A 57671-nucleotide genomic window follows, 5' to 3' on the forward strand; every position below is an offset into this window, starting at 1 on the left:
TCTTCGTCACGCACGACATCGAGGAGGCCGTACGGCTCGGCGACCGCATCGCCGTCTACGGGGACGGACGCATCGAGCAGTTCGACCCCCCGACGAAGGTGCTGGGCGCACCGGCCACCCCGTACGTAGCGGACTTCGTGGGCGCCGACCGCGGCCTCAAGCGGCTGTCCGTGACCGCGATCGAGCGGGGCGACCTGGAGGAGCCGCCCGTCGTGCACCTCGACGACCCGCTCGACAAGGCACGCGCTCGCATGCGCAGCGAGGGCGCGCGCTGGGCGGTGGTGCTGGACGACGCGGACGAGCTGCACGGCTGGCTCGGCGCCGACGCGCTGGGCACGGACGCCGGCACCGCAGCGGACACCGGCGCGGAACCGGACACGACGGCCGCCGCGAAGGCCGCGGGCGAGAGCGCGCCCCCGACCGTCGCCGACCACGCGCGCCGCATGGAGGCCTGGCTGCCGCTCGGCTCACCGCTGAAGCAGGCGTTCAGCAGCATGCTCCAGCACGACGCGGGCTGGATCGCGGTGCTGGACGACGCGGACCGCTTCGTCGGCGTGCTCACACCGGGCCGGCTCCACGAGGCCCTGCGCCGCTCGATCGACGCGGACGAGCGCGACGTACGCCGCGAAGAGGTCGAGCTGGAGACGGTCTCCGACGCATAGCGGCTCCCGGGAGAAGCCGCCCGATATGCGACGGGCCGGGGCACCGGACGGCATGCTCCGGGCCCGCCGCAACCCGCCGCAACCCGCCGGCGTACGGCCCGGTCCGGCCGCTCGGCGCCATCCGCACGCACGTGGACGCAAGTTGACCACCACAACGTCTCGTGCTTCACTCCACCGCATGAACGGCACCGCATTGCACCCCTGGCGGAGGGTCCACCTGGACCTGCTCCGCTACGTGGGCTGCCTGTGTCGTCCGTCCTGCTGATCAAGTCAGGCCATTCCGCGCGCTGTTGACGAGCGCGTGCCCTCGATCACACCCAGGACGGTTCTCCGTGTCATCCGCATCCCCCGCAACACCTGTGTCCGGTTCCGGTGTGTCCGGTTCCGGGTCCGCACCCGCCGCCGGTTCCCCCGCCGAGGCATCCGGCGCGGCCGAGGCGCCCGCCCCCACCGAGGCGGACCTTCTCGACTTCGTACGCAAGACGGCCGCCGACGCCGAACTCGTCGCCTCCCTCCCCCTCGACCCCGAGGGCCGCACATGGCTCCGCCTCAACGGCCCCGGCGGCAGCGAGGCCTGGGTCATCAGCTGGCCGCCCGGCACCGGTACGGGCTGGCACGACCACGGCGGCTCCCACGGCGCCTTCACGACCGCACGCGGGCGCCTCACCGAGCACTCCCTCGCCGCCCGCATCCCCACCGAGGGCTGGAAGACGCTGGAGCTGGCGGACGGCGTCGACCGCGAGCGGCAGCTCACCGAGGGCCGCGGTCGCGCCTTCGGCCGCCACCACGTGCATCAGGTGCTCAACGAGACCGAGGACGAGCACGCGGTCTCCGTGCACGCCTACTACCCGCCGCTGCCGCTGATGCGCCGCTACAGCCGTACGGGGCAGCTGCTGCGCCTGGAGCAGGTCGAGAACCCGGGCGAGTGGGAATGACCGAGGCCGAAGCCCCGCGGGCACCGCTGCCGCATCCGGCCGGCGGTGCCCCGGCCGGTGCTGCTGCCGCTGCCGGTGTCCCCGGCGGCCCGGACGTCCCGGGCGAACCCGGCCCGAGCCGCGTCGACTCCCTGCTGGAGTCGGTCCGCTCGGGCCTCGCCCGCCTCACCGCCGACGAGGCGGCGCGCGCCCAGCGCGAGGAGGGCGCCCTCCTCGTCGACATCCGCTATGCGGCCCTGCGGGATCAGGACGGCACCATTCCCGGCGCTCTGATCGTCGAGCGCAACGAGCTGGAATGGCGGCTCGACCCGACCTGTCCGCACCGCTCCCCCGAGGCCTTCCCCTCGGCCCATGGGGCCTCGGGCGACCCCGAGGAGTTCGGCCGTCCCGTCGTAGTGGTCTGCAACGAGGGCTACGCATCCAGCCTCGCGGCCCGCTCCCTCCACCAACTCGGGCTGCACCGGGCCACCGACCTCGACGGCGGCTTCCAGGCATGGCGTGCCGCGGGGCTGCCCGTCGTCACGCCCGTGGCCACACCCGAGGCCGGAGCAGCCGCGCCCGAAGCCGCAGCAGGGACCTCAGCAGGGGCCCGCGCCGGCGACTGACACGGACACTGAGACGGGCACTGAGCCCGGCGAGGTTCGGCGCCCGTCGCGGCGCCGGACCCCTGCCACGGGCCGCCACTTGTGCACTTCGCGTGCACCCCGTCGCCCCACCCGTCCCCCCTCGCCGGGACTCGCGCCCTACGCTGGGACACATGAACCCATCGCGTGGCCGTGTCACCGGACTCCCGGACTGGAACCGCTGTGCCGTGATGGGGGTGGTCAACGTCACTCCGGACTCCTTCTCCGACGGCGGCAGGTGGTTCGACAGCGAAGTGGCCGTCAAGCACGGCCTCCATCTGGTCGCCGAGGGCGCGGACCTGGTCGACGTCGGCGGCGAGTCCACGCGCCCCGGCGCACCCCGCGTCGACGAGGCCGAGGAGCTGCGCCGGGTGCTTCCCGTGGTCCGCGGCCTCGTCTCCGAGAACGTCCTCGTCAGCGTCGACACCATGCGGGCGTCCGTCGCCGAGCAGGCCCTGGAGGCGGGCGCGGTACTCGTCAACGACGTCAGCGGCGGGCTCGCCGATCCCCGCATGGTCCCCACGGTCGCGGCCGCGCAGGTCCCCTTCGTCGTCATGCACTGGCGCGGCCAGTCCATCGACATGAACAACCGGGCCGTCTACGGAGACGTGACCGCCGAGGTCGTCACCGAGCTGCGCGCGAGCCTGGACAGGGCCGTCGACGGCGGCGTCCCCCCGGACCGGATCATCGCCGACCCGGGCCTCGGCTTCGCCAAGCAGGCCCCCCACGACCTCCGTCTCGTCGCGGAACTCGGCCGTCTGAAGCGCGAGTTGGACCACCCGCTGCTCGTGGCCGCCTCCCGCAAGCGGTTCCTGGGCCGAGTGCTCGCCACCGGCGACGGCGCGACCGTACCGCCGGCACGCGAACGGGACGCCGCCACCGCCGCCGTCTCCGCCCTCGCCGCCCGCGAGGGCGCCTGGGCGGTACGCGTGCACGAGGTACGGGCCAGCGCCGACGCCGTACGCGTCGTACAGGCCGTCGAGAGCGCCGAAGATCCCCCACCGGACACGGGCGGGGAGACGGACGCGGACACCACCGGCAGCGCGGGGCGGCGCGGGTGAGCCGCGGCGCCAGCACCGACATCGAGGCGGTCGAGGCCGCCAACACGGCCCTGTACGACGCGGTCGAGCACGCCGACCTGGACACCCTGCAAGACCTGTGGATGGACGACGGCATCAGCGTCGTGCACCCCGGCTGGCCGGTGCTCACCGGACGGGACGAGGTGCTGCGCTCCTACGCCCTGATCATGGCGAACACCGACTACGTGCAGTTCTTCCTCACCGACGTCGAGGTCGCCGTCCACGGCGACACCGCCCTGGTGAGCTGCACCGAGAACATCCTCAGCGGCGGCCCCGCCGAGGACGACGGCTCGGCGGGCCCCCTCGTCGGCGGCCTCGTCGTCGCCACGAACGTCTTCCGCCGCGCCGAGGACGGCCGCTGGAAGGTGTGGTCGCACCACGGGTCGCCGGTCCTGGTCGAGCGCGAGGACGAGGACGACGACGAGGGCGGTCTCGACGACGGCGACGTCCAGCTCTGACGCCGCCCGGGGCCCGCGCCGGCACCGCCGGACCCGCGTACACACTGGGCACGAAGCCCGTACGCAGCCTGTACGCAGGCCGTCCACCCTGTGCACACGCTGCGTATACAGCCCGTACGCGTCCTACGCGTCCCATCACACATGCATTCGCGCCACCCCGGGCGGGGCCCGTGCCACTCCTTCGCAGCAGGCCGCTCGGAATGCGAGCGTGGGCGTCGGCGCTGTCGGGTAGGCACCCGCCCCGGGCAGGTACGACGTCCGCTCACGGGTAGATTCGGTGCGGCGGAACGGCCCTGCCGCCCGCCGCGACCAGGCCCGGGGCGGCACCCCGGGCAGACGGGGACCGACAACCGGACACCTGGCCCCGTGCCAGAAGCGGGGCCCAAGACCGCAGGACCGAGACCGAGGACGGGAGTGATACGCGTGGACCACCTCGCACTGCGGGGCCTGCGGGCCCGCGGGAATCACGGCGTCCTCGAACGGGAACGGGAAGAGGGCCAGATCTTCGTCGTGGACATCGAGCTCGGCCTGGACACCCGGCCGGCCGCGGAGGGCGACGACCTCACCAAGACCGTCCACTACGGGGTGCTCGCCGAGGAGATCGTCAAGATCGTCGAGGGAGAGCCCGTCGACCTGATCGAGACCCTCGCCGAGCGCATCGCCGACGCCTGCCTCGCCCATACGCGCGTACAGGTGACCGAGGTGACCGTGCACAAGCCGGACGCCCCGATCACCGTCCCCTTCGACGACGTGACCATCTCAATCAAGCGGAGCCGCGCATGACGCCGAACAGTGACCCGACCGTACAGCCGGTGCCCGCCTCCGTCGTGCGCCAGGTCGATGCGGCAGACACCACCCTCCACAACCCCCAGCAGGCCGTGATCGCTCTCGGCAGCAACGTCGGAAACCGCCTGGAGCGACTCCAGAGCGCCGTCGACGCGCTCGCCGACACCCCGGGCATGAAGGTCCTCGCGGTCTCGCCCGTCTACGAGACGGAGCCGTGGGGCGTCGACCCGGCCAGCCAGGGCTCGTACTTCAACGCCGTCGTGCTCGTGCGTACGACCCTGCCGCCCGGCTCGCTCCTGGAACGCGGACATGCCATCGAGGAAGCCCTCGAAAGAGTCCGGGACGAGCGCTGGGGACCGCGCACCATCGACGTCGACATCGTCGCCTACCAGGACGTCGTCTCGGACGATCCGCTGCTGACGCTGCCTCATCCGCGCGCGCACGAGCGGGCCTTCGTGCTCGTACCGTGGCACGACGTCGACCCGACCGCGGAAGTGCCCGGTCACGGCGCGGTGGCGGAGCTCCTGGCCGCGCTGGGACGCGAAGGCGTCGCAGCCCGTACGGACCTGGAACTCAGCCTGCCCGAGTAGTCGTTGGGAACCCCGTGAAGGAACTGCGTATCCCCGTCCTGGCGGGTGTCTTCGTCGTCGCCGGGGTGCTGGCCTGGGCGGTCGCCCGGCTCTGGAACTCGCTCGGCACGCTGCCCGCCGTGCCGGTGGCCGCTCCGGTCGTGCTGGCGATCATCGCGACCGTGCTGCTGGCCACCGCCCTGTCGTTGCGCTCCCGCCTCAAGGCACAGCGCGAGCGCGAACCTGGCGCGAAGGGTGTGGATCCGATGATGGCGGCGCGCGCCGTCCTCTTCGGACACGCCAGCGCCCTGGTGGCCTCGCTGGTGTCGGGGATCTACGGCGGCGTCGGTGTGGCCCTGCTGATGGATCCGTCCGAGGCGCCGGCCCGTCAGGACCAGGCGATCTACGCGGGCCTGTCCGTCGCGGCCGGAATCGCGGTGGTGGCCACGGCGCTCTTCCTTCAGCGCGTCTGCCGGCTCCCGGAGGACGACGACGATCATCCGGCGGCGTCGCCCACGACCTGAGCCCTGCCTGACCGCGGACGCGCCTGACCATGGGCCCGGCTGAACCGCCCGTCGGTGCGCGCGACTTCAGCGCAGTATCAGGCTCATCGCCTCGGAACGCGTCGCCGCGTCCCGCAGCTGTCCGCGCACCGCGGAAGTGAGCGTCTTCGCCCCCGGCTTGCGTATGCCGCGCATCGACATGCACATGTGCTCGCACTCCACCACGACGATCACGCCGCGCGGCTCCAGTATCCGCATCAGCGCCTCGGCGATCTGCGTCGTCAGCCGCTCCTGGACCTGCGGCCGCCGTGCGTAGACGTCCACGAGACGCGCAAGCTTCGACAGCCCGGTGATCTTGCCGTCGGCGGACGGGATGTACCCGACGTGCGCGACGCCGTGGAACGGCACCAGATGGTGCTCACACGTGCTGAACACCTCGATGTCCTTCACCAGGACCATCTCGTCGTGCCCGAGGTCGAAGGTCGTCGTCAGCACGTCCTCGGGACGCTGGTGCAGCCCGGCGAACATCTCCTTGTACGCACGCATCACCCGCGATGGGGTCTCCAGCAGGCCCTCGCGGTCCGGGTCCTCGCCGACCGCGATCAGCAGTTCGCGTACGGCGTTCTCCGCCCGCTTCTCATCGAAGCCGGGGGGCGGGAGGTCGCGCTCTCCACCGAGCGTCACCGGGTCGGTCATCTCTTGCCTCGTTCCTGTACCTGCACGCAGCCCTACACCTGCACATACAACCGGCCGCGCCCCTCAGGTCTGTCAACCCGGGGGGCGCGGCTCGAATTCCACGGCCCGCTGTGGGCCGTCGCACAGGGACTGCTTCTAGTTCTCCGTCGGATCGACCGGCTCGACGATCGCCTCCGACTCGTGCGGGCCGATCTCCTTGCCGCCGCCCTTCTCCAGGGTCGGCGCCGAGCCGTTCCCGTTGCTCAGAGCGGGCGACGAGACCGGGGGACGCGTCGAGGGCGTACGCCGGGACGAGCCCGTCCAGGCCGGCCGGGTCGGACGCTTGACGACCGGGGCGAAGATCTCGGCGATCTCCTCCTTGCCCAGCGTCTCCTTCTCCAGCAGCGCGAGAACCAGGTTGTCGAGGACGTCGCGGTTCTCCACCAGGATCTCCCAGGCTTCGTTGTGCGCCGTCTCGATGAGGCTCTTGACCTCCTCGTCCACCAGCCCGGCGACCTCCTCGGAGTAGTCGCGCTGGTGGCTCATCTCCTTGCCCAGGAAGGGCTCGGACTGGTCGGAGCCGAACTTGATCGCACCCAGCCGCTCGGTCATGCCGTACTGCGTGACCATGGCACGGGCCGTCGCCGTCGCCTTCTCGATGTCGTTCGCCGCACCCGTCGTCGGGTCGTGGAAGACCAGTTCCTCGGCCGCGCGCCCGCCCAGCATGTACGCGAGCTGGTCGAGCATCTCGTTGCGCGTGGTCGAGTACTTGTCCTCGTCCGGCAGGACCATCGTGTAACCGAGGGCACGGCCTCTGGAGAGAATCGTGATCTTGTGCACGGGGTCGGAGTTGGGCGAAGCCGCCGCGACCAGGGCGTGCCCGCCCTCGTGGTACGCGGTGATCTTCTTCTCCTTGTCGCTCATGATTCTGGTCCGCTTCTGCGGACCGGCGACGACTCTGTCGATCGCCTCGTCCAGATACCGGTTGTCGATCAGCTTCTGGTCGCCGCGGGCCGTCAGCAGCGCCGCCTCGTTCAGCACGTTGCTGAGGTCGGCGCCGGTGAATCCCGGAGTACGGCGGGCCACGGCGCCCAGGTCCACGTCGGGCGCCATCGGCTTGCCCTTCTGGTGGACCTTGAGGATCTCGTGCCGGCCCTGCATGTCCGGACGGTCGACGGCGATCTGCCGGTCGAAACGGCCGGGACGCAGCAGCGCCGGGTCGAGGATGTCGGGCCGGTTCGTGGCGGCGATGAGGATGACGCCGCCCTTGACGTCGAATCCGTCCATCTCGACGAGCAGCTGGTTCAGAGTCTGCTCGCGCTCGTCGTGACCGCCGCCCATGCCGGCGCCGCGGTGACGGCCGACGGCGTCGATCTCATCGACGAAGACGATCGCCGGGGCGTTCGCCTTGGCCTGCTCGAAGAGGTCGCGGACCCGGGAGGCACCGACACCGACGAACATCTCCACGAAGTCGGAGCCGGAGATGGAGTAGAAGGGCACGCCCGCCTCGCCGGCGACCGCGCGGGCCAGCAGCGTCTTGCCCGTACCGGGCGGCCCGTACAGCAGCACGCCCTTCGGGATCTTGGCCCCGACCGCCTGGAACTTGGCCGGCTCCTGGAGGAACTCCTTGATCTCCTGGAGCTCCTCGCAGGCCTCGTCCGAGCCCGCGACGTCGGAGAACGTCGTCTTGGGGGTGTCCTTGGTGATCAGCTTGGCCTTCGACTTCCCGAAGTTCATCACCCGGGAGCCGCCGCCCTGCATCTGGTTCATCAAGAACAGGAAGACCACGATGATGAGCACGAACGGCAGGAACGACAGCAGCATCCCGACGAACGGGTTCTGCTGCTGCGGGGCCACCGTGTAGCCCTTGGTGATCTCGTTCTGCTCGTACTTGCTCTGGAGCTTCTTGGCGAGGTCGACACCCTGGGAGTCGATGTAGCTCGCCTTGATCTTGTCGCTGTCCTCGACCTTGGTGCCGTCCTTGAGCTCGAGCTTCACGATCTGCTCATCGCCAGTCGTGAGCTCGGCGGACTTCACCTTGTCCTGGTCGATCGCCTGGACGACCTGTCCCGTGTCCACCGTCTTGTAGCCGCCGGACGAGCCGACGACCTGCATCAACACGACCACGGCGAGGACGGCCAGCACGATCCACATGACCGGCCCGCGGAAGTATCGCTTCACGTCCATCCATACGGAGCGCGTGCGCCCCGTCCCTCCTGCCACAGTGAGTTGAAAAGGCTGACCTTCGGACGGTACCCCAGCATTGTCTCAGGGTGCCGCCGAGGACGGTCAAACAGAACCGTCTCGGCTCCTCCAACGGAGCGCGGCCCCGCAAGGTTCCCGCTGGCCGCGAGGGCTCAGCCGCCGTAGACGTGTGCGGCCAGCGTCCCTACGAACGGAAGGTTCCGGTACTTCTCCGCATAGTCGAGCCCGTACCCGACGACGAACTCGTTGGGGATGTCGAAGCCGGCCCACTTAACGTCGATCGCCACCTTGGCGGCGTCCGGCTTGCGCAGCAGCGTGCAGACGTTGAGCGAAGCGGGCTCGCGCGACCCGAGGTTGGAGAGCAGCCACGACAGCGTCAGACCGGAGTCGATGATGTCCTCGACGATCAGGACGTGCCTGCCCTTGATGTCGGTGTCGAGGTCCTTGAGGATGCGGACCACCCCGGAGGACTGGGTGCCGGCGCCGTAGGAGGAGACCGCCATCCAGTCCATGGTGACCGGGGTCGACACGGCTCGGGCCAGATCCGCCATCACCATGACGGCGCCCTTGAGCACGCCGACGAGCAGCACTTCCCTGCCCTCGTACTCCTCGTCGATCCTCGCGGCCAGCTCGGCCAGCTTCGCGTCGATCTCTTCCTTGGTGATGAGCACCGACTTCAGGTCGGTGCCCATGTCCTTCTCGTCCACCCGCGCCGCTCTCGGTCGAGGTCCCCGGCCCACGCTGCCGCCGGCCGGCGACCGTCCCGTCGGAGACGGTCAGCCGGTCGGTGTCGACGGGGTCTGTGAGCCATGCCGGATGACCAGTCTGCCACCCTGCCTCGCGGCCTCCACACGCCCGGGCAGATTGATGGCGCGCTGGCCGCGCCAGGCCGTGATCAGCCGGTCGACTTCCTCGAGGTGACGGGCGAAGAGCGATCCCGACGGGGCGCCCGCGGCGACGGCGGCGCGGCGCAGCACACGGCGGCGAACAGCGGACGGGAGCGCATAGAGCCGGGCGGCGTCGAGCTCCACCCCGTCCCAGCCGTCGGTGCCGGGCTGGTCCGTCCGTACGGACCTCTCGGCCTGGAGGGTCCAGGCGTCGAGCGCGTCGGCGTCGTCGCGGGAGAGACGTGCGGTGCGGGCGAGCGCCTCGATGACGCCCTTGCCCAATGCCTTCTCCAGCATCGGCAGGGCCTCGTGACGCACGCGGGAGCGGGTGTATGCCGGGTCGTCGTTGTGCGGGTCGTCCCAGACGGGCAGCGACTGTGCGAGGCAGGCCTTGCGGGTGGTCTGCCGGTCGACGGCGAGGAACGGGCGGCGATAGCGCCCCTCCGGTCCTGTGACTTCGGCCATGCCGGACAGCGAGCGCGTACCGGAACCGCGGGCCAGTCCGAGCAGCACCGTCTCGGCCTGGTCGTCGCGGGTGTGTCCGAGCAGCACGGCCTTCGCGCCGCAGCGGTCGGCCATGTCGTCGAGAGCTGCGTACCGCGCTGTGCGCGCGGCGGCTTCGGGGCCGGTGTTCGTACGGCCGATGGTGATGGCGATCGATTCGACGGGACGGAGACCGAGGGAGGTGAGCCGCCCGGCGACCTCCTGGGCGCGGTCGTCCGATCCGGGCTGAAGCCCGTGGTCAATCGTCACGCCTCCCGCGCGGAGGCCGAGCCGGGGGGCTTCGAAGGCGAGAGCGGAGGCGAGCGCCATGGAGTCGGCGCCGCCGGAACAGGCCACGAGGACGAGCGGGGGCTCGCCTGGGCCGGGGCTGCGGGTGTCGCCGGCTGAGTCACTGACGACTGCTTGTTCACTGAGGACGTCGTGAAGAGCGCGGCGAACCGCCAGACGTATTGCAGCGACCGCGGGGTGGGGACCCATGTCCGAACCACTTCCTCGAAGGAGTTGTCACGCTGAGTGTGTCGATGGTGACAGAGACGGGGGTGTTCCCAGAGCATCGCACGCGGGCCGGCCATTCTCGGTCCCTCGGACGAGTGATTGCCAGGGCTTCCCGTGGTACGTGCCCTATGCGGAGAGTAGCGGCCAGGCAGGTCCGCGGCCGGGTCCTCGCCGGTCGCGGCACGCGTTCGCGGCTGCTGCGAGCGGCCGAGCCGGCGGGCCCGCGGCCGTCGGACGTGCGGCTCAGGAGCGCATGCGCGCGATCCAGTCGGAAGGGCTGTTGATCTCGGACTTCGTGGGGAGCGTGTTGGGCGAGGTCCAGACGCGGTTGAAGCCGTCCATGCCCAGCTCCTCAACGACGGCCCGTACGAAGCGCTCGCCGTCGCGGTACTGGCGCAGCTTCGCGTCGAGGCCGAGCAGCTTGCGCAGCGCCTGGTCCAGGCGTCCGGCGCCGGTGGCGCGGCGCTTCTGGAACTTCTCGCGGATCTCCGTGACGCTCGGCACGACCTCCGGGCCGACGCCGTCCATCACGTAGTCGGCGTGGCCCTCCAGCAGGGACATCACCGCGGTGAGGCGGCCGAGGATCTCGCGCTGCGTGGGGGTCTGCACGAGTTCGACGAGGCCGGCGGTCCTCCCCGCCTCCGTCTTCTCCCCGGTGCCGGCGGCCTGGCCGCGGGCACCGGACAGCGACTGCGCCGCCTCGCGGAGGCGTTCCAGCAGCGTGGACGGGTCCATGTCGGTCTCGCCGAGGAAGGACTGGATCTCGCCCTGGATGTGGTCGCGGAGCCAGGGGACGGCGGCGAACTGGGTGCGGTGGGTCTCCTCATGCAGGCAGACCCAGAGCCTGAAGTCGTGGGGATCGACGTCGAGTTCGCGCTCGACGTGCACGATGTTCGGCGCCACGAGCAGCAGGCGGCCGCTGCCGTCGGGACCGCCGGGCAGGTCGCGGGTCGCCGGCGCGAAGGTCTCGTACTGGCCGAGCACCCGGGAGGCGAGGAAGGACAGCAGCATGCCGACCTCGACGCCCGTCACCTTGCCGCCGACCGCGCCCAGCACGGCGCCGCCCGGGGTGCTGCTGCGGCGTTCCTGCACCTTCTCCAGCAGCGGGGAGAGCAACTCACGGAAGCCGGCGACGTTGGCGCGGACCCAGCCGGGGCGATCGACCACGAGGACCGGAGTGTCCGTCTCCGCCGGGCGGTCGGGCCGCATGCGCGTGAAGCCGCGGACGTGCTCCTCGGAGGAGACCGCGTGGCGACGCAGCTCCGAGACGGCTTCGCGCGCTCCCTCGCGGCTCACTTCGGGGCCCGGCCGTACGAGCCGGGTCGCGGTCGCGACCGCGAGATTCCAGTCGACCATCTCCACACCACCGAGGCTCGTCATGACTTCACGGTACGTGGCACCGGCGCCCTGCGGGAGGCTGCACCCGGAGCCGCAGGTGGGGCGGGGTCCCGGGCCCCCGGAGCGGACCTGGGCGGATGCCCCGCCGGGGCGGGGCGTCAGCCCTCGGACGGCGAGTCGCGGCAGCCGCAGTTGGCGAGGGCGGCGGCCAGGCTGTCCAGGGAGCCCTGGGCGGCCTTGCCGTCGGAGGCGCCGGAGCTCATGAAGGCGAAGGCGAGCATCCGCCCGTCGGCGTCGACGACGGTGCCGGCGAGGGTGTTCACGCCGGTGAGGGTCCCGGTCTTGGCGCGTACGAGACCGGCGCCCTGCTTGGCCTTGTCGCTGCCGTACCTGCTGCCGAGGGTGCCGGTGAAGTGGGCCACCGGCATGCCCGTCAGCACGGGACGCAGCCCGTCGTGGTCGGGGTCGGCGGCGTGCACCAGGACACCGGTGAGCAGCGCCGGGGAGACCTTGTCGCGGCGGTCCAGGCCGCTGCCGTCGGCGAGACGGGCGCCCTTCACGGGGACGCCGAGCTTGTCGAGGCGGTGGCGTACGGCCTTGCCGGCGCCCTTGAAGCTCGCGGGCTCGCCGGCGGCGACCGCGGTCTGGCGCGCCAGGGCCTCGGCGATGTCGTTGTCGCTGTAGGTCAGCATGCGCTCGACCAGCGCGGAGAGCGGGGCCGAGCGGTGCACCGCCAGCTGCGTGACCTTGCCGGGCGCCTTCGTCTCCTCCGGGTCTCCGTCGACGTCGACGCCGTGCTTGCCGAGGGCGTCCGCGAAGGTTTCGGCGGCGTCCTTCGCCGGGTCGGTGGAGCGGGGGGCCGGGCCGTGGGCCGGGCCCCCGCCGCCGGAGCCCGAGGGGTTCTCGAGACGGGCCTCGTCGACCATCAGGGGGCTGACGGGGGCGAGGTTGTCGTTGGTGCCGATGGAGTGCCGGACGGGGCCGCTGTAGCGGGAGGTGTCGTAACGGACCGAGATCTTGCGCTTGTCGGCCCCATCTCTGCCGGCGCCGCTGCCGGAGCCGTGGTGCCCGCGCAGTTCGCGGGCGGTGTCGCGCGCGAGGCCGTCGAGCGCGCCGCGGCTCAGGGTCGGGTCGCCGCCTCCCACGAGCACGACCTCGTCGGAGGACTTGCCGGTGCCCCGTACCGCCCGCGTCTCGATGCGGTGGTCGGGGCCGACGGCGGAGAGCGCCGCGGCGGCGGTGGCCAGCTTGACGGTCGAGGCGGGGGTGGCGGCCGTGTGCGGCTTCGCCGCGTACAGCTTCCGTCCCGTGGCCGCGTCGACGACGGAGACGGCGCGCAGCCGGCCCAAGTCGCCGTCTTTCAGGAGCGGTTCGAGGACGTCGGCGAGCGCGTCCCGGCTGGGCGGCGGCACGCCCGCCGCGCCAGGGGCGTGTGAGGGCCCGGCGTCCCGGCCGCCGCCGGCGGTGTCGCCGCGTACCGCGTCCATGTCGAGGGCGGCGAGCACATCGGGTGCTCCCGGTGCGCCGGGCCCGGTGTGGTTCCCGCCACTTCGCCCGTCGCGGGCGGCGGCCCGGTAACGCTCAGCCGTACGCTGGCCCGAGTCCCACGGTCCGCTCGTGGCCACCGCCGTGACGGCGACCACCAGTCCGAGCGCGGCGGCGCCGGCCGTCACTCGTACGGTCTGCCGCTGCTGCGGAGTCGCGGTCCGCCAGTGCTGCCGGATCCGCCGCCCTTCACTACGGGCGCGGTCGCGGACCATCCGGTATGCCCGGATCGCGGTGTCACGCACCTCCGAGGCGGTGTCACGCACCTCGATCAGCCCCTTTCGCGCCCGTGTACGTGCGTAGGGGACACTTAATCACCAGATACATGTGCTGATCATTGAGGAGCCTTCCTTGGAGTTCGACGTCGTCATCGAGATCCCGAAGGGTTCGCGGAACAAGTACGAGGTGGACCACGAGACCGGCCGCATCCGTCTGGACCGGCACCTGTTCACCTCGACCGTGTACCCCGCCGACTACGGCTTCGTCGACCACACCCTCGGCGAGGACGGCGACCCGCTGGACGCGCTCGTGCTGCTCGATGAACCCACCTTTCCCGGATGCATCATCAAGTCCCGCGCCATCGGCATGTTCCGGATGACGGACGAGGCCGGGGGCGACGACAAGCTGCTGTGCGTGCCGGCGTCCGATCCGCGCATGGAGCATCTGCGGGACATCCACCACGTCAGCGAGTTCGACCGGCTGGAGATCCAGCACTTCTTCGAGGTCTACAAGGACCTGGAGCCCGGCAAGTCCGTCGAGGGGGCGAACTGGGTCGGACGTGCCGAGGCCGAGGCCGAGGTCGAGGCGTCGATCAAGCGGCTTGAGGCGCACGGCGACCACTGAAGCACCGAATCCGGCCGCCGGCGAGCGGGAGCGTACGAACGGTGCAAGCGCGAAGGGTGCGCCCCGGTGAGGGGCGCACCCTTCGTGTGTCCGGGGTCGGTCCGGGCTGCTTCAAGATCCCGCGCCCCCAACTGCGCGGGCCCGCCCGGGAGTCCGTGCGGCCGGCGTCGTGGCCGGTGCGGCTAGAAGCCGCGGGTGCGCTTGGCCGCGCGGCGGCCCGGCAGCGGCGTCTCGACTCCGGGGCTCTTGATGAACAGCCGTGCCAACTCGCCGCCGAGGTTGACGCCGATGGCGATGGCCAGCGCGAGGGCCGCGGCCCTGGAGAGGCTGAGGATGCCCTCGTCGATGTGGCCCTGCGCGATGTTGAGCAGTCCGAAGTACGTGGCGCTACCGGGCAGCAGCGGTCCGATGGCCGCGGTGATGTACGGCAGTGACGAAGCGAACTGGTAGCGGGACATCAACTGCCCGAAGAGGCCCACCAGTCCGGCCGCGGCGACGGTCGCGGGCACGGTGTCCACGTTGACCGGATCGTTCGTCAGGGCGCCGTAGATCAGCCAGGCCACCCCGCCGTTGAGGGTGGCCAGCAGCACGGTGTGACGTTCCTGCTGGAGCAGCAGGCAGAAGGCGAGCGCCAGCAGCATCGCCGCGAAGAGCTGGGTCACGGGGCGCGGGTCGCCTTGTGTGCTCTCCGGGGTCAGCTCCGCGCCCAGTTTGGAACCCACGTACAGCATCACGAGCACGCCGCCGACGATGCCGACGACGAGGTAGACGACCTCCAGCAGGCGGGCGGCGGCGGTGATGTAGAAGCCGGTCAGCCCGTCGTGCACGGCCGCGACCAGCGCCCGTCCCGGGATCAGCGCGAAGAGGCCACCGGTGATGACGGCGGCGGCCTTGAGCTTCGTGTCGTTCGACGAGCCCACGACGGCCACCACGACGCCCATCGCGGCGGGCGGCACGGCGGCCACGGCGAACTGGTAGAACTCCGGCAGCCCGCGCCCCGCGCACAGCCACGCGAGCCGGTCGCCGAGCATCGCCCCGATCGCCGCCAGCAGGAAGACGAGCCCGTCGCCGCCGACGAGCAGCGAGGCGGCGCCGGAGAGGGTGCCGCTGGCGAGCGTCAGGGCGTTCTTGGAGTACGGGTGGCGGTTGCGGCGTATGGCGGCGAGACGCCGGTAGGACTCCTCCAGCGTGATGTCGCCCTTGGTGATGTCGTCGACGAGCCGGAAGACGGCTGCGAGACGCGTGTAGTCCGTGCCGCGGCGGCGCACGGTGCGGCCGACCGTCACCGGGTCGTCGACGAGCGACGGCTGGTGGGTGATGGAGATCAGCGTGAACGTGACGGTGGGCTCGCAGCGGTCCAGCCCGAACGCGTGGGCCACGCCGAACATCGCCGCCTCGACGTCCTCGGCGCCCTCGCCGCCCGCGAGCAGCAGCTCGCCGATGCGGAGCGTGAGGTCCAGCACGCGGGGCACGGCCGGGCCGGACTCGACGTCCTCGGAGCGGCTCGACCGCTCCGGGGCCGGACGCTCCGCGAGCGGCATGCGGATCATCGTCCGCATCCGGTCCTGCCAGGGCACGCCCGGCTTGACCAGCGAGACCCTCGGGATGCCCTCGGGCGGTGTGAACGCGCTGCCGAAATCCGTCGGCGGCGACGTCAACAACCCTTCCGGTACGGCGAATTCGGAGGTGGGCTGATCGTCGTCGGGTATGGGCGGCAGCGGCATGCCCGCGGGCGGTGTGAACGCGCTGCGGACCTCGTCGGCCAGGTGCTGCCGCACCTCCTCGGAGGAATCCCCGTTCTCGGCCGACCGGCCGTTCCGCTTCGGCTCCCCGACCACTTCGTGCCCGCTCCCTCACACTTGCGTCCGCGGCCTCGGCCCGCTTACGCCCGATGGACCGAAGCATAAGGTCGCTCCCGTACAGGGGTCCCGGTCAGGGTGCCCGTACGAGCCCGTCCGACACGCCTGCGACGGTACGGGCGGAGACGGACGGAGGCGAACGCCGGTGGGGGCAGGAGGGGGCACGGGTGGGAACGACGCGTGCACCGGCCGGAGTTGACGGACGGGCTCACTTCCCGGCGTACGGGTTCTGCGCGCCGGGCGGCAGCACGTCCACCCCGCGCTCGCCTTCGCCCGCCATCACGAACGCACCGTCCTCCAGCCGTTCCACCAGGCCCCGCGCCCACTGGGCGCCGCTGTCCGCGTTGTGCACCCAGAGCTTCATGATCTCGCCGATGTGGCCCCACTCCTCGGGGGTGGACTCGTCGGGCGTCCAGTGCCGGGTGACCTCCCGGCGCCACTCCTCCAGGGCCGCGATGCGCTTCTTCAGCAGCGCGATCGCCTCCTCGCGCGGCAGGTCGACGAGGAAGCCGACGCCCGAGGTGAGCATGTCCTGCTTCTCGTCGATCGCCGTGAGCGCGTGCCGCAGCAGGCTCATGAACTCGATCTCGCCGGCGTCCGTCAGCTCGTACTGCGTGCGGGGCGGTCCGCCCGCCGTGCTCGGCGCGGTCTCGTACGGGCGGAGCAGGCCCTGCTTGGCCAGCTGCTTGAGGGCGTGGTAGATCGAGCCGGGCTTGGCGTTGGACCACTCGTGGGCGCCCCAGAACTCCAGGTCGTTGCGGACCATGTAGCCGTGTGCCCGTCCGTGCTGGCGCACCGCTCCCAGCACCAGCAGCCGGATCGCCGACATCGTCTCCCTCTCGCCCTCCGGCACGCACACGCCGCGTGCCTCGCGGGGCGTGCCTCGCGCCGTGCGCCGTACGGCTCGGGCGTCGCGCCGGGCGCGCCCGCGCCGCCGCCAGCCTAGACGGGCGGTACGCGGGCTTCGCCGCAGGCGTCGGGGAGACGGAACCCCCGGCTACTTCAGGGGCTCGCTGCCGAAGGCGGCCCAGTCCGGCTCCGGCATCGCACCCGTCTCGAAGACGAGGTCGAAGGCGCCCTTGCCGTCGATGCTCTCCCGGATGACGTCGGCGTGGCCCGCGTGCCGGGCGGTCTCCTCGATGAGATGCAGGAGCCCGTACTGCCAGGAGCGCTTGCCGCCCTCGTCCCACGGGACCTTCGGGGAGTCGAACGTCTCGTCCAGGGAGCCGATGGCGAGCACGGCCGCGTCGGTCTCCCGCGCGGCCCGGCTGTACAGGTCGAGCAGCGACTCGACCGTCTCGTCCTCGTGCGGCGTGAAGCTGTCCTGCCACTGGGCGGCCTCCGCCGCGAAGTCGTAATCCGCGCCGTCCGCCTGGAACTTGCGGAGCCAGCCGCGCTCCCCGTACGCCACGTGCTTGAGCACCCCGGCGAGCGAGAGCGCACTGGCGGAGGGGACGCTGCGCGCCTGCTCCTCGGTCAGGCCGTGCAGCGCCCGCCGGATCCCGCCGCGCTGGGCTTCGAGATATGCGAGGAGTGCACCGCGCTCGTCTCCGGGGGCCTCGGGCTTCACGACTACGGGCATGGTCGTCACCTTCCGTCAGGAGCCGCCCGGTCCGGCGTCTCTCGGTGTGACCACCACGCTATGAAGGCTTGCGGTCAGGCCGTGTCCTCAAGCGTTTCCGGGTGTCCCGGGTCCCGGTCGCACCATGCGCGGAGCCCGCGTTGAGGGATCGTGCGCGGAGCCCGCGTTGAGGGACCCCGCTCAGGCCGCGTTCAGAAGGGGAAACCGCTGCGGTCGTGCTGGATGGAGATCCACTTCGTGGTGGTGAACGCGTCCACCATCTGCTCGCCGTTGAGCCTGCCCAGGCCGGAGTTCTTCTCGCCGCCGAACGGGACGATGGGCTCGTCGGCCACCGTCGTGTCGTTGATGTGCACCATGCCGGTGTCGATCCGGTGGGCCACGCGCAGGCCCCGGTCGATGTTGCCGGTGTGCACGGCGCCGCCCAATCCGTACGGGGTGTCGTTGGCGACCCGCACGGCCTCGTCCTCGCCGTCCACCGGGATGACGAGGGCGACGGGCCCGAGGATCTCCTCGCGCAGCGCCGGCGATCCGTCGGGCAGGTCCGTGAGCACGCTGGGCGAGACGAGGTTGCCCTGCTTGGTGCCGCGTACGAGAGCGGTCGCGCCCTCCGCGATGGCGCGCTCCACGAGGGAGTTGACCTTGTCGGCCTGCACGGCGTTGATGAGCGGGCCGATCTGGGTGTCCGGGTCGCGAGGGTCGCCGACCTTCAGACTCTCTACCTTCGCGGTGAACTTCTCGTTGAACGCCTTGCAGATGTCCTGGTCGACGATGATGCGGTTCGCCGACATGCACACCTGGCCCTGGTGCACGAAGCGGCTGAAGACGGCGGCGTCCACCGCGTAGTCGAGGTCGGCGTCGTCGAGGACGAGCAGTGCGCTGTTGCCGCCCATCTCCAGGACCGCCCGCTTGAAGTGCGAGGCGGCGACGGTCGCCACCTGGCGGCCGACCGGCTCCGAACCGGTGAAGGCGATGACCTTCGGCACCGGGTGCGAGATGAAGGTGTCGCCGATCTCGGCGGTGTCGCTGATCACGATGTTCAGCAGGCCGGGGGGCAGGCCCGCGTCCTCAAGGATCTTGGCGACCAGCGAACCGCCGCACACCGGCGAGTTCTGGTGCGGCTTGAGTACGACGGCGTTGCCCAGCGCGAGGGCCGGCGTGATCGTCTTCATCGAGAGCAGCAGCGGGAAGTGGTACGGCGTGACGACTCCGACGACCCCCACGGGGACGCGGTGCACGCGGTTCTCCTTGCCGTCGACGGGCGACGGCACGATCCGGCCCTCAGCACGCAGCGCCAAGTGGACTGTCTCGCGCAGGAATTCCTTGGTCTGGTGGATCTCGATGTCCGCCTTGAGGCGCGTGCCGCCGACCTCGGCGATGAGCGCCTCGCTGATCTCCTGCTCGTTGTCCTCGATGATGCGGATCGCACGCTCGAAGACCTGCCGTCTCGTGTACGGGTTGGTCTTCGCCCACTCGCGCTGGTGCCTCTCGGCCGCGCGGTAGGCGTGGTCGACCTCCTCGGCCGTTGCGACCGTGATGGAGGCGAGCTTCTCGTCGTTGTACGGATCGAAGTCGATGACGTCCCAGGAGCCGCTGCCCTGGCACCACTGGCCGTCTATGTACTGAAGCGCCAGGTCCGTGAAGTAGGACATGTCATTCCTTCGTGGGGCAGGAACAAGCTGAGCGATGCCGCCTGGGGCCGCAGCACAGCACAACTCCGTACTGATAACTGGTCATCGTACTTGCAATTCAGTCGAGTTGGCGGATTGCCAGCAGATGGTCGCGCGTACGCGACGGGGAGAGGCTGTCCTTCACCAATCGGCTCAACACCTGGTCATAGTGAGCGACTTCGTCTTTCTTGTCCAGGTAAAGAGCACTGGTCAGCTGCTCCAGATAAACCACGTCGTTGAGATCTGACTCCGGGAAACGCAGCAGCGTGAAGGCGCCACTCTCGGCCGGATGCCCGCCCAGCTCGAACGGGACCACCTGGACGGTGATGTTCGGGGCCTCCGACACGTCGGCGAGATGACGCAGCTGAGCGTCCATGATCGCGTGGGAGCCGAACGGCCGGCGCAGCGCCGCCTCGTCGAGGATGCAGAGGAAGTTCGGGGCGTTCTCACCGAGGAGCAGCTTCTGCCGCTCGACCCGGAGGGCCACGCGCCGCTCGACCTCGTCCTGCGGGATGTGGCTCTGGTGGCCCGCGGTGACCACTGCCTGCGCATACTCCGCCGTCTGCAACAGCCCGTGCACGAACTGCACTTCGTAGGTGTTGATGTGCGAGGCGGAGCCCTCGAGGCCGACGTACGTCTGGAACCAGCCGGGCAGCACATCGCTGTAGCTGTGCCACCACCCGGCTATGCTCGAATCTCTGGCGAGCCCGAGCAGCGGCTCGCGCTCGGTGTCGTCGACCACTCCGTAGAGCGTCAGCAGGTCGGCCACATCGCGGGCCTTGAAGCTCACACGGCCCAACTCCATTCTGCTGATCTTGGATTCGGACGCCCTGATCGAATAACCGGCGGCCTCGCGGGTGACGCCGCACGCCTCACGGAGGCGGCGGAGCTGAGACCCGAGCAGAATGCGCCGCACCATCGACCCACTTGAGCCACTCGCCCCGATTGCGCCGCCGCTCGCACCCATTGCCGGTTGTGTCTCCATTTCGAGAAACCCTTCACCCTGCTCTGAAGGAAGTGTGCCATCAATGCGCTTCGTTGCGTGCCCGTGTGATTACACACGATCGAAAGTCTCTCGTGCACGTGCATCTGCCCTTGCATCTGCCGAGAGCATTGGGAACCATGGGGATCGCACAAGTGCGCTGCATGCCAGCCCAGTTGTGGCACACGGGGAACGGCGTACGAGGAACAGCGAGACCCATCGGGACAGCAAGCCGACCGGATCCACACAGGATCATCACTGCCGCGAACGCCAGGAGTGGCTCGTCATGGGGACCGAAGGATCGACCGTGCTGGAGCCCTTGTGGCGCGGGCTCCCGCACCTCGACCACTCGACCGTCTCCGGGTCCGCCACGTGTGCGCTGCCCGCGCGCTTCGACGCGGTCAGGGGTGCACGGGACTTCACCCGTGAGACTCTTCAACGCTGGCGGCTGGAGGGCGAGTTCGACACGGTCGCGCTGGTCGTCTCCGAGCTGGTGACCAACGCGCTGCGCCACGGGGTGCCGGGTCATGGGGCCCCGGCCAACGGGGCGTCGGGAAGCGGGGTGCCGGGTCACGGGGTACCGGGTCATGGGATGGAGCCGGTACCCCCGGTCCGGCTGGACCTGATGTGCTGGGCGGCACGGCTGGTGTGCGCCGTGCGCGACCCGAGCGGTGCGCCGCCGCGGACCATCGACAACTGCACCGAGTACACGGACTTCACGGCCGAGTCGGGCCGCGGCCTGTGCCTCGTCGAGTCCTTCAGCGACGGCTGGGGCTGGCATCCGCTGACGGGCATGATGCGAGGGAAGGTCGTCTGGGCGCTCTTCCGGCTCACGCCGGTGCGGTCCGTGCAGCCGGGCCCGGACAGATAGCGCGGCGCCGGGCGCAGGTCCGGACGACGTGCGCGGCGTACGGGCGGGACGTGGGGTCCCGTACCGGACGGCGGCTCAAGTCCCGTACCTGCTGGGTGATTTCGGGTGACCGTGGGGTTACGGCGTCGCTGACTCCGTGGGTACGGACGGCTGACGCGCGGTGGATTCGCATGCGTTCGGCTCAACCTCGGCGGCGGGACGTGCGTCTTCCCGGTCGGCCCCGGTGCCGCCGCGGCGGGGTCAGTCCTGTACGAGGTGGTCGAACTCCCCGTCCTTGATGCCGAGGAGCATCGCTTCGATCTCGGCGGGCGTGTAGACGAGCGCCGGTCCGTCCGGGAAGCGGGAGTTCCGTACGGCGATGTCGCCGCCCGGAAGCCTTGCGAACTCCACGCAGGTGCCCTGCGAGTTGCTGTGCCGGCTCTTCTGCCACTCGGCCCCGTGCAGGTCCCTGGCGGCCATGCCGTTGTACGGGTGAGGCACTTGGATCTCCCGGGCTGGTGCGGTGTGGGGTGTCGCACATTGCGCGGTGTACGGACACCGTCGTCCGTCAACTGCCCTGGATCATAACCTCGTTCATGTGCCTATGCATGTGCCGATGCACGTGCACGACGCCCTGTCGCTGCGCCATCACAGCCGGTCAAAGCCCCTTGCGGTCCGCTGATCGTTCATCACCCGGAGTCCTCTGCGCGGACGTTCACGCGCCGCCGGGGCGACCGGACTCCGCCTCCGCCGGTACACGGGAACACCCGGCCCCCACGGCTGTTGACTTAAAGGTCACTTCAACTTCTACCGTCGTGGCCGTACCGCACAGCCGCCCCCGCCGAACTCCCGGGAGAGAGCATGAGCATGGAGACGACCGCGTGGCACGCGCTCTACGCCTCCCGCTTCGCCCAGCACGACAAGCGCCCCTTCTCGCGGGCCACGCTCGCCCGCATCCTCCGCTTCGCGCGCGGCCACCACCGGACCCTCGTCGCGTTCCTCGTCTTCAGCAGCGTCCTGGCCCTTCTCACGGTCGCGACGCCGCTGCTCGCCGGCCGGGTCGTGAACGCCATCAACGGCGGCGCCCCGGTGCGCACCGTCGTCACGCTCTCCTCGGTGATCGCGGCGATCGCCGTCGCCGAGGCCGCCGCCGGCCTCCTCACGCGCTGGCTGTCCGCCCGCATCGGCGAGGGCCTCATCCTCGACCTGCGCAGAGCGGTCTACGACCACGTGCAGCGCCTGCCTGTGGCGTTCTTCACCCGCACCCGCACGGGCGCGCTCGTCAGCAGGCTCAACAACGACGTGATCGGGGCGCAGCGCGCGTTCAGCAACACGCTGTCCCAAGTCGTCAGCAACCTCGTCACGCTGCTGGCGACGCTCGTGGTGATGCTCCGGCTGTCGTGGCAGATCACGCTCGTGACGCTCGTACTGCTGCCGCTCTTCGTGCTGCCCGCCCGCAGGATGGGCGCCCGCTTCGCCCGGCTGGAGCGCGAACGGGCAGACCACAACGCCGCGATGGGCAACCAGATGACCGAGCGGTTCTCGGCCCCCGGCGCCACGCTCGTGAAGCTCTTCGGCCGGCCGCGGGAGGAGTCGGCGGAGTTCGCGCAGCGGGCGGACAGGGTGCGGGACATCGGCGTGCGCACGGCGATGGTCCAGCACGTCTTCATCGCGTCGCTCACCCTCGTATCCGCGCTGGCGCTCGCCCTGGTCTACGGACTCGGCGGCTACTACGCGCTCCGCGGCTCCCTCGACGCCGGCACGGTGGTCTCCCTCGCACTGCTGCTGACGAGGCTGTACGCACCGCTGACTTCGCTCGCCGGAGCGCGGGTGGAGGTGATGAGCGCCCTCGTCAGCTTCCAGCGGGTCTTCGAAGTCCTCGACCTGAAGCCGCTGATCGCCGAGAAGCCGGACGCGATGGCGGTGCCCGAGGGACCCGTCTCGGTCGAGTTCGACGACGTGCGCTTCGCCTATCCGCCGCCGGAGAAGGTCTCGCTGGCCTCCCTGGAGGACGTCGCCACGCTCGACACCCGCGGCGGGGAGGAGATCCTGCACGGCGTCTCCTTCCGCGCGGAACCAGGGCAGTTGGTGGCGCTGGTCGGCTCGTCCGGCGCCGGCAAGTCGACCGTCGCGTCCCTCGCCCCGCGCCTCTACGACGCCGACAGCGGCGCCGTACGCATCGGCGGCACCGACGTACGGGACCTGACCGCGGCCTCCCTGCGCCACACCCTCGGCATGGTCACCCAGGACGGGCACCTATTCCACGACACGATCCGCGCCAACCTGCTGCTCCCCCGCCCCGAGGCCCGCGACGACGAGGTGTGGGACGCGCTGCGCCGCGCCCGGCTGGACGGGCTGGTCGCGGCGCTGCCCGAGGGGCTCGACACGGTCGTGGGCGAGCGCGGCTACCGGCTCTCGGGCGGCGAGCGGCAGCGCCTGACCATCGCGCGGCTGCTGCTCGCGCGGCCGCGGGTCGTGATCCTCGACGAGGCGACCGCCCATCTCGACTCCACCTCGGAGGCCGCCGTGCAGGAGGCGCTCGGCGAGGCGCTCGCCGGCCGCACATCCGTGGTGATCGCGCACCGGCTGTCGACCGTACGGGCCGCGGATCTCATCCTCGTGCTGGAGGGCGGTCACATCGTGGAGCGCGGTACGCACGAGGAACTGCTCGCGCTCGGCGGACGGTACGAGCAGCTCTACAGAACGCAGTTCAGCGAGCGGCCGCCGCTGCCGGAGGGCACGGTGCCGGACGGATCAGTGCCCCGGGAGTCAGTGCCCCGGGAGTCAGTGCCGCAGGGATCAGTGCCGCAGGGATCAGTGCCGAACAGGCAGCTTCCGGACGGACCGCTGCCGGAGGGCGCGGTGCCCGGGCTGCGGTCCGGGCTGCGCCCCGCCGGCGGGCCCGCCGCACCGCCCGCCGAGTAACCCGCGCAGAGCAGCCCAGCGGGCGGCGGCGACGGGCCGAGTGCACGCTGAGGTCAGGGTCGCCACGCGCGGGCGGACCCCTCCAAGGCACCGGCAAGGATGGGGATCACCGTGAGCAAGCCTCTTGACCAGCTGCGCCGTTGCTCGGTCGCCGTCGACGTCGGCTCCGCCCGCACCCGTGTCCACATCAAGGACGCGGGGCTCGTCGTGGACGAGCCGTCAGTCGTCGCCGTCAACACGTTCTCCGGAGCGCTGATCGCCGTCGGCTCGGCCGCCGAGCGCATGGACGGCCGGACACCGGCCCACATCCGCGTCGTACGTCCCGTCAGCAACGGCACGGTGATCGACATCGAGATGGCCCAGCGGATGCTGCGGGCGCTGGTCGGCACCTCCGTACGGCGTGCGTGGCGGCGCCGGGGCGCCATGCAGCGCGCGGCCGTCACCATTCCGCACAACGCGGATCCCCTCGCCCGCACCGCCGCCGTCGAGACACTGACCGGGGTGGGCGCGAAGCAGGTGGAGCTGGTGGACACGCCCACCGCGGCCGGTGTGGGCTGCGGCCTCCCCGTCGAGCAGCCCGAGGCCACCATGATCCTGGTGTGCGGAGCCACCACCACGCAGATCGCGGTGCTCTCGCTCGGCGCGATCGTCTCCGCCACGACAGTGCCGATGGGCGGCGACACCATCCACCACGCCGTCGTCCAGCACCTGCGCAACCACCACGAGTTGATCCTGCCGAGCCAGGCCGTACGCCCGCTCCACCTGGCGCTGACGGGCGAGGGCGGCGCGGCGCAGGCGACGGAGGTGTGGGGCAGGGACGTCGCCACCGGCATGGCACGCACCGTGTACATCGACCCCGACGACGTGCGGGCGGCCATACAGGCCCCGCTGATCGGGCTCTCCGACGCGATCCGGAGCGTCCTCCACGACTGCCCGCCCGACCTGGTCGCCGACCTCGCGGACCGCGGAATGATGCTGGCGGGCGGCAGCGCCCTGCTGCCCGGGCTCGACGAACGGCTGCGCGCGGGCACGGGGATGCCCGTGCACATCGCGGACCAGCCGTCCCTCAGCGCGGTCAACGGCCTCGCGGCCATGGTCGAAGGGCAGGTAACGCCATTGAACATCGAGGTCCACTGAGCCGTCCGCGGCAGGCCCGCCCCCCGCGGGGCAGCGGGCACGCGGTGCCCGGACGGTGTCGCCGGCGGCCCGCACGGACGTAGCGTCGGAGTATGTGCAGAAACATCAAGACACTCCGCCCGCCCTACGCCGAGACGGTCACCGAGGACGACATGCGGGCCGCGGCCCTCCAGTACGTACGCAAGGTGTCGGGCTTCCGGCATCCCGCGGCGCACAACGCCGAAGCCTTCGACAAGGCCGTCGAACGAGTAGCTGCGGCGACCGGCGAACTGCTTTCGTCACTGGTCGTACGGGGCTGAAGACAAACAGATACTCGGACGGCATGCTGATCGGGAAGTCGGGTAGCTGCTTCCTGATCTGAACCAGAATGAAAGGTCCACAGCGTGCCGGATAAACGGGTGGAACAGGACACCACAGGAGAGCCGCCAGGCGACGGCTCCGTCGGTCCGAAGGCGTCACACGCGCCGCAGACCGACAAGGTGGTCTTCGGAATCACAGCCCTGCTGACCCTGGGCTTCGTGGTCTGGGGAGCGCTGGCCACCGACTCCCTGGACAGCGTCGCGACCACGATGCTCAACAGCACCATGCACAACGGCGGATGGGCCTTCGTGCTCGCGGCCTCGGGCTTCGTTCTCTTCTCACTCTGGCTGGCCTTCAGCCGTTACGGGAAGATCACCCTCGGCAAGGAGGGCGAGGAGCCGGAGTTCCGGACGGTCTCATGGGTCGCGATGATGTTCAGCGCGGGCATGGGCATCGGCCTGATGTTCTACGGCGTGAACGAGCCTCTCTCGCACTTCGCCGACCCCCCGCCCGGTACGGGTGGCTCGGCTCCCGAGCGCATGCAGACCGCGATGGCGACGACGCTCTTCCACTGGACCCTTTATCCGTGGGCCATCTACGCGGTCGTCGGACTCGCCATCGCCTACAGCTGCTTCAGGCGCGGGCGCCGGCAGACCATCAGCGCCGTCTTCACGCCGCTGATCGGTGAGAAGAACGCCAACGGGGCATTCGGACGCGTCATCGACATCCTGGCGATCTTCGCCACGCTCTTCGGCTCCGCCGCGTCGCTGGGCCTCGGCGCCCTCCAGATCGGCAGCGGTGTCAAGGAGGTCAACTGGGCCCAGCACGTGGGCACTCCGATCCTGGTGGTCATCATCGCGGTGCTGACCGCCGCGTTCGTGGCGTCCGCGATCTCGGGTGTCGAGAAGGGCATCCAGTGGCTGTCCAACATCAACATGGTGCTGGCGGGGCTGCTGGTCGTCTTCGTGTTCGTCGTCGGGCCCACGGTGCTGATGCTGAACCTGCTGCCGACGTCGGTGGGTTCGTTCATCGGTGACCTGCCGCAGATGGCGGCGCGTACGGACTCGACGGCCGGCAAGGGAGTCGCCGACTGGCTCTCCACCTGGACGGTCTTCTACTGGGCGTGGTGGATCTCCTGGACGCCCTTCGTGGGCATGTTCATCGCGCGCATCAGCCGCGGCCGTACGATCCGCCAGTTCGTCGGCGGCGTGATCCTCGTGCCGAGCGTCGTGAGCCTCGTCTGGTTCGCCATCTTCGGTGGCACGGCGATCAGCCTGGAGCGTGGCGGCGCCAAGCTCTCGGACGAGTCGACGGCGGAGGGCCAGCTGTTCGCGATGCTCCGGGAGTACCCGATCGCGGGCATCACCAGCCTGATCGTGATGATCCTGGTCGCCATCTTCTTCGTCTCCGGCGCCGACGCCGCGTCCATCGTGATGGGCACGCTCTCGCAGAAGGGCACCCTGGAGCCGGGCAAGAACGTCGTCATCGTCTGGGGTGTGCTGACCGGCGCGGTCGCAGCGGTCATGCTGCTGATCGGCGGCGGCGGAGCGTCGGCGCTCACCGGCCTCCAGAACCTCACGATCCTGGTGGCGGTGCCGTTCACGATCGTCATGGTCGGCATGTGCGTCGCCATGACGAGAGATCTGCGGCGCGACCGGCTCATCGTCGTCGGCGAACGCGGCGACGAGGCCATCGAGTCGGCCGTCATCGCCGGTCACGAGCAGTACGGCGGCGAGTACGAGATCCTGATCGGGCCGACCAACGGCGCCTCGGCCAGCAGCAGTTCGAGCGAGGCGTCCGACGGCAACGGTACGGACACCCTGTACCGGGACTGACCGGGCCGCTGCCCGGGCCGGGTTCCCCGAGCCGGTCCGGTACGGCACAGCGGGCAGGGACGGCGCCCCGCCACGGCATCACCGTGGCGGGGCGCCGTCGTGTCCGGGGGCGCCGTCGTGTCCCGGGTGCCCGGCGGGTGTGGGGCGGGTCGCCGCGCGCCCGCCGCGGCTGCGTGCGCCGCTCCGTCGGCGGCACCCCCGGCGGCTCCGTACGGAAGGCGTCAGGCCGTGCCCGTACGCGCCAGATGGCGCCGCTTCCAGCTCCAGAACGCCTTCTGCGCCAGCAGCGTCAGCGTGCCCGCGACGAGGATGCCGGCCAGGTTCACCGCCAGCTGCTGCGCGGAGCCGGACGACGCCCTCGGATCGCCGTAGCTCAGGGCCATCGCCGCGTCCGCCGCCGCGGGCACCGTCGTCACCGAGATCGCGACGCCCACCAGCGCACCGGACTTGGCGGAGGTGAGGGAGAGCATCCCGGCGACGCCCGCCAGCACGGCCACCACGAACGACATCATGTCCGACTGCCATACGACCCAGTACTCCAGTCTGGTTTCGCGATCGCGGGCGGTTGCCCGGGGCTCAGCTCGCCCGAGCCGTCCTGCGATCCGGGCCATGGCCTGGCCGAACATCGCCTGTCATCGGGCAGGGTCCACACTGTGATCTTCGACCACCGCACGCTCTTCTGGAGTCTTTACAAACCCCGATGATCACGCGGTGGCCGTATCTGTGTGCAAGCCGGGGCTCACCCCAAGATAGCGATGTCACACTGGAACGCTAGTCCTTGTCGGACTTGACGTATTTCTTGGTCTCGCAGTGCCTGTCCGAGCCGTCGGAATGAACTGAGCACATCTGCAGCTTCACACCGCTCATCGTCTTGCTCTCATTGAAAGAATTCTTGTACTTGCGGACCTTCTGGTTGCCACAGGCCCGTCGGCTGTCCTTATTCCGGTCGGGAAACCCGGGGAGATCGATGATCACCCTGAACTGTGCACACTTCCCGTCGCTCTTTGTGTCTATCACTGTCCAGCTCTGGCTGACTTTGCCGATGCCCACCTTGATCTTTCCCGACGCGCCACCGCCCGGACCGTTGATCGTGCCGCTCCAGGAATCAGCCAGAGCGGGAGTCGCAGCGAGTACCGGAATGACACATGCGGACACCATCGCCGCGCCGATCTTCAGACGCATACGCTTCACTTGTTCAGTCCCCCTGAGAATTTCAGCACGAGATCACCAGCTTGGAAACGGTCAAGTCTTCAGGATGAAGAAAACGTTCACGGCTGCTGCTCGCAAACCCCGTTTTACATGGTCACGTTCGCGGGAGACTCTGACATGTGACTCGACGCCTGCGCAAGGCTTTTCTGCGCACGGCGCCCCCCGTGCGGCATGATTTGTGAGCCGCAGATCGTGCGCGGCGACGACAGCCGCGACTCCTCGTGGGTGGCGTCGGCCAGCGACTCCCACACCACGGCGTCGACGCCCTCGCCGGGAGCGTCGACCTCGGCCCGGTGGCCGCGTTCGGACAGCGAGAGGTCGATGTCCTCCACGGAGATCGCGCCGTGCTCGTCGAGGCCCAGGCCGCGCAGTCCCGTGATCAGCCCGTCGGCGGCCTCCCGTGCGACGTCGCACATCACGACGTCGCCCTCGGGGTCGCGGGCCGCGCCGGGCAGTACGACGAGGTGCGCGGTGCCGACGGTGGAGTCCAGGAGGGCAGTGACCCCGGCGGTACGCGACGACGGGACGATCAGCCGCGTGAACAACGCACCAGGTCAATACACCGACGCGGCCGCGCCGTACCCGCGCCGGGCGGGGTCAACTGCCGTGCGAGGGCGGGTGGTTCGGCCCCGGGGAGTGCGGCGGGGGACGGCTTTCGGCGGGAGTTCCGGCGCCATCGCGCGGCCTTGTGAACACAACGACCACAACGACCATTAAGTTCTTTCGCGCACAGGGGGCGAAACCGCCGCGTACCCCGTGCAGCATGTGGGCCGTCCCCCAGCCGGACCTCACTCACGAAAGGCGGTGCCCCGCGTGCGCCAGCGCACCCTTCTGTCTCTCCTCGGGGCGACGCTGCTCGTACTGATCGGCCCCCCGCTGATCACCACGGGCAGCGGCGCCGAGACAGGGACGAACATCCCAGGGCTGAAGTTCATGGTGCCCAACACGCCTGGCGGCGGCTACGACATCACCGCGCGTACCGCCGCCAAGGACGCCGAGAACGCCGGGCTCAACCACAACATCGAGGTGTTCAACCTGCCCGGCGCGGGCGGCACCGTCGGCCTGACCCGGCTCGTCAACGAGCGCGCCAACGGCAAGCTCGCGATGTCGATGGGCCTCGGCGTGGTCGGGGCCGTGCGCACCAACGACTCGCCCTCCACGCTCGCCGACGCGACGCCGATCGCGCGCACCGTGGAGGAGCCGGACATCGTCGTGGTCTCGAAGAAGTCCAAGTACAAGACGTTCGAGCAGCTGCTCGCCGACTGGAAGAAGAAGCCCGGTTCGCTGCCCGTCGGCGGCGGCTCCTCGGCGGGCGGCCCCGACCATCTGGCGCCGATGCTGATGGCGCGGGACGCCGGGATCGAGCCCAAGTCCGTGAACTACGTGCCCTTCGACGGCGGCGGCGAGCTGCTCGCCTCCGTGCTCGGCGGCAAGGTCGCCTTCGGCATCTCCGGCATCAGCGAGTACCGCGACCAGATCAAGTCCGGTGAACTGCGCCTGCTCGCCGTCACCGGCAAGAAGCGCATCGAGGGCTTCGACGCCCCGACCCTCAAGGAGGCGGGCATGAACGTGGAGTTCACCAACTGGCGCGGCGTCATGGCGCCGCCCGGCCTCTCGCAGGCCAAGCGCGCCAAGCTCATCCACTTCTTCGACGAGCTGCACCGCAGCCCGCAGTGGAAGAAGTCGCTCAAGCAGAACGGCTGGGACGACGCGTATCTGACCGGTGAGAAGTACGGACGCTTCCTCAAGGCACAGGACGAGCGCGTCAAGTCCGTCCTCGCGGAGGTGGGCAAGTGAGCACCGAATCAACGACGGACGCCAACGGGACGTCGCCGTCCGCCGGCACGCCGGGCGCATCAGGTGCGTCCGGCCAGTCCAGCCAGTCCGGCCCGTCCAACCGGCCCCCGGCGCCCGGCAGTTGGCGCGACCGGCTGCGCGGCCGCTCCGAACTCGGCGTCAGCGTGCTGCTGCTGGTCGTGGGCGTGCTCGTGCTCAGCGACACGCTCACCATGGAGACCGTCGCGAACCAGCGCGGCCCCGTCGGCCCCAAGACCGTCCCCGTCGTCGTGGGCGTCGCCCTGCTCGTCGTCGCCGTCGCCCTCGCCGTCGACGTGCTGCGCGGCGGACGCGGCGAGGGGGACGCGGGCCAGGAGGCGGGCGCCGAACCGGCCGACTGGCGCACCGTCGCCCTCCTGGCCGGGATCTTCCTCGCCAGCGCCGTCCTCATCGACCCGCTCGGCTTCCCGATCACCGGCGCCCTGCTCTTCTGGGGCTCCGCCTACGCGCTCGGCAGCCGCAACCTCTCCCGCGATCCGCTGATCGCGGCCGTACTGTCCATGGCCACCTTCGCGGCCTTCAACACGCTGCTGGGCGTGCCGCTTCCGGGCGGCCCGCTGATGGGGGTGCTCTGACCGATGGAATCCCTCTCCTCCCTGCTCGACGGCTTCGGCACGGCGCTGACGCCGCTCAATCTGCTGTGGGCCGCCGTCGGCGTGCTGCTGGGCACCGCCATCGGCGTACTGCCCGGCATCGGCCCGGCCATGGCCGTCGCGCTGCTGCTGCCCGTGACATACGGACTGGATCCGGTCGGCGCGTTCATCATGTTCGCCGGCATCTACTACGGCGGGATGTTCGGCGGCTCCACCACCTCGATCCTGCTCAACACCCCTGGTGAGAGCGCCGCGGTGGTCACCGCCATCGAGGGCAATCCGATGGCGAAGTCCGGACGGGGCGCACAGGCGCTCGCCGCCGCCGCCATCGGCCACTTCGCGGGCGGCATGATCGGCACGATCCTGCTGGTGGCACTGGCGCCGACGGTCGCCTCGCTCGCCGTCGACATCGGTGCGCCCGACTACTTCGCGATCATGGTGCTGGCCTTCATCGCCGTCACGTCCGTACTCGGAAGCTCCCGGGTGCGCGGCTTCGCGGCGCTGCTGATCGGCCTGACGATCGGGCTCGTCGGGCTCGACCAGATGACGGGCCAGCAGCGCCTCACCTTCGGCAGCCTCCAGCTGTCCGACGGCATCGACGTCGTCATCGTCGCCGTCGGGCTCTTCGCCATCGGCGAGGCGCTGTGGGTCGCCGCACACGTGCACAAGTCGCCCGGCGAGTCGATCCCCGTCGGACGGCCCTGGCTGGACGGCTCGGACCTGCGGCGCACCTGGAAGCCGTGGCTGCGCGGGCCCGTCATCGGCTTCCCGTTCGGCGCGATCCCGGCCGGCGGCGCCGAGATCCCGACGTTCCTGTCGTACGTCACCGAGAAGCGGCTCTCGCGGCACAAGAAGGAGTTCGGCAAGGGCGCGATCGAGGGCGTCGCGGGACCGGAGTCGGCGTCGTCCGCCTCGGCCGCCGGGACGATGGTCTCGCTGCTCACCCTCGGCCTGCCGACGACGGCGGTGGCCGCGGTGATGCTGGCCGCGTTCCAGCAGTACGGGATCCAGCCCGGCCCGCTGCTCTTCGAGCGGGAACCGGAGCTGGTGTGGGGCCTGATCGCCTCGCTCTTCATCGGCATGGTGCTGCTGCTGGTGCTCAATCTGCCGCTGGCGCCGGTGTGGGCGAAGCTGCTGCGCATCCCGCGTCCGTATCTGTACGCGGGGATCCTCTTCTTCGCCGCGGTCGGCGCCTACGCGGTCGGCGGCGAGGCCGTCGACATGGTGATCCTGCTCGTCATCGGCGTCATCGGCCTGATGATGCGCCGCTTCGGACTGCCGGTGCTGCCCGCGATCATCGGCGTCATCCTCGGCCCCAACGCGGAGCAGCAGCTGCGCCGGGCGCTCCAGATCAGCGACGGCAGCGTGACGGGCCTGGTGAACACGCCGTTCTCGGTCACCGTCTACGTGGTGATCGCGCTGCTGCTGGCGTGGCCGTTGCTGCGCCGCCTGGCGGGACGTGGCAGGCCGCAGGGATCCGGGCCGGGAGGCGGCGGATCCGACGGACCGGCGGCAGATGGCGACGGCGGCGGCGACGGCGACACCGCGGCGGGCAAGGAGGACGCGAAGGTCTGAGGCCCGCGAGCCGCGAGGCGTGTGCCGCACCATCCCCCTGCGGGCGGCACACCACCGCGCCCCGTCCACCCGGTTCTTCCCGGACGGACGGGGCGCGGTCGTGTGCGGAGGCGTGCGGAAGCGCGGGGCGTCGGGGCGCGGGGGCTCCGGGCTGCCGAGGTGGCCGTGGCGCCGCATCAGCGCCGGGCGATCTCCTGGCCAACGCTCAAGCGGCAGGCGGTAGTCGGTAGTTCGTAGTCGGCGGAGACGCTCAGCGGCGGGCGTGACGGCCGCGCTGGCCGCCGTCGTCCGTCGGGGCACCCGTGGACGGCGGCTGCTGGCCGGGCGCGGGGGCGGGGGCGGCGTCCGCCGCCTGCTCGCGCTCCCGGGACTTGCGCTTGCGGGCCCGCAGGTACTCGATCGCGATCGGCGTCACGGACAGCAGGACGATGCCGACGAGCATCGCCTCGATGTTCTCCCGTACGGCCGCGACCTGACCCAGCAGAGCGCCGAGCAGGGTGACACCCGCGCCCCACAGCAGGCCGCCGATGAAGTTGAAGGTCAGGAAGGAGCGATACCGCATGTGGCTCACGCCCGCGATGATCGGCGTGAACGTCCGCACGATCGGCACGAAGCGGGCCAGCACCAGCGACTTGGGGCCGTGCTTCTCGAAGAACTCGTGCGCCTTCTCCACGTTCTCCTGCTTGAAGAGCCGGGAGTCGGGGCGGCGGAAGAGCGCGGGACCGACCTTGCGGCCGAAGAGATAGCCCGCCTGGTCGCCGAGGATCGCGGAGATCACGACGAGGGTGCACACGAGCCACAGCGGATAGTGCAGATACTGATCCGTCGCGACGAGCAGCCCCGCGGTGAACAGCAGCGAGTCGCCGGGCAGGAAGAAGCCGATCAGCAGGCCGGATTCCGCGAAGACGATCACCAGGATGCCGATCAGACCGAACGTCTGGATCAGGTAGTCCGGGTCGAGCCAACTCGGTCCAAGCGCTTGGACGGTCACGTCACAGGCTCCTCAGGCAGGCCCGCCGTACGGGCGGCGGTCGTCGGGGGTGGTACACGCTATCAACGGACGGAGAGCCGGGGACGTGCCGCCCGCCTGCCCGCCGCCCGGTCCGGATGGGGCTCCCGCCCGCTCCGGATGCGGCTCCCGTCCCGTGCCGGCGACCGTGCGATCAGCCCTGCGGGGCGGGCAGCATCTCATTCCAGTTCGCCCAGTAGCCGCCGTATCCGTCGGGCACCAGCCCGTCCGGCAGCAGCATGTCCCCAGGAGGACTCATCTGCTGCGCCGGGATCCCCGTGTGGTGGGCGACCGTCTCCCTGCGGTGCTTGCCGCCCTGCCGGCCCGTCTCCTCCGGGGCGACCAACAGCCGTCCCTGCGCGGAGAGATACTGCGCCCGCGCCGTCAGCCTCCGCAGGTCGGTGCCGAGTTCGAGCGCGAGGATCTCCAGGTCGACGCCGGACTGCCAGCCGTCGACGAGCACCGCGTCCTGCACGGGCGACCAGCCCATGTGGTCGGGCAGCTGCGTGTGGTCGTACGCCTGGTAGTGGTCCTGCGGCTGGTAGTGGTCCTGCGGCTGCTGGTACTGCTGCTCCTGCGGCTGGTAGTAGGAGTGCTCCTGCTGCTGGTAGTACGTCTGCTGGGCCGTGTGGTGCTGCGTCTGGTACGGGGCCGAGTGCACCGGAGCCTGCGGCTGCGACGCCATCTGCTGTGTCTGCACCGTCTGTTGCTGCTGATGTTGCTGGGGCTGCTGGCCCTGCGCCGCCTGCGCCTGGTAGTGGACCTGTGGCTGAGGCTGCTCCGGAGGCTGCGGGTGCTCCGCCGCCGGGGCCTGGCCCTGTGGCGCGACCTGCGGCTGAGGCTGCGTGTGCGCCTGGGCGTGCGCCGTATCGTTTGCCCGCACGTTCTCGTCGTGGTTGCCGGTGCCCATGGGCTGCTGCTGGAGCTGGACCGGCGGCGGCATCAGCAGGTCGTCCGCGAGTGAACGGGCGTCCTCACGCCCCACGGTGCGCCGTGCGATGCGCACCTCCCGCTCCGGAAGGCCGAGCATCTCGGCGACCGCCTTGTCGTTGCCGACCACGACGGCGAACGCCGCCAGGGAACGGGCCCGGCTCGCCTGGGCGTCGTCGAGCGTCGTCTGCGCCGAACGCACCTCCTCGTCGCTCTGGCAGAACGCTCTCGCCAGCACCGTGTGCCGTTCCCACAGCTCCCGCGGCTCCATGCAGACCCTGTGTCCTCTCGGTCCCGTCCATATGTCCTGAATTCACAGTCCAAATCATGCAATCCGTATCGTCGTAGCTCTCAACCTAGTGGCGCGGACTGCGGGATCCGCGGTGCCGCTCGGGCGCGCTGCGCGTTTCCGCGCGATTCCCCCTGGGTACACAAGTGCGGCCCGATGAACGGCAGTCAGGCCGTCACCTTCGGGCGCCCCGCTCGTGGAGGGCGCCGCCGCGGCCGCCTGTCCCCGCGGGCGTACCGAGGCCCCGTCGCTCCTGCGTCCCGGTCGGCCGCGGCCCAACTCCCCCTGCCATGAGGGCAGTTGGTGGATCCGGTCGGCGGATGCCCAGGCCCTTCCGCGCCGCCGGTGACCCCGCCTCGCTCTCATCTCCCGTACGTACGCGGCCAGTACGGCCGTTGCACGCGGAGCCGCTTCCGGGCCGTACCGCATGCCGACGCGACGCCCGGAGAGCTTCCGCCACACCGGTCCCGCGACCCTCCCCGCCCCCGTACGTATCGCTCGATGGAGGTACGTCCCGCGCACTCAAGGGACTTACACGGCAAGGCGAACACGCGGCGTACGTGAGCCCGGCGGGGGCGCCACCCGCCGTCCCGCGCGCCCGCGGGTCGCTCAGCCGTTCCCGGCAGGGCGGCGACCGTGGCGAGAGGGCCGTGCACATGCCGTCGGCGCCGGTCACCGCTTGCGCACGCGCGCCGTCCGCGACCGCCCCGACCGGCGGTGACGCGTTCGCGCTGCGACGCGGACGCAGGCGCGCGACGGTGGGCACGTAACCCGAGGGAGGAAGGAGTCCAGTCATGGGCACCATCACCACCAGCGACGGGACCGAGATCTTCTACAAGGACTGGGGCTCCGGACGTCCGGTCGTCTTCAGCCACGGCTGGCCGCTGACCGCGGACGTCTGGGACCCGCAGCTGTTCTTCCTCGCGTCGCACGGCTACCGCGTCATCGCGCACGACCGGCGCGGTCACGGACGTTCCGGCCAGCCGTGGAACGGCCACGACATGGACACCTACGCCGACGACCTGTCACAGCTGATGGACACGCTCAACCTCAGCAACGCCACGCTCGTCGGCCACTCGACGGGAGGCGGCGAGGTGACGCGCTTCCTCGGCGCGCACGGGACGTCACGCGTCGCACAGGCCGTGCTGCTCAGCGCCGTACCGCCGCTGATGCTGAAGACCGACGCGAATCCGGAGGGGCAGTCCGTCGAGGTCTTCGACGAGTCGCGCGAGGGCGTCCGCAAGGACCGCTCGCAGTTCTACCAGGACCTGACGGCGCCCTTCTACGGCGCCAACAGGCCGCGCTCGGATGTCTCCGAGGGCACGCGCGACGCGTTCTGGCTGATGGCGATGAGCGTGGCGCTGAACGCCTCGTACGACTGCATCAAGGCGTTCTCGGAGACCGACTTCACGGACGACCTGACCCGGATCGACGTGCCCGTCTTCATCGCGCACGGCGACGACGACCAGATCGTCCCCATACAGGCCTCGTCCCCGAAGACCGCGGAACTGGTCAAGGACCCGGCGCTCAAGATCTACCCGGGGGCGCCGCACGGTCTGTACGGCAAGCGTCACGACGAGTTCAACAGCGACCTGCTGGACTTCCTGAAGTCCGCCTGAGCGCGGGCCCGTGAGGTCCGGGGTCCGGGGGCGGAGTCCGGAGGCGGGGTGCCGGGGAGCCGGGGTGCCGGGGAGCCGGGGAGCCGGGTCCGTGATCCCGTCACCGCCGTCACCGCCGCTCCGCCTCCGAGTGCGGAGGGCGCGGACGGCCGTTCCTGCCGGAGCCGGCGCGTTCACGCAGGCGGGCGGCCTTGTCGCGTACGTAGCCGAGCTTGTCGTAGAGCGCCTCGCCGGGACAGAAGGTCTCGTAGGCGTCGCGGTGACCGGTTATGACGCGGAAGCGGACGCGGTCGCCCTTGTCGAAGCGGCTCTCGCTGCTGGACGAGACGAGCTGCGTCGTGCCACGTGCGTCGACGCCGGGCTTCAGCTTCCAGGCCGCCAGGGCGGCGATGGAATCGAGCATCGCGCGCGGCACCTCGGCCCCCTCGTCGAACGTGCCGACGGCGGCGACGCCGATGGTCCCGGCGTTGAAGCCCTTGGTGTGCGCGCCCTCGACCGAGTGGTCCCGGGCACCTGCGCGCCCTTCGTAGATCGTGCCGCAGTGATCGACGACGAAGTTGTATCCGAGGTCGTCCCAGCCGCGTTCGACGTGTTCGGCCTCCAGCTGACGCAGCAGCCGCGGCACGTCCTTGCACTCGTAGTCGTTGGGCTGGCTCGTGTGGTGGACGAAGACGGCCCGTACGTTCCGCATGGTCGACGCCTTCTCGCGGACCATGCCCTCGTCGGCGTTCCAGGAGCGGCGCGCGACGATCCCGGGGCGGGGAGCAGCGGGCCGTGCGCCCGCCTCCGAAGGACCGTGGTCGCGGTGCGGCGGCCGGTGCGGGGCGGGCGACAGCACGTTCTCGGCCGGCTCCTTCCAGGTCATGGCGAACGCGCACGGCACGAGTGCCGCGTACACGATCCGTGAGGGACGCCTGCGCTTCGGCTTACGGTGCCGCATAGCTGAAAAGGTGCACCGGCTTAACGGCGTCTCCCAGGCGGCCGGTTCCGTTCGAGTGAGACCTCGGGGCTGTGCCTGCCGCTACGTGACCGGGTCGGGAGACTCGGGGTCGGGGAACTCCGGGCCGTGCGGACCGGGATCGTGAAGCGCGGGATCGTACGAACCTGGGTCGTGAAGCCCGGGATCGTACGAACCGGGGTCGTGAAGCCCGGGCTCGCGGTCTCCGGGACCGGACCGCCCGGGGTCGCGGACGCCGCGCACCCGCTGCACGGCCAGCACCACCCCGGCGACGAGCAGCGAGACCGCGGGGCCCACGAGCCAGCGGGCGACGCCGTCCATGGCGAACCGCCCGCCCAGGTAGCCGAGTCCGAGCGTGTACGAGACGAAGATGGCCTCGGCGACCACCGCGCCGAGCAGAAAGCCGCGCACGGGATAGCCGACGACACCGGCGGTCAGCCCGCCCACCCCGCGCCCGCCGGGCACGAACCGCACGGCGATCACCGCGGGCACCCCGTACCGCCGGAAGCGTGCCGCCGTCCACTCCAGCATCGAGCGCCGGGCGGGTCTGCGGCACAGCCATCCGAGCGCCCGCCCACTCGATCTGCGGCCCGCCCAGAACGTACCGAGGTCACCGGTGACGGTGCTCACCAGCAGCACGCCGACCAGGAGCGGAAGGCTGAGACCGCCCGCCGCGGCCATGGCGCCCGCGCCCGCCACGAGCGCGGAGTTGGGGACCATCGGCGGCATGGTGGCGAGCACCAGCACCGCGTAGATCCAGTGCGTGCTCTCCATCCGACCACTCCCGGGACTCTGTGTCATGGCCCGTACACGAAGGCTGACAGGAGCGGGGGCGGGCGGCAACGTATCGCGGGTGAGCCCCGGGGAAACGGAGAGTTCGTCCGCAGCCGCTCGGGGGCGTCCTTCCGTACGGTCCTTCCGGGCCCTGGCTCCGGCCGTGGCTCCGGCTCCGCGCACCCTCGGGGCCGGTCCTCTCCGGGCCACCGCTTCGGGTCGCCTGTTCGGGCCGCCGCTTCCGCCTCTACGAGTCGCCGTCCGGCGTCCGGGTCCCCTGTACCGAGCGCCACAGCCCCCAGGCCGCACCGCCGCCCACCGCCATGCCGACGCACAGCCCCGCCAGGGTGCCCAGATCGGTGAAGTCCGCCTCCAGCGCGCCCGACCAGGCCGCGACCACCACGGCCAGTACGCAGACCCCGATCCAGCCGTAGACCCCCTTGCCGATGTAGACGCGCCTGGCCGGCGGCGCGGGCGCCTCGCTGAGCCGGGCGGCGGGCCCGTCAAGGACGGCGGCGGGGCGCTTGTAGTACGTGAACGGACCCCACACGCCGCACTCTTCCCAGCCCTCGGGCCTCAACTCGCCCGTGCGCACGGCCCGTCGGGCACGGCCTGCCGTCTCGCGCCGGTACTCCCAGCGCATCGGGTCGCCGGCATCGCGACGGCACACGAAACGGCCCAGCCTGTCGAGCCGTTCGACCTCCCAGCCCTGGCCGCCGAAGTGCTCCAGCAGCCGTACGTCCTTGAAGGCGTCGGCCGTCCACACCCAGGTCTCCGCACCGTCGCCGGGGGCCGCCGGACCCGCCGTTCCGTCCGGGGCCTCCGTCAGTCCCGAGCTCTCCCGTTCGGACAGCTGCTCCGCCAGCTCCTCCACCGGGCCGAACTCCTCCGCGACCTCGCCGCCCGCCTCGTCCGCGAAAGCGCTCAACTCCCTTGTGAGCGTGGCGATCCGGGCCTGCGGCACTCCGCGCTCTCGCATCAGCTCGGCGAGCCTCGCGAAGTAGGCGCCGGAGGCCGTGGACGCCGCTGCTTCCGCGGGGCCGGATCCGTCCGGGCCTGTGGCGTCGGGGCCTGTGCCGTCGGGGCCTGTGCCTTCCGGACCGGATCCGTCCGGGCCCGTGGCGTCCGTGGCCTGCGTTTCGTGCGCGCCGTCCGTGGCCCGCGTCCCGTCGGTGCCGGGCGTCCCGCCCACACCGTCCGTACCGTCGACACCTTCCGTGCCGTCCGTGCTGTCCACGCCTTCCGTACCGTCCGTACCGTCCGTGCTGCTCATCGCCCGCCGTCCTCCCCGCTCTCGAGCGTCCGCCTCACCGCGTCGTGAAAGCCGAGCCACGCCTCGCTCTGTGACTTGAGCCCGACCCTGCCCTCCTCGGTCAACCGGTAGTAGCGCCGGCCGGGGCCCCTTTCGGCCGCCCGGAAGTCGGCCCGCACCAGGCCGGCCTCCTCCATCCGGTTCAGCACCGGATAGAGGGTGCCGCCCTTGATCCGTCCGAGACCGGCCTCGTCGAGGCGCTTGGCGATCTCGTATCCGTAGCTCTCCCCGTCTCTCAGACAGGCGAGCACCAGCAGATCGAGTACGCCCTTGAGCCAGCTGGCTCGTCTATCGGTCACCATGCACAGATGAGACCACAACCTAGTTAGCGTTACAACCTATTGAGGATCGCGACCCATGAAGAGCCGGCGGTTCCGTACGCGCCGCCCGCACCCGCGACCGCCCTCGGCCTCAGGAATCCTCCAGCAGACCGATCACATTGCCGTCCGCGTCCTGCACGGCCGCGATCCGCCTGCCGCCGCCGACGTCCTGCACCTCCTGGAACGGTTCCGCGCCCGCGCCGGTGAGCGCCTTCAGGGACGCCTCGACGTCTTCGACGTGCCAGTAGCCGACCGGGCCCGTCATGCCCTTGCTGTGGCCGTTGGGGTCCAGCCCGATCTCCTGCCCGCCCGCCCTGAAGCCGACGTAGTACTCCTCGTCGATGTGTGGCTCGACACCCAGAAGCGCCCTGAACAGGGCCTTGGACCGCCCGAGATGCGGGTGCGCAACGGGGAAGATGATCGTCTTCACGCCTTCGTTCATGGGCTGCTCCTGCCGCTCGTGCCGCGTGCTCGTACCTCACGCTCGTACCGCCGACGGGCCTCCGCCCGTCACCGACATGACACGCGACGAGGAGCGGATGTGGCCGCCGGACACACACGGACCGCCCGCCGTGACCCGAGGAGCGCACGTGACCGTACGGCCGCGGAGCCGACGTCACCCGTCGACGGCCCCGCGGGCGGTACACCCGTCCCACGAGCCGGTCCTACGAGCGGTACGCCCGTCCTACGACCCGGGCGCCGACGCCTCCGCCGCCTCGGCGGAACCGGCGGCCGGCGCGGGCGGCTCGTAACCGCCGGTGTCCCACGAGTCGCCCATGATCCCGTCGTGGCTGCTGTGCAACGCCGTCAGCGCGGCGAGCATCCGCGGATCCCAGCCCTCCGTCTCCGCCGTCAGATGCCGGGCTTCGAAGCCGCTCCCGTAGTCCAGTACGCGGCGCCCCCCGGCGAAGTAGCGGACCCGCCGGGGCATCCGGAAGAGGTCGCCGTCACCGCCGACGACGCACAGCACCGCACCCACCGCCTGCAACGGAGAGATCAGCCACCACACGCACCACCAGAACCAGCGGCCCTTGTACCCGACGGCGCCGGGCCCTTCCGCCTGCTGCACGGTCCAGCGGGCGCGGACGCTTCCACCGCTGAACGACCGCTCACGGGTCACGCTGCCGACGATCTCGCCCGCCGCGGCGCACACGTCGTAGCGCACCGGCCGCCCCTCGGCGGCGGAGGCGGTGACGACCCGCGCCCAGAGGTGTCGCCGGTACGGGTCGGTCCACATCGCGAAGGTGCGCACGCTGCGCTTACGTGCCGAGACGTACTCCTCGGCTCCCCCCGGCGGCAGCTCCCGGTCGAGGTAGACGGGAGAGCCGGCGGCGTCCACGGCCGCGCCCGTCAGCTCGTACCGCGCACGGCCGTCCTCCCCCGGTCCGGCCTTCCGGCCCCGGCGCCGCTTCCGCCCGGGCTTCTTCTCCGCGGCAGAACTCCCCTCCCCGGAAGGACTTCCGGCGTGCCGCAGCACCACCGTCGCGCTCATGTCCCCACCCCCTGTCGACATCTGCGGGACTCGCGAGATCACGATTCACCGGCAGCGGAAATCACCGAAAGGGCAACGTAGCAGCGGCCGTTGACGTGCGGCCGACGGGCTGAGGCGGGGGTACGCGGCAGCGATGGGCGGGTCAACCGCGGGCAGCGCCACAGGAGTTGGGACCGGCGCCGGCCCGGTCGCCCCCGCGTGCACCCGGCATGCGCTCGGTGAGCACCGGTGAGCGCCGGTCACGGCCTGTGGCCGGTCGCAACGCCCTGTCTCGCTGCCCGGTGAGAGGAGTAGCGTCGAAGACGAGCCGTTATGTTGCGGTTTCTTCCGTTTCCGAGGGACGGCGAGGGCGATGTACGGAGTGCCTTCCGGGCGACGTACGGACGGCCGCCGGGACGGGCCCGGCGCTTCCGACCGGACGGCGAAGGACGGTGAGGAGGTCATGAACGCCGCCGCTGCCGACGAGAACACTCTGACCGCGACCCATGCGCCCACCCGGGGTGTCTTCGAGAGCAACGACCTGGAACTGACCCGCGAGTTCGTGAACTACGCCTACGGAAACGACCTGCGTTTCAGGAGCTTCGGAGAGGACCGGTTCTTCAAGCACGTCCGCGACGACTTCGGCTCCTTCGCCATGGAGGACGTGCGGCTGGACATGGACGCCGACTTCGACGTCGACCCCCTGCCGGTGTTCGTGGTCATCGAGATCAACTCGGGCTGGAGGGAGCATCGTTGGGGGGACACGGTCCAGCGCGCGGGGCCCGGCGATCTCTGCGCCAACGCACCACCGCACAGGGCGTACTGTTCCCGCGTGCACAGCCCCGACTTCCGGTCCGTCGTGCTGAGCCAGTCCCTGCTGGCGCGGACCGGCGGCTTCACCGAGGACCAGCCCGGCAGAGCCCTCCGTTTCACCGGAACACAGCCCGCGTCCCCCGGACTCGCCGACCAGTGGCGAACGACCGCGGCACACGTCCGCGACCTCCTCGGCGCCGGCTCCGACGCGCTCAAGGAGCCACTGGTCACCGCCAACCTCGCCCGGCACCTCGCCCAGAGCGCGCTCAACACCTTCCCCAACACCGGTGGCCCACAGCTCACTTCGGCTGACGGGGCCGACGCCACGCCGGGCGCCGTCCGCCGGGGCATCGCGTTCATGGAGGAGTACGCACACACAGACATCGGGCTGGCCGAGATCGCCACGGCCGCGCGCGTGAGCACCCCCGCGCTCCAGATCGCCTTCGCCCGCCACCACAGCACCACCCCCTTCGGGCACCTTCGCGCCGTACGCCTGGACCGCGCGCACTTCGACCTCCTGGCCTGCAAGGACGACGAAGAGACCGGTGCCGCCCGGGACCCGGCGACCGTGGCCTCCGTGGCCGCACGCTGGGGGTACGCCAGCACCGCCGACTTCACGGCCTCCTACCGCCACGCCTACGGAGTCAGCCCCGACGAGACCCTCGCGGCATGACGCGTGCGGTCGCCCGTCGCAACGGCGTCGACGACATCGGAAAAGGGGCAACGCGCAGATCGGCGCCGGGAGTTGGGACCGACGGCGATGTCCGTCATCGGGGCTCTCGGCGAGCGCTCAGGCCGACGCTCAGGACGGCGTCAGGACGATCTTGCCGATGTGCTTGGAGCGAGTGAAAGCCTCCTGCGCGTCGTGGATGGCGCTCAGCCCGTAACGGCTCGCGATGCGCGGACGGACACGTCCCGCCACGGCATCCTCGGCAAGGCGCGCGAACTGCGCCGGAGTGTGCATCGACGAGCCGATCAGGCTGATGTTGTGCAGATACAGGCGCCGCAGATCGAAGTCGATCTCCGGCCCGCCGATGCCGCCAGCGATCACCCATCGGCCGCCGTCGGTCACGTGCGTGAGCAGTACGGGCAGCAGCGGCCCTCCGACGACGTCGATCACCGCGTCGAGTCCGCTCGGCGCGGCTTCGGAGACCGCCGCGGAGACGACGGCGGAGTCGCTGTGACGATGTACGACCGCCGAAGCCCCGGCTTCCAGGAGGAGTTGGTCCTTGCCGGGAGCGGTGAGGGCCACGACCCGCGCCCCTCGCGCAGTGGCCAGCTGCACCGCTGCGAGCCCGACCCCACCCGACGCCCCCGTGACCAGGACCGTCTCGTCCGCGACGATCCCGCCCCGCTCGAGCATTCCCGTCGCCGTCCCGTACGCGACGGGCAGGCACGCGAGTTCCTCGTCGGTCAGAGGGGACTCGTCCATGTCGTGGATCCGCTCGCCCCGCACCACCACGTACTCGGCGAAGCCACCGTCCCTCTCGCTGCCCAGAAGGCCGACGGGGTTCGCGTCCCCGCTGGGGCCGTCGTAGATGGCCGGGTCGACCAGGACCCGGCGGCCGGTCCATTCAGCGCCGACGCCCTCTCCGACCCGGGCGACCGTACCGGCGATGTCGCCGCCCTGGATCCGCGGAAAGTCGACGGGACCCCGCCAGCCCGCGAGGGCATCGGGCCGCCCGGGCAGCCCGTACGCACCCTGACGGGTCCAGACGTCCGTGTTGTTGACCGCTGCGGCGGCGACCCTGACCAGGACCTCGCCCTCCGCGGGAACGGGGAGCGGCACCCTCCGAAGCTCCAGCACCTCCGGCCCGCCGAAGCCCGTCAGCACCGCGGCCGGCATCTCGTCCGGAACCGGTTCCGTATCGGCCATCCCACGAACCTCCACTTCGACGCTCCCTCAACGCTCCCGCCGGACGCACCCATTCCGAGCATCCATAGCCCACCGACCACCCACCCGACCCCCGCTCCCACCCCACGACCCCGATCAGCGCAGAGCTCGCCACCCAAAACGCAAAAAGCCCCTCCCGTCTCCGGAAGGGGCCTCTGACCTGGGAGCCGCCTGGGGGAGTCGAACCCCCGACCTACGCATTACGAGGCCTGCAAGATCGTGACGGGAGGTGGTGGGCGGTAGGGCCTGATCCTGTTTCTGCTGGTCTGAGCTCTGCGGATCACCGCTCAGGGACACCCGATCCGGATGGCGCCGCACCGTCCGCTCACGCATCGCTCACGCATCGACGCCCTCTCACCGGCGGGTTCAGCGGGGCGCCCTCGGCCTCTCGGCGACGGCCAAACCGTGGAGCTCCACGGTTTGGCCCGTACTTGTCGCCGCGGAAGGCTTGCATCACATCTAGATGTATTGACCTGGTGCGTTGTTCACGCGGCTGATCGGTGGCTGGCCTGCCAGTGCGGTGTGGCACCGGTGATGGTTGTAGGCGTGCAGGAAGTTGTCGAGTGCGGCGGTGCGTTCTGCGTTGCTGCTGTAGGGCCGTTGGTAGGCCCATTCGTCGAGCAGGGTGCGGTTGAAGCGCTCCACCTTGCCGTTCGTCTGTGGCCGGTAGGGGCGGATGCGTTTGCCTGTCGCCCCTAGCTCGGTCAGGGCCTGCTTCCACAGTTCGCTGTTGCGGTAGGACAGGGCGTTGTCGGTCAGGACGCGTTCGATGCGGTCGATGCCCAGGGTGGCGAAGTGGGCTGCTGCCCGGCGCAGGAAGCCTGCGCAGGTGGTGGCCTTCTCATCGGGGTGGACCTCGCTGTAGGCGAGGCGGGAGTGGTCATCGACGGCGGAGTGGATGTAGTCGTAGCCGGTGCTGCGGCGGCTTTGCGGCCGGGCCGCCCGGGCGCCTTCCCGGCCGTGGACGCGCCAGCCTCCCCCGTCGGGGATGCGTCCGAGTTTCTTCACATCGATGTGGACCAGTTCGCCGGGCCGGCTGCGTTCGTAGCGGCGGATGAGCCGGCCGGTGGGCCGGTCCATCCAGGACAGACGGTGCAGCCCGTGCCGGGTCAGAACCCGGTGGACGGTGGAGGGCGGCATGCCCAGGATCGGTCCGATGCGAGCAGGCCCGAGCTTCCGGCTGGTCCGCAGACTGCATATCTGCGCTTCCCTCGCCGCTGGTGTTCGTCGCGGTGTGCGGTGCGGACGGCTGGAGCGGTCGTGCAGTCCTGCATCGCCCTCCTGGCGCCAGCGGCGGAACCACTTGTGCGCGGTGACCCGGGAGATGCCCATCTGGGCAGCCACATGCGCTACCGGAAACCCTGAGCGGACACGTTCGACCAGCAACCGCCTGGCGTGCACGGTCAGTCGGGCATTACGGTGGGACACGAAGACCTCCGTTGTGCGGTGAAGCCTAGACACCTCCACCACACCGGAGGTCTTCGCCATGATCAAGACCCACGAAGGTCAACAACGCTCGTGACCAATACATCTAGAGCCGTCCGCGCTCCTTCAAGACGGTCAGCCAAACGGTCATGGAGGCGACGAACGCTGCTCCCCCCGTCTTGGCGGCCTCGACGGGCCTGTCCCCTCCCCAGCTCATCACGATGCCCGTCGCCAGCGCGATGGCGAGGGAGCAGAAGAGCGCTGCCAGCAACCAAGCAGACCGGGCACTCGAGGAATCCTGAGACGGTTCCGTGCTCAATCTCCCTGCTCCTTCCTCGCTGTCCCCGGCTGCACCACGGACGCCGCCCTCTGCAGGACGCACTCGGCGAGCGCCGTCCGCGAATGCTCGGCAGCCTCGGCGAACTCGCGATGCGTGACGATCTGCTGGTCGTATGCCCTGAACTGGCCCCCGATACGGACCTGTTCGTCCCACGTCGGTAGCGGCACCGGAAGCCGGCCGAGCGCAGCGGCGCTGATGGACCCGATGGAAGTGGTGGCCGTGGAGCGGGCCCGGATCCATTCCTCGACAGCCGGTAGGGAAAGGAAAGCCAGCAGGTACTCCGGGAGGGCCTCTTGCCCCTGATGCTCCGACGGACGGATGCGGAGCAGGTTGCTGCCAAGAATCCAGCCGTGCTGCGCGGGCTCCACCAGCGCTGAGGGACCTGTCGTGCCCGTGCGCACACATAGGATGTCGCCCCCGGCCACCCGATACGCCCGCAGGAGCCGCTCGGCATGCTCGTGCAGCACCATCACCTGATCCGGCGCGACGACTCGGCGGTCCCGCAGATGTTTTGGCTGCACCACGGGCACGTCGCCGTCCTCTGAACGGGCGCGCTTAATGAGGGAGGGGGAGGGACCTGCCTGGATATCGCAGAGTTCGCCCAGCGGCCGCTCCTCCCACTGATTGCTCCCGACGGCACTATTCACGGGGTGCACGAACGCCTGCTTCCGCTGCACATTCGCTACCTGCCGGTCCGCCTCGAGCATGAGGTGCTGCGCACGCCGGAGCATCAGTTCGCGGCGCTCGTACTCCGCTTCCAACTCGTCGGCGTCGCGCCCGGCGGACGCAGCTTGCACCACGTAGTCGGCCGGATTAAGCGAGTAGTCCCGCTCACGGACCTCGGCTGCCTCGACGGCCGTGGAGAGGACGGCGGTTCCTGGGGGCGGGTGGGAGTACACCTCATCGGTGTGCCAGGCCCCCACGGATTGCACGATCGCAGACGTGTCCTCCTCAGTGAGTACGCGCCGGGTGCGCGACTTCATGACTCCCATTCGACGCGCATCGACGAACAGGACCTGTCGGCTCGGGCTCGGTTCCTTCCTGAGGAGCCACACGGACACCGGGATGGTCGTACCGCGGAACAGCTTCGCCGGAAGCGCGATGACGCACTCCAGTCTTCCCTGCTCCACCAGGTTCCGACGGATGTCACGCTCCTGCCCGCTGGCGGAAGAGAGCGCGTTGTTGGGCATCAGCATGGCAGCGCGTCCTCGGGGGCCGAGCCTGCCGAGCACGTGCTGGACCCAGGCGAAGTGCCCGCTCCCCGGGGGTGGCTGGCCGTAGGGCCACTGCCCCGGCGAGCTGTCCCGCGGGGCGGATGCGTCCGCACTGAACGGAGGGTTGAGAAGGATCCGGTCCGCGGTCGCCGACAGCTGGTCCGGCTCGTTCCACGGTGCGGCGCCGCCCTTCTCGAGTCGTGCCTGCACGCCATGCAGCTGAAGGTGCATGCCAGCGAGCCGCAGGGTGTCCTCATGTGAGCCGGTACCGCGCACGGTCAGCGAGGGGGTGGACCCTCCAGTGTCGCGTACCGACTCGACTGCGGCCGCGAGCAGTTCGCCGCCCCTCAGGTACGGATCGCAGATAGTAAGCCGCTCATCCTCTTCACACACCAGCAGCTCGGCCATCATCCGGGTCACAGCACGCGGAGTGAAGAACTCACCGCTCTTCAGCCCAGCCTGCTCCTCGAAGTGTTCAAGCAGCAGCGGGAAGTCATCGGCCCCCAGCTCGCCGGCGAGGCGGATGACCTGCTGGACGTCGGCGTACGAGCTGGGCCTTAGCCGGTCGAGCGAGCGCCCGACTCCCGGCAGGATCCCAACGCCGCGCAACGCGTCATCAGCGGCGTCCCCTACGCGCCTGAGCAGCCGCCGGGCCTCATCCGGGCTCTGCCGCGGCGGGGCGGCGCGCAGCAGTCCGCTCCACCGAGCCGGTCGGCACGCCCGGAGGACGGCGACGGACGCGATCAGGGTCACGTAGTCCGTCCGGGCACCAGCGTCTCCCTGAATCCTCTCCGCCACAGGTCCCATGAGTTCGGCGACGGTCCGCCCGGAATCCTGCGCCTTCCGCGTGCCAGGAGCCGAGGCGACCGCCTGATACCGCCGTAGACCGGCGGCCTCCGGACTGCGGCGCGCCCTGTCCCCGTAGGTGGTTCCGTGCTGTTCTCCGTCGGCCAGGAACCTGGGCCGGATCACGCGGCCGTCGAGGAATGCCATGACCTGGCTGAGGGGGAACGATTCCATGCCTCCCGAGTGGATGGCCGCGGGGAAGTCCGGATGGCGACGTTGCCAATTGTTAACAGCCGGACGTCTTACGCCCGCAAGCCGCGCGACATCCGCACCGGTGAGAAGTGGATCTGCGGTATTCATGGCCGTGACGGTAGGCAGTCAAGCCACGGGGAACAAGTACGCAGCACGCTGCGCAGATTCCCGGCATGGCGCCACACGTACGTCCGCAGGTCGAGGCACAACTAACAAATCGCGACCTGAACTGCATCTTAATCGCGGTGGAGGCTCCTGCCATAGATGGCACATGGCCGTTTTCTGTTAATACCCCTTGTACTCCCGTGGGCGGTACGTGGCCCGCAACCCTCTCCTGGAGGCAGCGAGACGCTGAGGAGCCTGCGCCACACAAGGTGTGCTCTGACTTCCAGGTGAAACACCTGAGAAGCCATCACCTTTCCAAGAGTGATCGCTGTGAGGCTGGCCGGTCGAGCAACCTAGGAGCCTTCGGTGTCGCCGCCGTGCCAGGCGCCAGCTCATGCCCGAGGTCATCGGTCCCAGGAACATCGCCTCAGCGGTATGGGAGCGGGTTCGTAGTCGCGGACCAAGCGTGGGGAGCGCATCGGTCGCGCGAACGTTCGCTCTTCCAGCCTCTCTTGGGCAACACCTCGAACCCGCAGCGTCGTCACTGCGCTTAACCAAGGTCAGCACCATCCGCCAGACCTTCGCTGCGATGCCGACAGCTGCCCGGTGTAGCCGCCGTCCGCCCGCGCCAGCGTCAGCTGGAAGTACCGCTCCCGCAGCGGGGCCAGCAGGGTGCACCCTGCCCCGGTCCGTCACGTTCGCCGCAGTGACCACTACTGCCAGCAGCAGCCCCAAGGGACGGACCCGGCGGATGTACCGCTTCCTGCCGTTGACCGCCTTCCCGCCGTCGAAGCCGCGTAATGGCACAGGCACGGAGACCGTGGCCTTGACCGACTGCGAGTCGGAGATCCCCGCCCGCCGTATGCTGCGGATTGCGTCCGCCCACATGGCGGACCGTCCCGCGCAGCAGGCCGTGCAGTTCCTTGATCAGGTTCGCTTGCGCCAGGGCCAGTAGAAGCACATTCCGGGCCGCAAGCAGGGAAGTCCGCGGCGTCGCACGCCACTTGATGCCGCTGCCACCAGCCAGCGGAATGCGTCGATCACTGCCAGTGGCAGTAGCCCTCCGACTGCCCGCCCCTGCCCTCCAGCCAGCACGGCACCGACAGCGCTGCGTGCGCCTCGACCCACTCGGCCCTCAGCCATACCCAACGGATACTGACGCACACGCTCACCTGATCCGCGGCGATGCCATACACGCGTGCGGGGCAATCTCACAATGGAGAAGCCGAGTTGGCTTTGACAGGCAACGACGCGCGCCACCTGCGACGACAGGGGCTCCTCGCGCTCGTGGCTTCAACAACCTTCTAGTCATGCAGGAAGCCTTCCTGCATGCCCCTCACCTACTTACCCGACCGGGAACCTCGTTCGAGCAGCAGGCGAACGTCACGGTAAGACAACAGCTTCTAAGGCCAACTACCCTGCGGGAGGCATGCGTTGATCCGTACTCGGATGCACCACTCGCCCGCCCGTGCTAACTTTAAAGGCGCCTGCGACGCGTGGGCGCAAAGCATGATCACTTCGGGATGGTTCCCCCCGAGGTAGGCAAGGTGGAGGCTGAGCTTCCTCACGCTGCAGATCCTGCCGCGCGCTCCGTTGCCGCCGAAGACCACATCGGGATTCATCCCGATCGCGTTGGAGGGGATGCGCCCGACGGCTTAGGTCGTCCGACTTCCCGGGCATGGACTCCACATTCGTGTGGCACTCCGGGAGCAAACGGGACGATCAGTGCTTCTCTCGTTTTCGTGACTCTTGGCGTGCCCGAACGCGCCCAGGAGGGCACCGGAAGATGTCTGCACCCGTTGAAGAAACCACCTCCATCCACGACCACGTGCCTCCCCGGCCGGTCGTCAAGCTCCCCGAACTCGCACCCATCGCTGCCCGTCGCAAGGCGGCAGAGAAGCTCGCGGACGCCTTCAGCCTCGATCCGGCTGCAGCGACATGCATCGCCAACGCGGTCATTGATCCGGCTGAGTTGCGCCGATCCATCGAGACCCCGACCGAACTTGCCATCACCGGGGGGATTCTCCTTGCCGTCCGAGCACGGGTGTGGACACGCCGCACCTTGCCTGACATCCGTAACCCCAGGATCGGGGACGCCCGCCGCCACCCGGTGGCTGTCGAACCCGGGACCGACGAGGAGTCCCGGTTCGCGCCTGTCGACGACCCGACCAGCAACGGCGTCACGCCATACCTTGAGCTAGAGGTCGAGTCTGCGGAGCACATGACGTGGGCGTCTGCTCTCGCTGCCCGGGCAGTACTCGGTGCCAATGATTGGCGGTACTCGATCCGCAATCAGGGCGTGCTTACCGAGGTGTGGCTCGTTGCCAGCCGCTACTCCCACGTCGATGACGGAAGTCCCGATCTCTGGGCAGTGACCACGGCTGAGGGATCGTCGCGCACGACCGCTGCTCACGACATCCTCGGTGACGGCAACAGTGTCGACGTCGTCGTGAAGGCCGAGTCTGACACTGCCATGCGTGGACGGATCAAGGACCTGAACACAGCGTTGGGGCAGGGCCCCACGGCCAAGCAGTCCGAAGCGCTGCGTTGCGAGACCATGCCAGCGCTGATCCTTGTGGGCTACCGCCCTCTGCCAGGGGGACCCGACCGCTTCTCTTCAGCCGTCAAGTCCCTGGTAGCACTTCGCCACGTCGACGCACCGAAGGAGTGGGGCGAGGGACCAGAGCTTGAATCCCTCGCCGACGAAGCGTTGACGGTCATGGAAGACCGGGGCCTTCTAACGCCTCTGCGCCGCCGGTGGCTTGCCGGCGCCATCAGCCGTTCCCAAGCAAAGGCTGCCCATCTGCCCACTGACCCGGCCATCCGGGCGGCAGAGATCATCGCGCTCTTCTCCAGCAATGACCAAGAGGTGCGTGATGCCATCCGGGACGCCGTGACCCGTCAATCAACTCGCAAACGCATTACGAAGAATTTCCGCGTCAAGCTCGCCGTGGCGCTGATCGTGCGGTCCGTCGCCGGTGAGGGAACAAGCCCTGACCGTGTGCGCCGCTATATGCAGCACGGGTTCGTGTCCGTACGAGACAACCACTTCAAGCCCACTCATCGGGATGCCGATGCTGTTCTCGCCGATGCCCTCGTCGAGTTCGACAGCAATCCGGCAGGCGACCCCGGCCAGGCCCGACTTGAACTCGCGGCACGTGCGGCGTACCCGCTCATCTCTACACTGTCTCTGTGGGCCGACCGCGGGACCAGCAACAATCCGAATGACGACGACCGCCGCCGCCCCGGCGAGGTCATCGACACGATGCTCTCGTCGCGCCTCGGCATCCTCCAGCTGCACCGCGCAATCGTCGACCACAACGACGGTCGGCCAGCGCTCCGTGCTGTGAACGAAGACGGCGGCATCCGACTCACCGAGGATCGCGCCCAGGACCAGACCCTCAACGATGTCTACCTACGTTCAATGTTCCCCAAGGCAGGTTCTCCCACCCGGCCGACCTCCACCGATACTCCCGACGATGCCCTCCGCGACGCCGCAGCCGTCTTTGGCGCCGCAGCTCGTCGCCTCGCTGACGCAATGGCCGCTATCCGTGCAGTCAAAGCCGCTGACGGATCCGACCACGTTGAGACCGTCGGAATGGACCGCAATCATGTCCATGAGTGGAAGTCCACCCTCGATGAGGCAACCTCCGACTTGGAGTTTTGGGGTCGTATCTGGGAACGCCGCAACCGCAATAGCGCCCAGGCCACGGCTCTGCGAGGGGACAACTGGGTATCCGAGTACCTGAACGACCCAGATGAAGCCGTTCAAGCATGGGAGGACGAGGACTCTGACAAGATCGAGGCTGCGTCATGATCCCTGAGCGGCTCGCGTCTCTCGCCGCGTATGCTGGCGACTGGCTTCACCCCGACGGGCCCTGCGGACCGTATCCATTCAGTCCCAGCATTCCGGCCCCCGCCCACAACGCCGTCTACGTGGTCTGCGGATGGTCCGGACGGATCCTCTACGTCGGATCCACCACAATCGGTGTCGGAACGCGCTTCATGCAACACCTCAACGATCGGCCCAAGACACTCGATTGGGCAACCGTGTATGTCGTCCCACTCACGGACGACGTCCCGGTCGGTGAAGTTCGCCGTATCGAGGGCCGCATCGGCCTCGCTGCAGGGCCTGCGCGAAGCAAAGTCCTGCCCAGGGTCATGAGCAGGCGCTGACCGGAGCCCTTCTGGTGGCCCCGGCACGCACTCGGGGCCACCAGAAGCATCGCGTCACTCCTCAATCACTATTCCGGTATGTCTCTGAGGGCTGACAGTCACGGTCCGCTTGAGGAGGTCAACGCGGGGATCGTCGGACAGTTCATTGGGGGCGTTGACGATCGCCGATGCCTTGTCCACCCTCATTTGGCGGAGGGCGTGGTCGAGGAGGGCGGTGGTGTCGTGCTCGGCGACTTCTGCTTCTGCGAGCACTTGATGAGGCCTGCGAGCTCCTGAGGTGATCCCTAATCCAAGGAGTGCTGTCCGTCCGGTCACGCATAGAGCACCGCAGATCTCCTGCAAGGAGCCGCTTCGTTCCCCCTCACGAGTGATTGCCCGGCATGGAGTTTCGGTGTGAGCTGACGGCATGCATCGCTGGTCACCGCTGAACGATCGGCAACGTAGCCTCCTTGGCCGCCTCGACGCGGGCGAGGAACTACGCGAGCAAGCTGCAAGTCAAAGGCGTTCGGCCTACGCCTTGCGCGACCGGGGTCTCTTGCTGATCACTCGTCGACGGGGCGAGCTCCTGACCGAGGTCACCGACGCCGGGAGGTTCTACCTCAAGCACGGTCACCACCCTGACGATCCTGCGCACGCGGAGGACGAGCCGGCCGCCTCGACCGCCGGTGCATCCAGTACACCGAACGCGCGGAGCGGCGATGCAGAGCCGCCTGCAACGAAACGCCGACCACGGGCTGCGAAAAGCGCGCCGAAGAAGCCAACTCCGTACAGCGAGAGGCCCATCCCTCTCGCTCGACGGGCGAAGGCGAGCCAGTTGGTCGAGCAGCTCACCGCCAGGCGGCAGGTCACCATCTCCGCCCCGACCGAGGAAGAGATCACGGAGTGGCGGCGGATCGTCGACTTCGCAAAACGCCACGGGCTTGTCCCCGAAGGCAGGCGCATCGAGAAGCAGCGGCTGTTCAACCGCACCCGTGACTTGCAGATCTCACTGCTGGACGGACCTCACCCCAACACGAACAAGGAGTCGCCGGACGAGGCCCCGGCGGTACCGGTGCCGTCCCAACTGCGCTCGCCGCATCCGGTGGTGGCCGCCCTTCGAGACGACCAGGACCGACTGGTGATGCCGGCGGCAATGCGTCGTCGCGCTCTCCTGCTCCTTCAAGGGTTGGCAGCCGAAGCCGTGCGGCGAGGCCACAGGGTGCAGGAGCACCCAGTCGCCGGCCGTCACCGAAGCCACGCATACTCCTACAACGGTCAGTACTTCCCCTCCCGTTACTCGCGCCGCGAGGGGGAGATAAACCTGTCCGTTGGGGACTTCACCTACACCGTCACGATCAAGCGCGAGTACCCGCAGTCTGAGGATGCCGACCGTGCGTCGAAGCTCATGATCGACCTTGGCTACGGCCGGTACGACGGACGACGCCGTCAGTGGGGCGACCGCAAGCGGTGGACGCTGGAGGACACCCTCGGCGCCGTGCTCCGGGAGATCGAGGCTCGCGCTGTAGAGGATGCCCAGCGCAAAGTGGATCAGGAACGTGCGCAGGCCGAGCGCAAGGTCCGCTGGCAAGAGGCAATGGACAAGGCGAAGGAGCAAGCCGTCGAGGCGCAGTTGGCCAGCGCACTCACCGAACAAGCCAGGAAATGGCGGGAAGCAGCAGCTCTCCGTGACTACTGCGAAGCGCTGGAACAACGCCTGGCAGCGGCGGACGGAAACGAAGAGGAAGAAACTGCCTCGACCAGAGAATGGTTGACTTGGGCACACGCCTACATCCAGCGACTCGACCCACTGCAGGAGCTACCGGCCAAGCCCACCCCGCGACAGCCGAAGTCCGAGGAGCTGAAGCCATACCTGAAGGGCTGGAGCCCATACGGTCCAGAAGCGGTGGCGAGACTCCTTCGGGACCGTGAAGCGGAGGACTCCGAAGACGACGGCGACCACCAGCACCGGCACGGACCCAGGGTGGTCGGTTAGGAACTGCATGCGTCAGCCCTCCCCGTCGCACATGTCGAGCGAGGCGGTGCCCAGCACTACCCGGTAGGCATCACCGTGGCGGATGAATTTCGCCCCTTTGACTCCGACCTCCCGGTGAGTCAGGGCCAGAGCAAGGTCGCGGGGTTCGGGATAGCCGGTCCACCGGAACACCCACGAGTCACCGGCACCCCAAAGCCGACGTACCGCGCCGTGCCGGATCACCTCCGGTTCCCTCCTGCGTTCAGTTTCGCGCCGCTCCAGGGGATCCCAGGACAAACTGGTCGCCCAGCGACCGCGCCGATCCAAGAGGTTGTAACGGGAGACGAGGCCAGACAGCAGAGTGGTGGCGTCCACCGACATCGATGGGACCGCAGCAAGCGCGCGGCGCTCGGACGCTGTGAGGCTGTGCTCCACCGTGAGATAGGAGTGCAGTGGCACGCGGCTTCGCTTGGTACCGCGCCGGCATCCGTACGGATCACCGGTGATCGTCAGCAGTGCGCCGGTGGGGAGGTGGCGCAAACAGAGGGAGGGCTCCCCATGGCAGATGTAGCTGACCTCGTGTCGTAGTCCTGGAACGCCACGTGAACCCTCCCCTGCAGTGTCCAGCAGCCGAGTTGCCACGTTCTCGGGGGCACGCTCCGCGACCATCACCAACTGGTCCCGGCGGGGTGACATCACCGGGTCGTACGAGGCGACAACGGCAAAGTTCCACCGCGCCGTCGGACCGGTGTACACATTGCCGTTGAAAAGCGCGAGCGCCAGCAGAGCCCGGAAGGCACGCTGGTCGTCCGAGCAATGGTCCAGGCCCAGCCCATGCGTGTCGTTGCTGATCGCTGCTCGAGCTGCGGGTTCGCTCTCCCCGGTGTACTGGAAGCGGAGCGGGATCCGCTCATCGGGATCCATGGTGTGGACGGGCAGCCCGCCCAACTCGCGCGCAGCAACCAACCGTGCCTGCTGGAAGGGGATGACATCCCCGGACTCGCGCTGGATGCGGCGAGCGAGTGTGGCGATGTCCCTGTTGAGCGTCATGTCCGGCTCCCGGTGGGCACGCTTCAGTGCTCCCGCCCACTGCGCCCCAATAGGAGGAACGGCAGCTTTGGATCACGCGCGCCCGACGGCGCATTGCGCCCTCAACCCTGGGTGGCTGCGGGAGGAACCCAGGTCCGGCGTAACGGCGAGCGTGGTCGCCTGCCCGGATTTTAGCGCCCCTTAGGGCGTAGGGACGAGTTGGAGCCGGAAGCTTCAATTGTTCCGTCACCGACAGCCCGTCGGCGCGCACTCGTGACACGATCAAGAAACTACCGCTTGCATGGTCAACTACCCACAGACTGGAGATCACCTGTGAGGTGACGCCTATCAGGCGGAGCCACGACGCCGTCGAGCGTGAGGGGCGGGTCGCACATGTGAGTGCGCCCTGCGCTGGGCAGCACTTGGGCTGTCGTCCGGGAGGGATAGGGGGTCCACGGGCGCAGGCGGTTGGCCGTCAACCGTCTCCATGCCGGGCAAAAAGCCGGGCTCTACAGCATGAGCGTGCTTTGCATGCTCAGGGACAGGGAGGATACGTCGTCGCGAGAGTTCAGCGACGTCGATCAGCGGGGCGGCCAAAATGCGGTTGAGTAGCTCCGCCTGCTGCGGTTCCAGCGTGGTGAGCTGGCTGAGCACCGCAAGGACTTCGACGAGTTCCCGGCTCCAGTCGTGCTCCCAGCGCTCGGGGCGTTCACTGTCGAGTTCGCTGGTCACTTTGCCGGCGGTGCGGTTGCTGCGGTAGGTAAGCCAGCTATCGAGGACGTTGCGCCCGCCGGTGGTGTAGTTGCGCATGCGGGGCGTGACACCGGTAAAGATGCCCCCCTCGATTATCAGGTGTTCGTTTTCGCTGTCGTAGCGGATGGTGGAGGGGAGCGCACTCGGCTCGACTTCTCGCGCGTACTTGATCTCGGGATGTAGTCGTCGCCAGGAGTTCGATGTGCCTAGGGGGCGGCCCTCGTCGGGGTTGATGCAGCGGGCGCCGAAGGTGGAGGCCCACAAGATGTGGCGTCCCAAGCTGACGGATTCGTGCCACAGGTCGCGATCAGCAGTCAAAGGGACCCGCACACCAGGGGAGTTGAGGTCCTCGGCGTAGCGCTCGGTGAACGCGGGATGTGCTGTGATGGCGGCAATGTAGGCGAGGAGATCTGCGGGTGGGACGTCCCGGAGGCCGTAGGAGTTCGCGAGATGGTTTTGCAGGCCAGGCGTGACGTTGGGAATCCGGTCAGCATGAAGCAGAGGAAGGACGCGTCCTCCATTGCCATTGAAGTAGTGGACATCGGGGATGAGAGCCGTGAACAGCAGTGCAGGGCCAGTCCGCAAGCGTTGGGTGTGCTGCTCAGTGACGAAGATTTGATCGTCAACGGCCGCACGCCAAAGGTCGGGGCGTGCGCGGTCGATGAGGCGGCCGTCCGGTATGAGCCACTGGCGGTCTAGGGCTCGGCGGGCGATGCGCTCCGGTTGAGGACATGAGCCGTGTTCGTTCCTGATCAGGATTCGAGGGTGGGGGTGGCCCGGGATCTGGGGAGCTTCTTTGTCTAAGGCGCGGCTGTCAGTCTTCTTGAACAGCGCCTGCTTGATGGCGGGTTCGCGTTCCTGGATGAGCCGGTCCCAGCGTCGTCGCAGGGTGGCTTTCGACGGGCTGATTACCCAGTTCCGGTTTGTTGTAATGCCGGGTTTGTACCAGGGCATGAGGTCGGTGAGTGCAGGAAAGTCATCCCAGCCGCTCTGGGAAGCGGGCGTGAACGGGGCGGCCTCCGCAGGGCGGGAGGTGTGCCAACCAGGTCCACCGATGTGCAGGTCTTGCAATTGCTGTTCCTTGTATTCGCGGGTGCCGTGTACGGCTGCGTAGTGGACCGGAGCTAGCTTGTCGCTGCGCTCGCCTTGTCGGCGGACGAAGATGGCAATGGCTAACTCTTGCTGGACCCCAGGGAAGAAACGGCTGTTGAGCGAAGCCCTCTTGGTTTCGGGGGTAAGGTCGATGATCCATCCTTCGGTGCAGGTGTGCCGTAGGTAGGAGCGCATGCCCTGGAAGCCGAAACCGCGGATGAATCCGGCGGTGCTGACGAAGCAGACAATGCCGTGGCGGCGATCGTCGTGCTGGTTGAAGACTTTGTGGGTGGCCCAGCGCCAGAAATAGGTGCATAGGTTCTTCAGTTTGTTCTCGTAGACGCCTGCCGCACCGCGCAGCCGGAAGGCATCTAGGGGCGGGGAGCCACGGCCTCGTGAGCCTTTCTCGATCCATCCGCCCTGGCCTTCTGCCTGTTCGCGGTGCGGAGGGTTGCCTATGACAACGGTGATGCGCTCGTCGCGCTGGATGGTGCTGGCCGCTTCGGCGTCATCGCGTAGGGGACCCCACAAGGCGCCGTACCGGTCGAATAGTTCGTTGCGCCGCCACGGGTCGGCGAGGGTGTCGGCCAGGTGCAGGCGCATGTCGCGCAGCCGGACGCGAGCATTGAGCTGGCGCAGCATTTGACCGACGCGCATCTGAGCGACGGCAAAAGCGCCCATCTGCTTTTCGAACCCGATTAG

At 69.6% G+C, this 57671-nt stretch carries 52 protein-coding genes and 1 pseudogene (2 of these 53 cut by a window edge); 22 read left to right on the forward strand and 31 right to left on the reverse strand.

Annotated elements, in window-relative coordinates; all coding sequences use genetic code 11:
• From HCC61_RS22770 to HCC61_RS22805, 8 genes are all read left to right on the forward strand, one after another.
• On the forward strand, positions 1-662 hold the 3' portion of the coding sequence (locus HCC61_RS22770; RefSeq protein WP_169138279.1) for a betaine/proline/choline family ABC transporter ATP-binding protein. It extends 571 nt beyond the left edge of the window; only the last 662 of its 1233 coding nucleotides appear in the window; the start codon falls outside the window, past its left edge; it ends in the stop codon at positions 660-662.
• 374 nt (positions 663-1036) lie between these two features.
• The gene (locus tag HCC61_RS22775) at positions 1037-1597 is read left to right on the forward strand and encodes a cysteine dioxygenase (protein WP_169138281.1); all 561 of its coding nucleotides are present in this window, start codon (positions 1037-1039) and stop codon (positions 1595-1597) included.
• 131 nt (positions 1598-1728) lie between these two features.
• On the forward strand, positions 1729-2202 hold the full coding sequence (locus tag HCC61_RS22780; RefSeq protein WP_240969223.1) for a rhodanese-like domain-containing protein: 474 nt from the start codon (positions 1729-1731) through the stop codon (positions 2200-2202).
• A 152-nt stretch (positions 2203-2354) separates the two neighbouring features.
• Positions 2355-3281 carry a dihydropteroate synthase gene (gene folP, locus HCC61_RS22785; RefSeq protein ID WP_169138285.1) on the forward strand — a complete coding sequence of 309 codons (927 nt, stop codon included), beginning with the start codon at positions 2355-2357 and terminating at the stop codon, positions 3279-3281.
• The gene (locus HCC61_RS22790) at positions 3278-3757 is read left to right on the forward strand and encodes a nuclear transport factor 2 family protein (protein ID WP_169138287.1); all 480 of its coding nucleotides are present in this window, start codon (positions 3278-3280) and stop codon (positions 3755-3757) included. Before folP ends, HCC61_RS22790 begins: the two co-directional genes overlap by 4 nt.
• Positions 3758-4180: 423 nt before the next feature.
• Complete coding sequence (gene folB / locus HCC61_RS30895) at positions 4181-4540, forward strand: dihydroneopterin aldolase (protein ID WP_169138289.1); 360 nt, start codon at positions 4181-4183, stop codon at positions 4538-4540.
• Positions 4537-5133, forward strand: coding sequence for a 2-amino-4-hydroxy-6-hydroxymethyldihydropteridine diphosphokinase (gene folK, locus HCC61_RS22800; protein WP_169138291.1), 597 nt, complete (start codon positions 4537-4539; stop codon positions 5131-5133). The genes folB and folK overlap by 4 nt, the downstream gene beginning before the upstream one ends.
• A gap of 14 nt (positions 5134-5147) precedes the next feature.
• Positions 5148-5636, forward strand: a complete 489-nt coding sequence (locus tag HCC61_RS22805) for a DUF3180 domain-containing protein (RefSeq protein WP_169138293.1) — start codon at positions 5148-5150, stop codon at positions 5634-5636.
• A 66-nt stretch (positions 5637-5702) separates the two neighbouring features.
• On the opposite strand, the gene folE is transcribed toward HCC61_RS22805, so the two are convergent.
• The 6 genes from folE to dacB form a co-directional block, all read right to left on the reverse strand.
• A complete protein-coding gene (gene folE / locus HCC61_RS22810) occupies positions 5703-6311 on the reverse strand; it encodes a GTP cyclohydrolase I FolE (RefSeq protein ID WP_169138295.1) in 609 nt (202 codons plus the stop codon).
• A gap of 135 nt (positions 6312-6446) precedes the next feature.
• Complete coding sequence (gene ftsH / locus HCC61_RS22815; RefSeq protein ID WP_169138297.1) at positions 6447-8477, reverse strand: ATP-dependent zinc metalloprotease FtsH; 2031 nt, start codon at positions 8475-8477, stop codon at positions 6447-6449.
• A 170-nt stretch (positions 8478-8647) separates the two neighbouring features.
• The gene (gene hpt / locus HCC61_RS22820) at positions 8648-9187 is read right to left on the reverse strand and encodes a hypoxanthine phosphoribosyltransferase (RefSeq protein WP_169138662.1); all 540 of its coding nucleotides are present in this window, start codon (positions 9185-9187) and stop codon (positions 8648-8650) included.
• Between the two features lie 84 nt (positions 9188-9271).
• Positions 9272-10363: a tRNA lysidine(34) synthetase TilS gene (gene tilS, locus HCC61_RS22825; protein ID WP_169138307.1), complete on the reverse strand. Its 1092-nt coding sequence runs from the start codon at positions 10361-10363 to the stop codon at positions 9272-9274.
• A gap of 261 nt (positions 10364-10624) precedes the next feature.
• Complete coding sequence (locus tag HCC61_RS22830) at positions 10625-11761, reverse strand: zinc-dependent metalloprotease (protein ID WP_169138309.1); 1137 nt, start codon at positions 11759-11761, stop codon at positions 10625-10627.
• Between the two features lie 116 nt (positions 11762-11877).
• Positions 11878-13530 carry a D-alanyl-D-alanine carboxypeptidase/D-alanyl-D-alanine-endopeptidase gene (gene dacB / locus HCC61_RS22835; RefSeq protein ID WP_346777341.1) on the reverse strand — a complete coding sequence of 551 codons (1653 nt, stop codon included), beginning with the start codon at positions 13528-13530 and terminating at the stop codon, positions 11878-11880.
• A gap of 85 nt (positions 13531-13615) precedes the next feature.
• Here dacB and HCC61_RS22840 point away from each other — a divergent pair, with 85 nt between their 5' ends.
• A complete protein-coding gene (locus HCC61_RS22840) occupies positions 13616-14107 on the forward strand; it encodes an inorganic diphosphatase (RefSeq protein WP_028432807.1) in 492 nt (163 codons plus the stop codon).
• 182 nt (positions 14108-14289) lie between these two features.
• Here the strand turns inward: HCC61_RS22840 and HCC61_RS22845 are convergent, their stop codons facing one another.
• The 5 genes from HCC61_RS22845 to HCC61_RS22865 form a co-directional block, all read right to left on the reverse strand.
• Entirely contained in the window at positions 14290-15945 is a 1656-nt protein-coding gene (locus tag HCC61_RS22845; RefSeq protein WP_346777342.1) for a threonine/serine exporter family protein, read from the reverse strand.
• A gap of 229 nt (positions 15946-16174) precedes the next feature.
• A complete protein-coding gene (locus HCC61_RS22850; RefSeq protein WP_169138668.1) occupies positions 16175-16795 on the reverse strand; it encodes a PadR family transcriptional regulator in 621 nt (206 codons plus the stop codon).
• A gap of 168 nt (positions 16796-16963) precedes the next feature.
• Complete coding sequence (locus HCC61_RS22855; RefSeq protein ID WP_169138311.1) at positions 16964-17548, reverse strand: DinB family protein; 585 nt, start codon at positions 17546-17548, stop codon at positions 16964-16966.
• Positions 17549-17739: 191 nt separating this feature from the next.
• On the reverse strand, positions 17740-19197 hold the full coding sequence (locus HCC61_RS22860; RefSeq protein ID WP_169138313.1) for an aldehyde dehydrogenase family protein: 1458 nt from the start codon (positions 19195-19197) through the stop codon (positions 17740-17742).
• A gap of 97 nt (positions 19198-19294) precedes the next feature.
• Positions 19295-20134: a helix-turn-helix transcriptional regulator gene (locus HCC61_RS22865; RefSeq protein WP_240969208.1), complete on the reverse strand. Its 840-nt coding sequence runs from the start codon at positions 20132-20134 to the stop codon at positions 19295-19297.
• A 349-nt stretch (positions 20135-20483) separates the two neighbouring features.
• Between HCC61_RS22865 and HCC61_RS22870 the strand changes: the two genes are divergently transcribed.
• Positions 20484-21068: an ATP-binding protein gene (locus tag HCC61_RS22870; RefSeq protein WP_169138315.1), complete on the forward strand. Its 585-nt coding sequence runs from the start codon at positions 20484-20486 to the stop codon at positions 21066-21068.
• A gap of 240 nt (positions 21069-21308) precedes the next feature.
• Here the strand turns inward: HCC61_RS22870 and HCC61_RS22875 are convergent, their stop codons facing one another.
• Positions 21309-21548 carry a DUF397 domain-containing protein gene (locus HCC61_RS22875; RefSeq protein ID WP_169138317.1) on the reverse strand — a complete coding sequence of 80 codons (240 nt, stop codon included), beginning with the start codon at positions 21546-21548 and terminating at the stop codon, positions 21309-21311.
• Between the two features lie 360 nt (positions 21549-21908).
• On the opposite strand from HCC61_RS22875, the gene HCC61_RS22880 reads away from it, so the two are divergent.
• From HCC61_RS22880 to HCC61_RS22895, 4 genes are all read left to right on the forward strand, one after another.
• Positions 21909-23972, forward strand: coding sequence for an ABC transporter ATP-binding protein (locus tag HCC61_RS22880; RefSeq protein ID WP_169138319.1), 2064 nt, complete (start codon positions 21909-21911; stop codon positions 23970-23972).
• A 111-nt stretch (positions 23973-24083) separates the two neighbouring features.
• A complete protein-coding gene (locus HCC61_RS22885; RefSeq protein WP_169138321.1) occupies positions 24084-25109 on the forward strand; it encodes a rod shape-determining protein in 1026 nt (341 codons plus the stop codon).
• Between the two features lie 92 nt (positions 25110-25201).
• A complete protein-coding gene (locus HCC61_RS22890) occupies positions 25202-25408 on the forward strand; it encodes a DUF2277 domain-containing protein (RefSeq protein ID WP_169138323.1) in 207 nt (68 codons plus the stop codon).
• Between the two features lie 180 nt (positions 25409-25588).
• Positions 25589-27244 (forward strand): BCCT family transporter, encoded by a 1656-nt coding sequence (locus HCC61_RS22895; protein WP_346777358.1) that lies wholly within the window; start codon positions 25589-25591, stop codon positions 27242-27244.
• 221 nt (positions 27245-27465) lie between these two features.
• Here HCC61_RS22895 and HCC61_RS22900 read toward each other — a convergent pair whose 3' ends face one another.
• The 3 genes and pseudogenes from HCC61_RS22900 to HCC61_RS22910 form a co-directional block, all read right to left on the reverse strand.
• Positions 27466-27870 carry a DUF389 domain-containing protein gene (locus tag HCC61_RS22900; protein WP_169138327.1) on the reverse strand — a complete coding sequence of 135 codons (405 nt, stop codon included), beginning with the start codon at positions 27868-27870 and terminating at the stop codon, positions 27466-27468.
• A 145-nt stretch (positions 27871-28015) separates the two neighbouring features.
• Positions 28016-28426, reverse strand: a complete 411-nt coding sequence (locus tag HCC61_RS22905) for a hypothetical protein (RefSeq protein WP_169138329.1) — start codon at positions 28424-28426, stop codon at positions 28016-28018.
• 230 nt (positions 28427-28656) lie between these two features.
• Positions 28657-28998 (reverse strand): annotated as a pseudogene (locus HCC61_RS22910) (hypothetical protein); the annotation flags it as partial.
• Between the two features lie 268 nt (positions 28999-29266).
• Between HCC61_RS22910 and HCC61_RS22915 the strand changes: the two are divergent.
• The 3 genes from HCC61_RS22915 (at position 29267) to HCC61_RS22925 (ending at position 32457) form a co-directional block, all read left to right on the forward strand.
• Positions 29267-30250 carry a tripartite tricarboxylate transporter substrate binding protein gene (locus HCC61_RS22915; protein WP_169138331.1) on the forward strand — a complete coding sequence of 328 codons (984 nt, stop codon included), beginning with the start codon at positions 29267-29269 and terminating at the stop codon, positions 30248-30250.
• A gap of 134 nt (positions 30251-30384) precedes the next feature.
• Complete coding sequence (locus HCC61_RS22920; RefSeq protein ID WP_206322931.1) at positions 30385-30864, forward strand: tripartite tricarboxylate transporter TctB family protein; 480 nt, start codon at positions 30385-30387, stop codon at positions 30862-30864.
• Positions 30865-30867: 3 nt separating this feature from the next.
• Complete coding sequence (locus tag HCC61_RS22925; RefSeq protein WP_169138335.1) at positions 30868-32457, forward strand: tripartite tricarboxylate transporter permease; 1590 nt, start codon at positions 30868-30870, stop codon at positions 32455-32457.
• 250 nt (positions 32458-32707) lie between these two features.
• Here HCC61_RS22925 and HCC61_RS22930 read toward each other — a convergent pair whose 3' ends face one another.
• Both HCC61_RS22930 and HCC61_RS30280 read right to left on the reverse strand, forming a co-directional pair.
• Positions 32708-33448, reverse strand: coding sequence for a VTT domain-containing protein (locus HCC61_RS22930; protein WP_169138337.1), 741 nt, complete (start codon positions 33446-33448; stop codon positions 32708-32710).
• A gap of 172 nt (positions 33449-33620) precedes the next feature.
• Positions 33621-34667, reverse strand: a complete 1047-nt coding sequence (locus HCC61_RS30280) for a hypothetical protein (RefSeq protein ID WP_206322902.1) — start codon at positions 34665-34667, stop codon at positions 33621-33623.
• A gap of 812 nt (positions 34668-35479) precedes the next feature.
• On the opposite strand from HCC61_RS30280, the gene HCC61_RS22940 reads away from it, so the two are divergent.
• Entirely contained in the window at positions 35480-36304 is an 825-nt protein-coding gene (locus HCC61_RS22940; protein WP_169138339.1) for an alpha/beta hydrolase, read from the forward strand.
• 109 nt (positions 36305-36413) lie between these two features.
• Here HCC61_RS22940 and HCC61_RS22945 read toward each other — a convergent pair whose 3' ends face one another.
• From HCC61_RS22945 to HCC61_RS22970, 6 genes are all read right to left on the reverse strand, one after another.
• A complete protein-coding gene (locus HCC61_RS22945; protein ID WP_169138341.1) occupies positions 36414-37244 on the reverse strand; it encodes an N-acetylmuramoyl-L-alanine amidase in 831 nt (276 codons plus the stop codon).
• Between the two features lie 81 nt (positions 37245-37325).
• Entirely contained in the window at positions 37326-38036 is a 711-nt protein-coding gene (locus HCC61_RS22950; RefSeq protein ID WP_169138343.1) for a VTT domain-containing protein, read from the reverse strand.
• Between the two features lie 247 nt (positions 38037-38283).
• Positions 38284-39309, reverse strand: coding sequence for a hypothetical protein (locus HCC61_RS22955; protein WP_240969209.1), 1026 nt, complete (start codon positions 39307-39309; stop codon positions 38284-38286).
• A complete protein-coding gene (locus HCC61_RS22960) occupies positions 39306-39650 on the reverse strand; it encodes a PadR family transcriptional regulator (RefSeq protein WP_169138345.1) in 345 nt (114 codons plus the stop codon). Before HCC61_RS22960 ends, HCC61_RS22955 begins: the two co-directional genes overlap by 4 nt.
• A gap of 109 nt (positions 39651-39759) precedes the next feature.
• Positions 39760-40110 (reverse strand): VOC family protein, encoded by a 351-nt coding sequence (locus HCC61_RS22965; protein WP_169138347.1) that lies wholly within the window; start codon positions 40108-40110, stop codon positions 39760-39762.
• 243 nt (positions 40111-40353) lie between these two features.
• Entirely contained in the window at positions 40354-41160 is an 807-nt protein-coding gene (locus HCC61_RS22970) for a hypothetical protein (protein ID WP_169138349.1), read from the reverse strand.
• 442 nt (positions 41161-41602) lie between these two features.
• Between HCC61_RS22970 and HCC61_RS22975 the strand changes: the two genes are divergently transcribed.
• Positions 41603-42625: a helix-turn-helix transcriptional regulator gene (locus HCC61_RS22975; RefSeq protein WP_169138351.1), complete on the forward strand. Its 1023-nt coding sequence runs from the start codon at positions 41603-41605 to the stop codon at positions 42623-42625.
• A gap of 129 nt (positions 42626-42754) precedes the next feature.
• Here the strand turns inward: HCC61_RS22975 and HCC61_RS22980 are convergent, their stop codons facing one another.
• From HCC61_RS22980 to HCC61_RS22995, 4 genes are all read right to left on the reverse strand, one after another.
• Entirely contained in the window at positions 42755-43828 is a 1074-nt protein-coding gene (locus HCC61_RS22980) for a zinc-binding dehydrogenase (RefSeq protein ID WP_240969210.1), read from the reverse strand.
• Positions 43829-44305: 477 nt separating this feature from the next.
• The gene (locus HCC61_RS22985) at positions 44306-45274 is read right to left on the reverse strand and encodes an IS481 family transposase (protein WP_169138674.1); all 969 of its coding nucleotides are present in this window, start codon (positions 45272-45274) and stop codon (positions 44306-44308) included.
• A gap of 103 nt (positions 45275-45377) precedes the next feature.
• Complete coding sequence (locus HCC61_RS22990) at positions 45378-45542, reverse strand: hypothetical protein (protein ID WP_169138353.1); 165 nt, start codon at positions 45540-45542, stop codon at positions 45378-45380.
• Positions 45543-45586: 44 nt separating this feature from the next.
• The gene (locus HCC61_RS22995) at positions 45587-47971 is read right to left on the reverse strand and encodes an N-6 DNA methylase (protein ID WP_169138355.1); all 2385 of its coding nucleotides are present in this window, start codon (positions 47969-47971) and stop codon (positions 45587-45589) included.
• 703 nt (positions 47972-48674) lie between these two features.
• Between HCC61_RS22995 and HCC61_RS23000 the strand changes: the two genes are divergently transcribed.
• Positions 48675-48923, forward strand: a complete 249-nt coding sequence (locus HCC61_RS23000) for a hypothetical protein (RefSeq protein ID WP_169138357.1) — start codon at positions 48675-48677, stop codon at positions 48921-48923.
• Between the two features lie 85 nt (positions 48924-49008).
• Here HCC61_RS23000 and HCC61_RS31315 read toward each other — a convergent pair whose 3' ends face one another.
• Positions 49009-49134 carry a hypothetical protein gene (locus tag HCC61_RS31315; RefSeq protein ID WP_277349087.1) on the reverse strand — a complete coding sequence of 42 codons (126 nt, stop codon included), beginning with the start codon at positions 49132-49134 and terminating at the stop codon, positions 49009-49011.
• A 620-nt stretch (positions 49135-49754) separates the two neighbouring features.
• Here HCC61_RS31315 and HCC61_RS23005 point away from each other — a divergent pair.
• Positions 49755-51785 (forward strand): hypothetical protein, encoded by a 2031-nt coding sequence (locus HCC61_RS23005; protein ID WP_169138359.1) that lies wholly within the window; start codon positions 49755-49757, stop codon positions 51783-51785.
• A gap of 413 nt (positions 51786-52198) precedes the next feature.
• Here HCC61_RS23005 and HCC61_RS23010 read toward each other — a convergent pair whose 3' ends face one another.
• Complete coding sequence (locus HCC61_RS23010) at positions 52199-52396, reverse strand: hypothetical protein (RefSeq protein WP_169138361.1); 198 nt, start codon at positions 52394-52396, stop codon at positions 52199-52201.
• Positions 52397-52958: 562 nt separating this feature from the next.
• Here HCC61_RS23010 and HCC61_RS23015 point away from each other — a divergent pair.
• The gene (locus tag HCC61_RS23015) at positions 52959-54116 is read left to right on the forward strand and encodes a hypothetical protein (RefSeq protein ID WP_240969211.1); all 1158 of its coding nucleotides are present in this window, start codon (positions 52959-52961) and stop codon (positions 54114-54116) included.
• A gap of 12 nt (positions 54117-54128) precedes the next feature.
• Here the strand turns inward: HCC61_RS23015 and HCC61_RS23020 are convergent, their stop codons facing one another.
• Both HCC61_RS23020 and HCC61_RS23025 read right to left on the reverse strand, forming a co-directional pair.
• Complete coding sequence (locus HCC61_RS23020; protein WP_169138363.1) at positions 54129-55145, reverse strand: hypothetical protein; 1017 nt, start codon at positions 55143-55145, stop codon at positions 54129-54131.
• Positions 55146-55472: 327 nt separating this feature from the next.
• On the reverse strand, positions 55473-57671 hold the 3' portion of the coding sequence (locus HCC61_RS23025; protein ID WP_169138365.1) for a type ISP restriction/modification enzyme. 1260 nt of this gene lie beyond the right edge of the window; the window shows 2199 of its 3459 coding nt (coding positions 1261-3459); its start codon lies off the right edge, out of view; its stop codon occupies positions 55473-55475.

Origin of the sequence: Streptomyces sp. HNM0575, assembly GCF_012726265.1 — a bacterium.
Classification (GTDB): Bacteria; Actinomycetota; Actinomycetes; order Streptomycetales; family Streptomycetaceae; genus Streptomyces.

What these genes read in the sequence shown, in the direction of transcription:
- folP (WP_169138285.1), top strand. Translation starts at nt 2,355, where the DNA reads ATGAACCCATCGCGTGGCCGTGTCACCGGACTCCCGGACTGGAACCGC.
- folK (WP_169138291.1), top strand. Translation starts at nt 4,537, where the DNA reads ATGACGCCGAACAGTGACCCGACCGTACAGCCGGTGCCCGCCTCCGTC.
- folE (WP_169138295.1), bottom strand. Translation starts at nt 6,311, where the DNA reads ATGACCGACCCGGTGACGCTCGGTGGAGAGCGCGACCTCCCGCCCCCC.
- ftsH (WP_169138297.1), bottom strand. Translation starts at nt 8,477, where the DNA reads ATGGACGTGAAGCGATACTTCCGCGGGCCGGTCATGTGGATCGTGCTG.
- hpt (WP_169138662.1), bottom strand. Translation starts at nt 9,187, where the DNA reads ATGGGCACCGACCTGAAGTCGGTGCTCATCACCAAGGAAGAGATCGAC.
- tilS (WP_169138307.1), bottom strand. Translation starts at nt 10,363, where the DNA reads ATGGGTCCCCACCCCGCGGTCGCTGCAATACGTCTGGCGGTTCGCCGC.
- HCC61_RS22830 (WP_169138309.1), bottom strand. Translation starts at nt 11,761, where the DNA reads ATGACGAGCCTCGGTGGTGTGGAGATGGTCGACTGGAATCTCGCGGTC.
- HCC61_RS22850 (WP_169138668.1), bottom strand. Translation starts at nt 16,795, where the DNA reads ATGTCGGCGATCCGGCTGCTGGTGCTGGGAGCGGTGCGCCAGCACGGA.
- HCC61_RS22855 (WP_169138311.1), bottom strand. Translation starts at nt 17,548, where the DNA reads ATGCCCGTAGTCGTGAAGCCCGAGGCCCCCGGAGACGAGCGCGGTGCA.
- HCC61_RS22860 (WP_169138313.1), bottom strand. Translation starts at nt 19,197, where the DNA reads ATGTCCTACTTCACGGACCTGGCGCTTCAGTACATAGACGGCCAGTGG.
- HCC61_RS22865 (WP_240969208.1), bottom strand. Translation starts at nt 20,134, where the DNA reads ATGGTGCGGCGCATTCTGCTCGGGTCTCAGCTCCGCCGCCTCCGTGAG.
- HCC61_RS22870 (WP_169138315.1), top strand. Translation starts at nt 20,484, where the DNA reads ATGGGGACCGAAGGATCGACCGTGCTGGAGCCCTTGTGGCGCGGGCTC.
- HCC61_RS22880 (WP_169138319.1), top strand. Translation starts at nt 21,909, where the DNA reads ATGAGCATGGAGACGACCGCGTGGCACGCGCTCTACGCCTCCCGCTTC.
- HCC61_RS22890 (WP_169138323.1), top strand. Translation starts at nt 25,202, where the DNA reads ATGTGCAGAAACATCAAGACACTCCGCCCGCCCTACGCCGAGACGGTC.
- HCC61_RS22900 (WP_169138327.1), bottom strand. Translation starts at nt 27,870, where the DNA reads ATGTTCGGCCAGGCCATGGCCCGGATCGCAGGACGGCTCGGGCGAGCT.
- HCC61_RS22905 (WP_169138329.1), bottom strand. Translation starts at nt 28,426, where the DNA reads ATGCGTCTGAAGATCGGCGCGGCGATGGTGTCCGCATGTGTCATTCCG.
- HCC61_RS22925 (WP_169138335.1), top strand. Translation starts at nt 30,868, where the DNA reads ATGGAATCCCTCTCCTCCCTGCTCGACGGCTTCGGCACGGCGCTGACG.
- HCC61_RS30280 (WP_206322902.1), bottom strand. Translation starts at nt 34,667, where the DNA reads ATGGAGCCGCGGGAGCTGTGGGAACGGCACACGGTGCTGGCGAGAGCG.
- HCC61_RS22940 (WP_169138339.1), top strand. Translation starts at nt 35,480, where the DNA reads ATGGGCACCATCACCACCAGCGACGGGACCGAGATCTTCTACAAGGAC.
- HCC61_RS22945 (WP_169138341.1), bottom strand. Translation starts at nt 37,244, where the DNA reads ATGCGGCACCGTAAGCCGAAGCGCAGGCGTCCCTCACGGATCGTGTAC.
- HCC61_RS22950 (WP_169138343.1), bottom strand. Translation starts at nt 38,036, where the DNA reads ATGGAGAGCACGCACTGGATCTACGCGGTGCTGGTGCTCGCCACCATG.
- HCC61_RS22955 (WP_240969209.1), bottom strand. Translation starts at nt 39,309, where the DNA reads ATGAGCAGCACGGACGGTACGGACGGTACGGAAGGCGTGGACAGCACG.
- HCC61_RS22960 (WP_169138345.1), bottom strand. Translation starts at nt 39,650, where the DNA reads ATGGTGACCGATAGACGAGCCAGCTGGCTCAAGGGCGTACTCGATCTG.
- HCC61_RS22965 (WP_169138347.1), bottom strand. Translation starts at nt 40,110, where the DNA reads ATGAACGAAGGCGTGAAGACGATCATCTTCCCCGTTGCGCACCCGCAT.
- HCC61_RS22970 (WP_169138349.1), bottom strand. Translation starts at nt 41,160, where the DNA reads ATGAGCGCGACGGTGGTGCTGCGGCACGCCGGAAGTCCTTCCGGGGAG.
- HCC61_RS22975 (WP_169138351.1), top strand. Translation starts at nt 41,603, where the DNA reads ATGAACGCCGCCGCTGCCGACGAGAACACTCTGACCGCGACCCATGCG.
- HCC61_RS22980 (WP_240969210.1), bottom strand. Translation starts at nt 43,828, where the DNA reads ATGGCCGATACGGAACCGGTTCCGGACGAGATGCCGGCCGCGGTGCTG.
- HCC61_RS22995 (WP_169138355.1), bottom strand. Translation starts at nt 47,971, where the DNA reads ATGAATACCGCAGATCCACTTCTCACCGGTGCGGATGTCGCGCGGCTT.
- HCC61_RS23005 (WP_169138359.1), top strand. Translation starts at nt 49,755, where the DNA reads ATGTCTGCACCCGTTGAAGAAACCACCTCCATCCACGACCACGTGCCT.
- HCC61_RS23020 (WP_169138363.1), bottom strand. Translation starts at nt 55,145, where the DNA reads ATGACGCTCAACAGGGACATCGCCACACTCGCTCGCCGCATCCAGCGC.